This is a genomic window from Fictibacillus nanhaiensis (assembly GCF_042686385.1).
Lineage (GTDB): Bacteria > Bacillota > Bacilli > Bacillales > Fictibacillaceae > Fictibacillus > Fictibacillus nanhaiensis.
Genome location: NZ_JBHUPF010000006.1, coordinates 173014 through 230684, shown reverse-complemented (window position 1 = coordinate 230684; position 57671 = coordinate 173014). Strand labels below are relative to the sequence as shown.

The window sequence follows — 57671 nt, the reverse complement described above, 5'->3', positions numbered from 1 at the left end:
TTGCTCTTACTGCTGCGAGCATGATGTTGATGGTCGCCCCAACACTCACAACGTCCAAGTAGATTCGTGCACCAACGAGCTCGTCCGCGCGAAGATAGATCGCACCTTGCTCGTTTGTTACTTTAGCTCCAAGTGCTTCAAAGCCTTTGATGTGCTGGTCGATCGGACGTGGTCCTAGATTACAGCCTCCTGGCAATCCGATGACCGCTTTTTTGAATCGACCAAGCATTGCCCCCATCAAATAGTAAGAAGCACGCAGCTTTTTCACTTTTCCGCTCGGCAGTGGCATCGCAATCATTTTTTCAGGGTTAACCGTTAGAGTCTGATTCTCATCCAGGTAAGCTTCCCCTCCGATTTCCTCTAACAGATCACGTAGTATACGAACGTCTGATATGTTAGGCAAACCTTCAATGGTAACGGTAGATTCTGCTAATATCGTGGCGGGAATCAACGCCACCGCACTATTTTTTGCTCCGCTTATATGGACCGTTCCTTCTAGAGGATAGCCCCCTTCAATCATCAGTTTTTCCATGGTAAACTCCTTTCAGTAAGAGTCACAAAAGTTGTGATTGTGTTACCCGTTTAGATAGTTCTATTATTTACCAATATATTCTTTTCATGTATAAAAATTTGTGCGTTGCTTTGTTGCTTCATGTGGGCATGTTGATTTCCGCTCCAGGTTGCGCGCTTTCCATGGGGCGAACGGTGAGCCTCCTGCCGCTTTGCGCCTTTAGGAGTCTCCACCTGTCCACTCGTCCCATAGGAGTCGGCAACCTTCCGCTCCAATCAACTTACAAGAAGATGAAGAATCTAAAGCTTAAGAACTTTTAATCAGGACGACCTAAAAGATAGTACTTTCAAATCTCCCCTTCTATGAACGTTGATTGGAGTGTAAGATGCGAGACTCCTGCGGGACAGGCTGGCAGTCAGAAAAGTGGAAGTGGCTCGTTAAGACCCGACAAGCAAAAGGTGAATGGATTTGAAGGCGCACTTTGCCTTCTTAGCCATTTAACTTTTGACCTCGAGGGTCTAGCCACTGCAACTAGGCAGGGGAGACACTTATACGTGAAACGTACAAATGTGGCTCCCCGCCTGCCCCGCGGAAAGCGAGCATCTGTAACGGAAATCAACCACTTCCAAAAGCTACATGTTTACAATTACTTTCTGTTAGCAGCGTCCCAGTCAGCTAGGAATTTTTCGATTCCTTGATCTGTTAGTGGGTGCTTTACTAATCCTTTGATTACGTTTGGTGGAATTGTTGCGATGTGCGCGCCTCGTAGTGCCGCTTCTGTTACGTGAACAGGGTGGCGGATCGATGCTGCGATGATCTCTGTTGGGATCTCATGAATCGCAAAAATTTGTGCCACTTGTGAAATAAGCTCCAAACCATCTTGTCCGATATCGTCTAAACGTCCTAAGAATGGTGATACATATGTTGCACCCGCACGAGCTGCAAGAAGTGCTTGGTTTGCATTAAAAATAAGCGTTACGTTTGTTTTAATGTTTTCATCAGAGAACGTTTTTACTGCTTTTAATCCGTCCAGTGTCATGGGAACTTTTACCGTGATGTTTGGTGCAATCTTCGCTAGTTCACGACCTTCTGAAACCATTTCTTCATAAGAAGTTCCGATCACCTCAGCACTAACAGAACCCGGCACAAGGCTCGTGATTTCCTTCAGTCTTTCGTGGAAATCAACACCTTTTTCTTTAGCGACTAAAGAAGGGTTTGTTGTTACTCCAGATAAAATGCCCAGGTCATAGGCTTCTTTAATATCGTCAATGTTTGCAGTATCAATAAAGAATTTCAAAAATATCACTCCTGTTTTTTTAAGTAGGTCTATCTTTTATATTCTTTTATAACATGTTCGTCTTCATACACGAAGGATTACGCTTACAAAACTTCGTAGTTAAAATTGCATATCTATACGTGGATCGTGTTTTTTGCACTCTTATAGTGTAAATGAAACCGCCTATGATGTATAGGCGGTTTCATGAGAAAGGTTATATTAAGCTTTGTTAGAAGAACCAAACTCACGCATTTTTCCAGCTACAGTAGCTTGGATCGCATCACGAGCTGCAGTTAAATAGCTACGTGGATCGTATTTGTCTGGGTTAGATCCGATGTATTCTTTAACAGCTTTGTGAGAAGCAATTTGGTTTTCTGTGTTTACGTTGATTTTAGCAGTTCCTAAAGAAATTGCTTTTTGGATATCTTTTGTTGGGATACCAGTACCACCATGAAGTACAAGAGGTACACCAGTTAGTTCCATAACTTCTTTCATGCGGTCGAATCCTAAGTTCGGCTCACCTTTGTATGGTCCGTGAACAGATCCTAGTGCAGGCGCGAAGCAGTCAACACCAGTCTCACGAACAAGTTGATCACACTCAGATGGGATCGCGTAAGCTGCATCAGCATCTTCAACAACTAGATCATCTTCTTGTCCACCAATACGGCCAAGTTCTGCTTCAACAGAAACACCGTGGAAGTGAGCAAGCTCAACTACTTTTTTAGTAAGAGCGATATTCTCTTCTAATGGGTGGTGAGATCCGTCGATCATTACAGATGTGAAACCTGCATGAATCGCTTCAGCACACTTTTGGTAGCTTGAACCGTGGTCAAGGTGGATCGCTACAGGTACAGTTACTTTGTACTCTTCGATAAGAGCTTTAACCATAGCAACGACAAGCTTGAATCCGCCCATGTAACGAGCAGCACCTTCAGAAACACCAAGAATTACTGGAGATTTCTCTTCTTGTGCAGCTTTAAGGATCGCTTGAGTGAACTCAAGGTTGTTCAAGTTGAATTGACCAACTGCATAATTTTCCGCTTTTGCTTTTTCAAGCATTTCTTTCATTGAAACTAAAGGCATAGTAATGTCCTCCTTAGATATTGGCACGAGCAGACCAACTACATTTTTGTATAGTATATTTGCTTTGCTGAAATGTGCATACACAGCAAAAAGAAGCCACTTTAGTTTACCTTTCATGGCGTCTTGCTAAACATTTCATTATGCTCATATTTCATTCTAGTATAGCATACCAATATCGCCTGAAAACCGCAACACATCAACGTTTTCCGGGTGTAACCGCTATCATTGGCGACACACCAGCATTTCTTAAACTTTTATGATTGTGGCGTGTTTAATGGAAGTTCTTTCCTAACAGCTGCACGAATCTCATCAATATCAAAAGGTTTTGCAAAATGAGTGATAGCTCCCAGCTTCATAGCCTCGTGAATCATGTCCAGCTCACCATAAGCGGTCATGATGATCACTTGAATTGTCTCATCATGTTTTTTTACACGACGAAGGATCTCCAAGCCGTCCATTCCAGGAATTTTCATATCTAAAATGACAAGATCAGGGCGGTCTTTCTCCACAATCGAAAGAGCTTGTACACCGTTTGCTGCCTGATACGTCTTATAACCTTCTTTTTGAAAGATTTCGTTCAAAAGAATTCTGATGCCATACTGATCGTCTACAATTAAAATTTTCCCGCTCATTATTGCTCACCTCATCTAGAGTTTCTTTACAAAACCATTTTGTCCCTATACCATTCGAGACAGAGGATACGAATTCCTGCTGTTCCCGATGATTTGTAATGTTAAATTAAGTATACTAAATTAATAAATAAAAACACGATGATTTGAAAAAAGTAAGGGGTTCTTTTCATGTTAAAAATTTTTTCAACACAAGTTGCAGGATTGCTAAAATCCATTTCAGATAAAGAAGAGCAGTCGATCGAAGAAAGTTCACGCCTGCTTGCTCAAAGCGTACTTTCTGAAGGAACTGTATATTTTAAAGGCTTTGATGAGATGGAAGCCGTTGTTAGTGAGGCACTATTTGGAGAGAATAAGTTTCGCGCTGGGGCTAATTTTTCAGATGTGGAGTTGTCTGATCTGCTTCCGGTCGATAGTGTAGTTGTAGCAACGCGTTTTTTAGATGACAAAAAAGCTGTGGCACTATGTTCAGAGATTCGAAAAACGACGGATTGTAACGTCATTTTGATCGGCGGGCGACGAAAAGATGCCGATATGGACGTGAATCTTGATGATATAGCCGATATCGTGATCGATACGAAGGCTGTTCGAGGATTGATACCGCTTGATGATGGTTCAAGACTAGGTTTTCCATCTGGATTGACCGCTTTATTCGCGTATTACGCCCTATTTTTAACGACGGAAGAGATTTTGGAAGAATATGATGAAGAATAATGAGGAAGCTTGGCTTTGTGCCAAGCTTTTTCTTTTGTGAGTAAGAATTTGATAGGTCTTTCTGTAAAAAAACCATTTTAGCTGCATACCCACCTGGGTAATTTCATTGTTTATTCGAGAAATATCTGCAATAATCCAGCGAATTATGAAGTTAATCCCGCAAGTTTTTACATTATTCCAGCGAGTTTTGCGCATATATCGGCGAGTCGATCTATTTCGACAAATTGAAAGTATCTAATACCCCATCCACATAAAAAACCGGCAGCTCCCACTGAATAGGAAGCTACCGGACATAATTAATTCTTCAATTGTGTTACGGCACCGATAAAGTCACGGAATAGTGCTTGCGGACGTGTTGGTCGTGATGTGAATTCTGGGTGGAACTGTGACGCAACAAACCATGGGTGATCTTCTAACTCGATGATCTCAACAAGACGTCCATCCGGAGATGTTCCTGAGAAGATAAACCCTGCTTTCTCCATTTGTTCACGATACTCATTGTTGAACTCATAACGGTGACGGTGTCTTTCGTAAACGACTTCATCGTTATAAGCAGCGAACGCTTTTGTATCTTCTTTAATTTTACACGGATACAGTCCAAGGCGAAGTGTACCGCCTAGATCTTCGATGTCCTTTTGTTCAGGAAGCAGATCAATAACCGGGAACGGTGTACCAGGCATAAGTTCTGCAGAGTGAGCACCATCAAGTCCTAAGACGTTACGAGCAAACTCTACGGAAGCAAGCTGCATGCCTAGACAGATTCCTAAGAAAGGAACTTTGTTCTCACGCGCATATTGAGTAGCCAGGATTTTACCTTCTACCCCTCTGTCACCGAATCCGCCAGGAACTAGGATACCATCTGCATCTTGAAGAAGTTCTTTCACGTTTTCAGCCGTCACGTTCTCAGAGTTGATCCAGTCGATCTCGATATCTGTATCAAAGTGATAACCTGCATGACGAAGTGCCTCAACAACAGAAATATACGCATCTTGTAAAGACACATATTTTCCGACTAACGCAATTTTTGCTTTTCCTTTTAAGTTCGTCACTCGGTTGATCAATTCTTTCCACTCTGCCATATCCGGCTCGTGTGTCTCAAGCTTAAGGTGTTTGCAAACAAGCTCATCCATCTTCTGCTCTTGAAGATCGATTGGCACTTGGTAAAGCGTATCTGCATCTCTCGCTTCGATAACCGCTTTCGGATCGATGTCACAGAACAAACCGATCTTATCTTTCATTTCTTGAGGAACCGGCATCTCTGTACGAACTACGATGATGTTTGGCTGAATACCTAAGCTGCGAAGCTCTTTTACACTATGCTGTGTAGGCTTCGTCTTCAGCTCACCCGCTGCACGGATGTAAGGAATCAATGTACAGTGGATATACATTACGTTTTCAGAACCTACATCACTCTTGATCTGACGAATCGCTTCTAGGAACGGCAAGCTCTCGATGTCCCCAACAGTTCCGCCGATCTCTGTGATTACGACATCTGCGTTCGTTTCACGTCCAGCACGGAAAACACGTTCTTTGATCTCGTTCGTGATATGCGGGATAACTTGAACGGTTCCTCCAAGATACTCACCGCGACGCTCTTTTCTAAGAACAGTAGAATAAATTTTCCCAGTCGTTACTGAACTGTATTTATTTAAGTTAATATCGATAAAACGCTCGTAGTGACCTAAGTCTAAGTCCGTTTCTGCACCATCATCCGTTACGAAAACTTCACCATGCTGATAAGGGCTCATCGTCCCTGGATCCACGTTGATGTAAGGATCGAATTTTTGCGTCGTCACTTTCACTCCGCGGTTTTTTAATAAACGGCCTAATGATGCTGCAGTGATTCCTTTTCCTAAAGAAGAAACAACACCGCCTGTAACAAAAATATATTTTGCCATGTTTTCAATCCCCCTAAATTTTCTAAAATAAGTATGTGCGTTTAACGCTTTTTCTACTATCGGGAGAGGTATGTGCGTGAAGTCTACACAGTCTCAGCCGTAAAAAAATAAAAAGCAAAAGACACTTCCCCTATGGTTAGGGGGCACTTTTGCTTTGATATCATATAAAATTAGTCTTTTTAATAAAAGATACAGGAATAGCCCAAAAAGAATATTACCCGAGTCTAGAGCACATGTCAAGATGATCTGTGAGAATCCATTTATACATGTGACCAGCCTGTGAAATGGTAGATCAACCTCAGTAATCCACGAGTTTCCACTTTCCCTCTAAAAAACAAAAACCAGCGCCAAAGGCACTGGTTTTAAACGACTCACAATGAGCCTTACAGCTCTTCTTCCTCGTCTGCATCTTCATCATCGTCGTCTTCGTCGAAGTCTTCATCGTCTTCATCGAATTCTAATTCTTCGTCATCATCATCATCGTCATCATCGTCGTCAGAAAGATCATCGTCTTCATCAACGAACTCATCTTCTACTTCCAACTCATCGAAGTCTTCATCATCGAAGTCCTCTTCGAAGTCATAGTCATCTTCAGACGCTTTTTTACGTTTTGTTGGTTTGTTCGTTGCACCTAGTTCTTCTTCAGAGCTCTCAACTGGGTACCACGTTTTTAATCCCCATTTATTATCGCCTAATGAAACGAATCGGCCGTCAATGTTCATATCTGTGTAAAAATACGCAATACGGTTTTCAACAGCAGTCTTAGACAAACCTTTGATTTCAGCGATCTGTTTAACTAGATCATAGAATTGAACAGGTTGCTTAGCATTTTGCAAAATTTCAAATGCGATTTCGACCATTGACATTTCAACGACTTGTTCTTTCGTGTACGTGTTCAACATAGCCACATCGGCACTTCCTTTCCTTCTCCACACTCATTTATATCAACACATTGTGCTCATTCTTTAGAAGAATCATACTCTTCATTATAAACAAATCCCATGCGTATATGCCAGTAGTAATCTATCTTTTTTGCATAAAAGGTTTTATAAAAGATCATACGTCATACTTCGGTGCTCTTGAAAGTGGTTGATTTCCGCTCCAGGTTGCTCGCTTTCCGCGGGGCAGGCGGTGAGCCACATTCGTACGTTTCACTCTTAAGTGTCTCACCTGTCTAGTTGCAGTGGCTAGCCCCTCGAGGTCAAAAGTTAAATGGTCAAGAAGGCAAAGTGCGCCTTCCTGGCCCATTCACCTTTTGCTTGTCGGGGCTGAACGAGCCACTTCCACTTTTCGAACTGCCCACCTGTCCCGCAGGAGTCTCGCAACCTTCTGCTCCAATCAACTTGCAAATAGCAAATGGCCCCAGCTTTAAAAACCTTTTCTAAAAGACCCTTTCTAAATACCAGTACTAAGAGAGACCTTTGAGAATACTTCCTCGAATAGTTATTTGAAGCGGAAGGACGAGACTCCTGCAGGATGAGTGGGACAGGTGAGACCATTCAATGACGCAAAGCGGCGAATGGGCTCACCGCACACCCTGCGGAAAGCGAGTCCTGCAGTAACCCTCGCAAAACTTTCTATAAGAAAAGAGAACCGCTAAAACTGGCGGCTCTCTCCTCTCTCACACTACATGTTTCTTCTATACTTCCCGCCTACTTCATAAAGCGCACTCGTGATTTGACCGAGGCTTGCAAATTTTACAGTGTGCATGAGCTCGTCGAAAATGTTTCCGCCGGATAGCGCAACATTTTTTAGACGTTTAAGCGCTTCACCCGCTTGGTCTTTGCTTGACTCTTGGAACGTGTTCAGATTTTGGATCTGCTGCTCTTTTTCATCTTTTGTTGCACGTGCGAGCTGCATGTTGAATTCTTCTTCTGACGGTGGATTCGGGTTCAGATACGTGTTCACTCCAATTATCGGGAGAGAACCGTCATGTTTTTTCATTTCATAATACATGGATTCTTCTTGAATCTTCCCGCGCTGATACTGCGTTTCCATCGCACCCAGCACGCCGCCTCTTGTGTTCATGCGCTCAAATTCTTGAAGTACCATCTCTTCTACGAGATCGGTTAATTCTTCAATGATGAACGAGCCTTGAAGCGAGTTCTCATTGCGAGCCAAACCAAGCTCTTTTGTAATGATCATCTGAATCGCCATCGCACGGCGAACAGATTCTTCTGTTGGCGTTGTGATCGCTTCGTCATATGAGTTCGTGTGAAGCGAGTTACAGTTATCATAAAGGGCCATCAACGCTTGAAGCGTCGTACGAATATCGTTAAAGTCGATCTCTTGTGCGTGAAGGGAACGTCCAGATGTTTGAATGTGGTACTTCAGCTTCTGGCTGCGCTCGTTCGCTTTGTATTTATCTCGCATAACCGTTGCCCAGATTCGGCGAGCGACACGACCGATTACGCTATATTCTGGATCAAGTCCGTTTGAGAAGAAGAACGATAAGTTTGGCGCGAATGCGTTAATATCCATTCCACGGCTCAAGTAATATTCCACGTACGTAAAGCCGTTCGCAAGTGTAAACGCGAGCTGCGTGATCGGGTTCGCACCAGCTTCTGCGATATGATAGCCAGAAATCGAAACTGAATAATAGTTACGCACTTGATGATCGATAAAGTACTGCTGAATATCACCCATCATGCGAAGCGCGAATTCAGTAGAGAAGATACACGTGTTCTGACCTTGATCTTCTTTTAAGATGTCTGCTTGAACCGTTCCACGAACAGAGGCAAGCGTCTTCTCTTTAATCTCGCTGTACTCTGCTTCGTTCGGCTGTCTGCCGTTCGTATCCGCAAAAATCTTCACTTGCTGGTCAATCGCCGTGTTCATGAACATCGCGAGAATGATCGGTGCCGGACCGTTGATCGTCATCGAAACTGATGTAGAAGGAGCGATCAGATCAAAGCCGTCATACAGCTTTTTCATGTCGTTTAGCGTACAGATGCTCACACCGCTCTCCCCGACTTTTCCGTATATGTCCGGTCGGTGATCCGGGTCTTCTCCGTAAAGCGTTACCGAGTCAAATGCTGTACTCAAGCGCTTCGCGTCGTCATCTTTTGATAGATAGTGGAATCGGCGGTTCGTACGTTCAGGTGTTCCTTCTCCAGCGAACTGGCGCTTCGGATCTTCACCTTTACGTTTAAAAGGAAACACTCCTGCTGTATATGGGAACGAGCCTGGAACGTTTTCTTTCATGATCCACTTTACGATGTCTCCCCAGTCCTCGAACTTTGGAAGAGCAACCTTTGGAATATCAAGACCAGAAAGACTTTTTGTCGTCAGTTCCGTTACGATCTCTTTATCACGGATCTTTGTTACAAATTCTTTTTTGCTATACATTTCTTTTAACGCTGGCCATTCTTTTAGCATTTTTGAAGTCGTTGGCAACAATTGCTCTTCAACTTTTTCCAGTGCCTTATTTAACGACGTTTCAACTTCTTTACCTGCTGCGTCGTATTCTTTTATTGTTTCAAGCGTCCCTTGAATTTGGAACGACTTGCGAGCAAGCTTGGATTGTTCGTTCACCGTTTCATGATATTTACGAACGGTTTGTGCGATCTCGTTTAAATATTGCGCGCGTTCACCTGGAATGATGACGTTCTTTTTCGCAGTCATCGCGTCTTGAGCTGGCTGGATGCCCCAATCCATACCTGACTTTTCTTCGATCACTTTCATCAAGTGATAAAAAAGGACGTTCGTGCCCGCGTCGTTAAACTGGCTCGCGATTGTTCCGTAAACAGGCATTTCATCTAAGTCTCTATCAAACCAGTTGCGAGAACGCTGATATTGCTTCTTCACATCACGAAGCGCATCTTCAGAGCCTTTGCGCTCGAACTTGTTGATCGCGATAATATCTGCATAATCGATCATGTCGATCTTCTCTAATTGTGATGGTGCACCAAACTCACTTGTCATGACATATAGAGAAGCATCTGAGATCTCTGAGATGCCAGCGTCACCTTGACCGATTCCGCTCGTCTCAACAACGATCAAATCAAATCCTGCTGCTTTTGTTACTGCGATCGCATCCTTGATCGCATCAGACAGCTCAGAACGTGAACCACGCGTAGCAAGTGAACGCATGTACACACGCGGATGATAGATGGCGTTCATACGGATTCTGTCACCTAAAAGCGCCCCGCCTGTTTTTTGTTTTGTCGGATCGATCGATATGATCGCGATCGTCTTGTCTTCACACTCGTTTAAGAATCGTCGAACAAGCTCATCCGTTAATGAACTTTTCCCCGCTCCACCTGTTCCTGTGATCCCTAGAACCGGTACTTGTTTTTGTAAACTTTTTAATTCGTTTAACGTCTGTTCAGCCGTTGCCGCGATTTCTTCTGGCGCTTGCTTCACGTTTTCAGCTAACGTGATCAATCGCGAAACAGAGCGAACGTCTTTTTCTACTACTTTTTCGATCTCATCCGTTAAAGAGGTAACCGTCGGAAAATCACACTCTTCTACCATCTTATTAATCATGCCTTGAAGCCCTAGCAATCTTCCATCTTCCGGTGAAAAGATGCGCGTTACACCATAAGCATGCAGCTCCTTGATCTCAGGTGGGATAATAACGCCCCCGCCTCCGCCAAAGACTTTGATATGTCCTGCACCGCGTTCTTTTAATAGATCGATCATGTATTTAAAATATTCAACATGTCCGCCTTGATAAGAAGAGATCGCGATCCCTTGAACATCCTCTTGGATGGCTGCACTCACCACTTCATCTACAGAACGGTTGTGTCCGAGGTGGATCACCTCACAGCCGTTCGACTGAATGATTCTTCGCATGATGTTAATCGACGCATCGTGACCATCAAAAAGACTGGAAGCGGTTACAAATCGAACCGGATTCTTTGGCCGGTAAATATCAGTCTGAGTCATTTCATTCATCCTTTCTTAAGCTCCTTTAATGCCGTACAACAATTGCTGAAGCTGTAACTGTGTATACTCTTCTAATGTATAGATCTTCTGCAGCGCCCAACGTCTGAACGTCCACATCTGTCCGAGGATCACAATATTGTGAGCCGCTGCCGGAATCTCGTTTTCACTTAAATGCAGTTCACCTTGCTTCACTACTTTAAAAAGCAGTTCTTCAAAGATCGCAGTCATCTCTAACTCTTTTTTGAGTACATAAGGAAGAGCTTCATGAGAGAGCGACTTCGCTTCTTGATACATGACGAGCACTTCATCCTGCATATCGTCCATCACTTTAAAATAAGCCGCGATCGCACGCTCGACTCCTTGAATCCCACTGTCTTCCCCATTGATATCCTGCTGTAGCCTCAGCTTCACTCCGTCATAGATGCTGTCGCAAACGAGATAAAGAATATCTTCTTTTGACCGGATGTATTCGTAGAGTGTGCCGATGCTGAAGCCAGAAGCTTTTGCGATCTCACGGGTCGTCGTGCGGTGGAACCCATTCTCTTTAAATAGAGAGACCGCCGCTTTCACCATCTCTTCCCGTCGTCTCTGAATCAATTTTTCGTCTTTTACGAGCGACGGCACTTCTTTCCTACCCAATTGGCCTCCCTCATTTCTGTTTCCCGTCAGCCGGCTGCAATCGTTTTGATAAGATCTCTTCTGCAGCTGTATAAGGGTCTGTGGTACCTGATTCTAAGTCGGCCAGCCAGGAGAACCCATTTTTCTGTTCTTGTTTCCACACTTGCTGATAGATTTCATGCTGAACCACTTCCATCACCTCACGTTTCAGGTTAGAAAGCTTTCTTTCCTTGCCTTCGCCGCTTTTCTCTAAATATTCACGGTGCGTTAGAAGGGATTCCCATAACTCTTGTAAACCTATATTTTCAGTAGAAATCGTCTGAACGACTGGCGGACGGTACGGACTGTCATGCTTCACAAGGTCAAGCATCGCTTCAATCTCTGCAAGAAGCTTCGGAACGCCTGACATATCCGCTTTGTTCACGACGAACAGATCCGCGATCTCCATAATTCCCGCTTTAAACACTTGCACAACATCTCCGCTACCTGGATTCAATACAACCGCAACCGAATCTGCTAGCTTCATTATGTCGAGCTCAGACTGTCCGACTCCTACCGTCTCTATTAAAATCACATCAAACCCATAAGCATCCATCAGCCTTACTGTTTCTTTCGTAGAACGAGAGAGTCCGCCAAGACTTCCACGTGTCCCCATGCTTCTAATAAAAACACCAGGATCGGTAAAATGATCAGCCATCCGAACGCGGTCTCCGAGGATAGAGCCGCCGCTGAACGGACTCGTCGGATCAACGGCAACAACCGCAACAGTCATCTTCTTTTTACGCAAAAAAGAGATAAGACGATTGACGAGCGAGCTTTTCCCAGCACCAGGTGAACCGGTGATGCCGATCCAATGAGCGCCTTTTTGCTGGGGATAGATGCTCTTTAAAAGCTCAAGTTTGTCTTCACCGTTGTTCTCGGCAAGCGTGATCGCTTTCGCGAGAGCACGTTCCTCTTTTTGCTGGATGCGCTGTGCTAATGGATGCATGGTTTCCTCCTAAAAGTGGTATTGAAAATCTATTTTGGAAGTAGTTGATTTCCGCTCCAGGATACTCGCTTTCCGCGGGGCAGGCGGTGAGCCCCTTGCCGCTTTGCGCCCTTAAGGGTCTCACCCGCCCGCCTGTCCCGCAGGAGTCTCGCATCCTTCCGCTCCATTCAACTGCAAAGGTGTTATAAAACCTTTCTTAGCAACACTCTGTTAAGAACATCACCTGCAACTTCAGGGATGATTAGCCTAGAGTCTTCTTGAGAGCACCTCGGCCATAGATAACTGACTTAGCAAGGAGTTTCCCTAGCCAATGTGTCGCAAAACTCCACGCTCTTAATCTTTCAAAAGCATCTTAGAAATAACGAGACGCTGTATTTCTTGTGTACCTTCGTAGATCTGCGTAATTTTTGCGTCACGCATATAACGTTCTACGGGATATTCTTTCGTGTAGCCGTATCCGCCGAACACTTGAACCGCGTCTGTTGTAACTTCCATTGCGATGTCTCCAGCAAATAGCTTCGACATTGCGGATTCTTTTCCATATGGAAGACCTTCAGATTCTCTCCAAGCCGCTTGATAGGTTAATAGGCGAGCCGCTTCCACTTTTGTTGCCATATCTGCAAGTTTGAACCCGATCCCTTGGTTAACACCGATCGGCTTACCAAACTGTTTGCGGTTCTTTGCATAGTTTACAGAAGCATCGAGTGCTCCTTGAGCAATTCCTACTGCTTGAGCTGCGATTCCGTTACGTCCGCCATCAAGAGTCATCATCGCAATCTTAAAGCCTTCTCCTTCTTTACCTAGAAGGTTTTCAGCTGGCACACGGCAATCTTCGAAAATGATCTCTAGTGTTGGAGATGAACGGATGCCGAGTTTCTTTTCTTTTTTACCAAAAGAAAAGCCTGGTGTGCCTTTTTCTACGATGAACGCAGAAACTCCTCTTGATCCTGCTTCAATATCCGTGCGAGCGAACACAACATAGATTTCGGCGTCTCCAGCGTTTGTGATGAAGATCTTTGAGCCGTTGATGATATAGTCATCGCCGTCTTTTTTCGCTGTTGTTTTCATGTTTCCTGCATCTGATCCTGATCCTGGTTCAGTTAAGCCATAAGCTCCGATTTTTTTACCTTCTGCCATCGGACGAAGGAACTTTTGCTTTTGCTCTTCGTTTCCAAACTTAAAGATCGGCCATCCTGCAAGAGAGGTGTGAGCAGAAAGCGTTACACCCACTGACGCACAAACACGCGATAGCTCTTCCACTGCGATCACATAGCCTAAATAGTCCCCACCGATCCCGCCGTACTCTTCTGGCCAAGGAATTCCGCAAAGGCCAAGCTCACCCATCTGATCAAAAATAGCTCGATCAAAACGCTCCTCTTCGTCACGTTCTGCTGCTGTAGGTTCTACTTCATTTTTGGCAAAATCACGCACCATCTTGCGGATCATTTCATGTTCTTCAGATAACATAAATTGCATTTCTATCTCTCCCTCTTATCCTAGTAAATGTTTGCTTACTACCATACGTTGAATCTCACTTGTTCCTTCATAGATCTGACACACCTTTGCGTCACGGAACAATCTTTCTACTGGATACTCTTTCGTGTAGCCGTAACCTCCGTACACTTGTACAGCTTCAATTGCTGACTTCATCGCCGTCTCTGAAGCAAACAATTTTGCCATCGAAGCTTCTTTTCCGCATGATAGATTGTTTGTCTTCAGATCAGCTGCCCGATAAGTTAAAAGTTTTGCCGCTTCCACCTCTGTCGCCATGTCCGCCAACTTAAAGCCTAGCCCTTGATTTGCACCGATCGGCTTGCCAAACTGTTTTCTTTCTTTTGCATAGTTCGTCGCAAATTCTAAAGCTGCCTCTGCGATGCCAAGTGATTGAGCAGCAATTCCGATCCTGCCTACATCGAGGTTACCCATCGCGATCTTAAAGCCTTCCCCTTCTTTACCTAATAGATTTTCAGCAGGTACACGTGCATCTTCAAAAACGATCTCGCACGTGTTTGATCCGTTCAACCCCATTTTTTTCTCTTTCTTCCCTACTGAAAAACCTGGCGTATCTTTATCTACGATGAAAGCCGAGATTCCGTAGCTTCCTTTATCAGGTGCTGTTGAAGCAAAAACGATGTACACGTCTGCTTCGCCTGCGTTTGTAATGAAAATCTTAGAGCCGTTCAAGATGTAATGATCGCCCTTTTTAACTGCTCTCGTCTTTAAGCTTGCTGCATCAGAACCCGAACTAGGCTCTGTTAGTCCGAACGCACCAAGGTACTCTCCACTCGCTAACTTAGGAATGTATTTTCTCTTTTGTTCTTCATTCCCGAAATATAGAATCGGATTCGTTCCGACACTCGTATGAACGGATAAAATAACGCCAATCGTCGCACTCACTTTTGAAAGCTCGTTGATCGCGATGATGTAGGACGTAAAATCCATCCCTGCTCCGCCGTACTCTTCTGGAATCGGTATCCCCATCAGTCCGAGCTCTGCCATCTTCGTGATCAGATGACGCGGAAATTCTTCTGTCTCTTCCATATGCTCAATGGCCGGTGCTATCTCTTTTTGCGCAAAATCCCGTACCATCTTTTGCATCATCTTTTGTTCTTCTGTAAATACGAGGTTCATGGTTTCTCCCCATTCCTATAGTGAAATGCCGACTCTTGAAGTCTCTCTCCGGGTTTATCTCTATTGTTCTTTCTTGGCTTACTGTTTCTCTGTCTGTTTTTTATTTTTCTCTGTCTGCTATCCTCTGTTAGCTGTCTCTTCCACAAAGACAAAAATGGAATTTTTGTCTTTGTGTGGGGTCAGACCCCGTAGTTGTAGAAGCCTCTGCCTGACTTCTTTCCGAGCCAGCCGGCTTTTACGTACTTTCTTAACAACGGACACGGACGGTACTTGTCATCACCGAATCCTTCATGCAGCGTCTCCATGATGTAGAGACACGTGTCGAGCCCGATAAAGTCTGCTAGCGTTAACGGCCCCATAGGATGGTTCATTCCGAGTTTCATAATCTCATCGACTGCTTCAGGGGTTGCCACACCTTCATACACCGCGAAGATCGCTTCATTGATCATCGGCATGAGGATGCGGTTGGAAATGAAACCTGGGAAGTCATTCACTTCTACGGGTACTTTTTGCAGCTTCTTAGATACTGACTCAATCGTCTCGTATACGTCATCTGCTGTTTGAAGTCCACGGATGATCTCTACGAGTTTCATAACAGGAACCGGGTTCATGAAATGCATGCCGATTACTTTTTCAGGTCGGTTCGTTGCAGCCGCGATCTCTGTGATCGGAAGGGAAGATGTGTTCGACGCTAAGATCGTATGAGCTGGCGCGTATTGGTCAAGCATCTTAAAGAGCTGTGTCTTCACGTCCATGTTTTCTACGACCGCTTCGATCACAAGATCTGCATTTGACGCGTTCTCTAGAGAAACAGAAGCTGTGATGCGGGACAGAATGGATTCTTTCTCACTTTCATCCAGACGTCCTTTTTCCACTGAGCGGTTTAAGTTTTTTTGAATAATGCCGATTCCTTTTTGAACGAACTCTTCTTGCATGTCATGCAGAACAACGGAATAGCCTGCTTGCGCACAAACTTGCGCGATTCCTGAACCCATTTGTCCTGCGCCGATCACCATAATGTTTTGAATGCTCATGAATATTGCTCCTCCTTATTTCTTCACTTCTACTAAGATCGCGTCACCTTGCCCGCCGCCTGAACAGATCGAAGCGATGCCAAGTCCGCCTCCACGTCTTTTTAACTCGTGAATCAATGTAAGTACGATGCGCGTGCCGCTCGCCCCAATCGGGTGACCTAACGCGACTGCTCCACCGTTCACGTTCACTTTTTCAAGATCTAGTCCCGCAAGCTCAGAGCTTGCTAGCGCAACTGCTGCGAATGCTTCATTTATTTCAAAAAGATCAATGTCTTCTAATGATTTCCCTGTTTTCTTTAACAGTTCATTGATGACAAGGCCTGGCGTTTTAGGAAAGTCTTTCGCTTCCACAGCAAGTGCCGTGTGACCAAGAATCGTCGCCATCACTTCTTTGCCTTCTTTTTCAGCACGCTCTTCGCTCATCACGACTACTGCTGCTGCACCATCGTTCACGCCTGGTGCGTTTCCTGCTGTAATTGTTCCATCCTGTGAAAAAACAGGTCTTAGTTTTGCAAGAGATTCAATAGACGTATCTTTACGTGGTGATTCATCAAGGGACACGACAATCGGGTCACCTTTCCGCTGAGGCACTTCTACCGGAACGATTTCTTCCGCAAAAATACCCTTTTCAATGGACTCTACAGAACGGCTATGACTGCGGTACGCCCACTCGTCTTGACGCTCACGTGAGATCTCCATCTCTTTCGCTACGTCATTTCCGTAGATCCCCATGTGAACACCTGTAAACGTACACGTTAGACCATCATGTACCATGAGATCTTTCACTGAGCTATCTCCCATACGAAGCCCCCAGCGCGCTTTCGGTAGAATGTATGGTGCGTTGCTCATCGATTCCATCCCACCAGCTACGATGACTTCTTCATCACCCGCACGGATGATCTGATCTGCCATCGTGATCGCACGAAGTCCAGAAGCACATACTTTGTTTATTGTTTCTGTTTTCGTCTTCCAAGGTAATCCTGCTTTTTCAGCCGCTTGGCGAGAAGGAATCTGCCCTTGGCCGCCTTGAAGAACACACCCTAAAATGACTTCATCCACCGATTCTGGCGCAACGTTCGCTCGTTGAAGCGCTTCTTTAATCGCGATTCCGCCTAGATCTGATGCTGTAAGAGAACTTAATCCACCGCCAAATTTTCCTACAGGTGTCCGTACACCACTGACGATTACTGATTTTGTCATATGAAAAACCTCCCGATTGAAATAATAGAGCTACAAGAATTATGTTAACGCTTACAAATTTTATAAAAAGACGAGCCGAGCGAACGCTCAGTCGACCAACTTCCAAGCATGAAGCTGCCAGCTCAATTGCAGGCAGCTTATTTACATGATGCTCAAATACTACTGAAGAACCTCTTGTTTCTGTGAGCCAAACATTGATTTTTCTAGAATTTCAACAACGTCTAAGGTTTGTACTTGCTCTTCTACTTCTTTCGCTTTCGTTCCGTCACTCAACATCGTTAAGCAATACGGACATCCGCTTCCGATCATGGTTGGATTTACAGCAAGAGCTTGTTCTGTACGCGCAACGTTCACACGAGATCCTGCTTTTTCTTCCATCCACATCATTCCGCCACCCGCTCCACAGCACATTCCGTTCTGACGGTTGCGGTCCATCTCAACGACCTTCACACCTGGAATTGCTTTTAAGATATCACGAGGTGGTTCATATACTTCGTTATAGCGGCCAAGGTAACAAGAATCGTGATACGTGATTGTTTCATTCACTTCATACTTCGGCTTAATTCTTCCTTCTTTGATCCAGTCTGCTAAAAGCTCGGTATGGTGATACACTTCTGCTTCTAACCCAAACTCTGGGTATTCGTTTTTGAACGTGTTATACGCATGTGGATCGATCGTGATGATCTTCTTCACATTATGCTTTTGGAATAACTCGATGTTCGCGTTCGCCATCTCTTGGAATAAAAACTCGTTTCCAAGACGACGAGGCGTATCACCAGAGTTCTTTTCTTTGTTTCCTAAGATCGCAAACGTGATTCCTGCTTCGTTCATGATCTTCGCTAAAGAAAGTGCGATTTTTTGTGAACGGTTGTCATAAGCACCCATCGAACTTACCCAGAACAGGTACTCGAACTCCTCACCCGCTTTTTCTTTTTCTTTTACAGTCGGAACGACGATATCTTCTTTCAGCTCGCGCCAGTTCTCGCGTTCCTTTTTCGAGATTCCCCAAGGGTTCCCTTGCTTCTCGATATTTTTGATCGCACGCTGCGCTTCTGCATCCATCTTACCTTCAGTAAGAACAAGATAACGACGCATGTCGATGATCTTATCAACGTGTTCGTTCATAACTGGACACTGATCCTCACAGTTACGGCAAGTTGTACATGCCCAGATCTCTTCTTCTGTCATAACTTCACCGATCATCTCAACATCATAAGCAAGTGCAGATGATCCGTCTGTTGTTGCAGCTGTTTCCTCAGCGCCTTTCCCTCTCGCTTCGAAAGCGATCTGGTTGCCTGTTGTGTTCGAGAAAACGAACGCTGGCATCCAAGGTGTGCGTGATGTTACTGCTGCTCCTTTTACCGTTAGATGGTCACGCAGTTTAACGATCATATCCATCGGTGATAGCATCTTACCAGTACCTGTTGCCGGACAAACATTCGTACAACGGCCACACTCTACACAAGCGTAGAGATCAACAAGCTGCTTTTGATTGAAGTCTTCAATCTTATTCACACCGAAAACTTCTTGTGTCTCGTCTTCGAAATTGATCGAAGAAAGCTTTCCTACTTTATCTTTGCGGCCAAGCCAAACGTTTAGTGGACCTGCGATCAAGTGAGCATGCTTTGATTGAGGAACATACACTAAGAACGTTAATAAGAATAATAAGTGAATCCACCATGAGATAAAGAATACGACTGCAGCACCCGTTTTCCCTAAGAAACCAAGAGCCATGGCGATTACGGACGCGATAGGAGCCGTCCACTCGTACGGTAGATCGTGCCAGATAATCTCTGCACCGTTCCCAACTAATACGGAAAGCATCAAGCCACCGATGAACAGAAGAACCAATCCAGATTTAAATCCACGCTTCAGTCGAACAAGCTTTTCAACATATCTTCTATAAAAAGCCCAAACGACTGCGATCATGATCATCGTCGTTACGATTTCTTGGAAAAACGTGAATCCTGGATAAAGCGGACCTAAAGGCAGATGCGATCCAGGTGCGAGTCCTTTCCAAATAAAATCGATCGCTCCGAACTGAACGAGAAGGAATCCATAAAAGAACATGATATGGATAATTCCACTCTTCTTATCTTTCAAAAGCTTCTTTTGACCAAATACATTCACTAAGACTGCTTTAATTCGTTCTTGAACCGTATGATCAAACTCTACTTTTTTGCCGAGCTTGATAAATTCAAACCTTGTTTTTACAACATAAAAAAATAAAAACAGTGCGTAAGCGGTTACAAAAAGAAATGCAAGCCAGTTTGCTACCATTAAGCCGTCCATCGCTCTCTCTCCTTCCAATGCTCCTATTCCCTAATTCTTTCTCTTTTAATAATTCTAAATGAAATTAATTTTCTGACTTCATTATAGCATAAAAAAATAAATGAATGAGCATTCAGTCAACATCCGTTAAAAAATTTTTTTTAGTGGTTTTATATGGTGAGGGTATACTATAAAAAAGTTTGCTACAAAAGGAGGAGAAGAAGATGTGGTTCGTTTTATTACTGATAGTCATTGGATTTTTGGCTTGGATCGACTTTTATTTAGGACATAAACAAACGACTGCAAAAGAAGAACCTCCTGTAACTACGAAAGGCAACTTGCATCTTTTAACGACGGGGTCTCATTTTTTCGATTCTCTGTTTCAAGATATTGATGAAGCCAGGAAGTCCATATACATACAGTTCTACATATGGCGTGATGACGAACTCGGCCAAGAGCTATGTGCAAAATTGATCAATAAAGCCAAGGAAGGTTTAGAAATAAGATTGCTCCTGGATTACATGGGCAGTTATGGATTGAAAAAAAAGACGGTGAACAGTCTCAAAAACGCTGGTGTCCATTTTGAATACAGCAACAAGCCTCAATTTCCGTACCTTTTATACCGGGTTAATCATCGAAACCATCGTAAAATCACGATCATCGACTCACAGATTGGTTACTTAGGCGGCTATAACGTAGGAAATGAATATATTGGCAGAGTCACACGGTTTGGAGACTGGCGCGACTATCATTTAAAATTAAGAGGTCATGCTGTGATTGAATTGCAGCGTCTATTTAGTGATGATTGGAACGGTTCAACAAATGAAAAGATGACGCATAGTGTTTCATCTCTTACTCAGGAAATAGAAGAAAAAGATCTGTTGCTCCTTCCTTCAAAAGGACAAGCTGGGTATCACTATTTTTATGAAAAAATAAAACAAGCGAAAAAAAGCATTTTTATAGGTTCACCATACTTTATTCCGGGTAAAAAGATGAACAGAGCGCTTTTGTCAGCTCTAGATCGTGGTGTCAATGTGAAGATACTCGTTCCCATGAACCCCGACCACCCTTTTGTCCAAGAAGCTTCTTATCGTTATGTCAAACCGCTCTTAAAAGCGGGTGCTGAGATCTATCAGTTTCATGAAGGATTCTATCACTCCAAAATCGTTATGTTCGATGATTCAATCTGTGATATAGGTACGGCAAACTTCGATCTTCGCAGCTTTTTTTATAACGACGAGCTAAATTGCATCTTTACAGACAAAACCGAGATACAAGCTGTGAAGCAGGTGCTCGATTCAGATCTTGAACGCTCTGAGAAATTGACGCTAGCACGTTTAAAGAAGACACGGAGTTCCGTTAAAGTTCGATTTAAAGAAATGGTGGGTTTTGCGCTATCGCCTTTTTTATAAACAAGTAATCGAAGTGCTATGGAGAATATGAGAGTGATTGATTTCCGTTTCAGGTTGCTCGCTTTCCGCGGGGCAGGCGGTGAGCCCCTTGCCGCTTTGCGCCCTTAAGGGTCTCACCTGACCGCTTGTCCCGCAGGAGTCGGTAACCTTACACTCCAATCAACTTGTCTTTGAAGCAAATCAAAATGCTTTTCTACTGCACCAATCATTATTCAAAAAACATACAAAACAACAGGGGGCAAACATGTTAACATCTTTCGGATTTGTATCAACGGCTCTCAACTTATATGAGGCCTCACCTGCAAAAACGATGACTTATGCTACGTATCAAAAACGTGATGAAAAAGAACGCACAGCACAGCTGCTTGCCATCACGAAAAACAATCTCGAGCGCACTTTACGCGTTCTTCATTATTGTATTGCGCACGAACTTCCTCTTCACCGCATGTCTTCTTCAATCGTTCCTTTAGCTACCCACCCTGAAGCAGGTTGGGATTTTCTAAAGCACACGAAGAAAGAATGCAAAGAGATCGAAAAGCTCGTTAAAAAACACAACATCAGAACGAGCATGCATCCTAACCAGTACACCTTGTTTACGAGCCCTCGGAAAGAGGTAACGTTAAACGCGGTGAAAGATATGCAATATCATTTTGATCTACTAAAAGGCATGGGTATCGAGGACAGAAGCTATATCAATATTCATATTGGCGGGGCTTATGGTGATAAGCCGTCTGCTTTAGAACGCTTTTATGAAAATATTAAACTTCTCCCGTCTGACGTTAAAGCGCGGATGACGCTTGAGAACGACGATAAAACATTCACGACCCAAGAGACGCTAGAAGTCTGTGAAAATGAAGGCATTCCACTTATGTTTGATTACCATCATTATATGGCCAATCCGGATGACAATGGCTCGCTAGAGGAATTGTTACCGAGGTTCGTGAAAACGTGGGAGAATACAGGTCGACCGCCAAAAGTTCATCTTTCCTCACCAAAAGACGAGAAAGCGTACAGAAGTCACCATGACTTTGTAAGTCTGGATTATGTGCTGCCGTTCTTTAAATTGATGTCTAATTATACCGATGAGCTGGATGTAATGATTGAAGCGAAACAAAAAGACCGCGCTGTTCTACAGCTAGTTAGTGAACTGGAGAAAGTACGCGGCTTTAAGAGGATGAGCGGTGGAACCATCCTTATGTAAGGCATGGAATAAATTTTTTAATCTCTGCATTGAAGCTTGCATAATGCTTGATCGGAAGCTGATGCAGCGCTTTATTTATTAAAACAAACTTGGCTTTCGCATGAACATTTCTTGCGTAGATCCTTCTATAAGGATGCATATATTCCGCTTGTTCCCCGTAGATGAACAACAACGGAAAGCGCCACTCTTTTAGATGATCCGTGCATTGGAAGGAAAGACTTTCTTGGTAGAATCGCTGACACGTTTTAGGATCGGTCTGCTTATGATAAGACAACTTTTCTTTTCGATCTTCCGGAGAATTCGAGTGTGTGCTGACGAGAATCTGATTAAGTAGGGCTGGTGCATTTTTTGCCAGCCTTATTCCTGTTTGAAACTGTTTCTTCAGTGCGAATGTAGAAACTTGAGAAAAGCCTCCACTCAAAATAAGGCCCTTTGTCCGATGCGGATATTTTTGAACAAATGCCTGTGCGACCGAACCACCTGCTGAATACCCGCAAATATACGCTTCTTCTAATAATAAATGGTCCAATAGAGAAGCGACATCATCTGCCAAGTCCCATATCGTAAAGCTTTCTGGATCTTTAGTAGACGAACGACCGTGCCCCCTACAATCAGGAAAGATCGTCTGGTAATATGCTGCTAATTCTCTTTGATACTTGAACACGAGATGACTCATACCGGGCGGATGTAAAAAAACAATCGGAGCACCGGTCCCTAGCTTTTCATAATAGATTTGCAACTCAGAGGTCAGCCCGGCTAATGCCATCTTTTCCTCACTTTAGAAAAGTACCTGCCACCCAGATGTAAGCTTGATAGCCTAAATAGATACCGATGATGCCCATGATTCCTGGTAATGCGGGTGGTGCCGGAATCGGGAGTTTTAACAGGGCGAAAACAAAGCCTACAAGAGCGCCTGTTATCAGTGATAATACGATCAACTTCATATATGTACCCCCCTCTTTCAAATGAGTTTCCAAACCTATTTCTTATTAATATGGCATGTTATCCCGACATTATCCCTTTTTTCGTTGCGGTTAGGATTGCGTAGAAGATTTCGTTGTCGCGAGTTCATACTGCTTTTTTATAATACGAATCTGGCCGCGATGACTCAGTTCATCTTCAAATACATGAAACCATTTAAAGTAATTGTTACCAAGTTCATTCCCCCACCATGGTGTTGTTTCATAGAGCCAGGAATCTTCAAGCTTCTGAAAATGCTGTAAGGTAATTTCACGAGTCTTTTTTAAGTCTTCTAGATAAAATTCTGCTGTATTGCCATGGATAATCGTCGCTGCCTCACCTAGATCGAGTGCAGGCTGCAAGGTTTCTGCATAACGCTCGATCTCCTCTTCTGGCAGATCTTTTCCCTCAAATGTGATAAATTGATAAATTTTTTCTACAGCCACAAGATGGGCGAGCAGCATACCGATTGAATTTCCGATTCCGTTGATTCGGTAATCAAGCTCTTCTACGGATAGATCGTGGACATCCCAGATCGTCGTTTCCCTCGTGTAGTCCATCATGGATATCAAGTTAGAAAATTCTTTCGAATACCCTTCAATCTGTCCGATAACAAAAGGGCTTTTGTTGGATGATGTCATTTTATGAACCTCCTAAGCATTGATGTGCTTCAATAGAATTCAAGAAAAGCTTTGAAATTCCTTTTTTGTTTTGGTGAGCTCGTGAATAATGAGAATCGAGCATAATTTCTCGGCATCGAGCATAAATTCCTGGCATCGAGCATAAATCACTGGCATCGAGCATAAATTTCTGGCATCGAGCATAAATCCCTGGCATTGAGCATAAATCCCTGGCATTGAGCATAAATCCCCGGCATCGAGCATATATCCCCGGCATCGAGCATAAATTCCTGGCATCGAGCATAAAACCCTAGAATCGGTCGCAAACTTCTTCCAAAAAGAAAAAAACCTGTCCGAAGACAGGTTTTCCCTATATATTACATACGCTCAGGCGCTTCTACACCAACGATGTTCAATGCATTCTCAATTGTAACTTGAGTAGCTTTCATCAATGCGTAGCGCGCTTGTGATTTTGTTTTGTTTTCTGGATCGAGTACACGCTCTGCGTTATAGAAGCTATGAAGAGCGGAAGCTAGTTCGAACACATAATTCGTAACACGGTGCGTCAAAAGTTTTTCTGCTGCTTCATTGATCACAGCAGGGAACTCTCCAATTTTCTTCAACAGCTCAAACTCTTTTTCCGAATCAATTTGAGAAAGATCTACGTCTCCATCATAAGAAAGACCCATCTCTTCCCCTTGGCGAAGCATACTGCATACACGTGCATGTGCGTATTGTACGTAGAACACAGGGTTTTCGTTCGATTTTGAAACCGCTAAGTCCATATCAAAATCAAGGTGAGTATCGTTTGAACGCATCGCAAAGAAATAACGAGTCGCGTCGATTCCCACTTCTTCCATAAGTTCACGCAGCGTTACAGCTTTACCCGTACGCTTACTCATACGCACTTTTTCGCCGTTTTGGAAAAGAGAAACAAGCTGGATGATCATCACATCGAGTTGTTCTTTATCATAACCAAGTGCTTGAATAGCCGCTTTCATACGCGGGATGTAACCGTGGTGGTCTGCTCCCCAGATGTTGATCAACTTCTCAAATCCACGCTCAAACTTGTCGTTATGATACGCGATATCTGGTGTTAAGTATGTGTAAGATCCGTCATTCTTGATGAGTACACGGTTCTTGTCATCATCATAATCTGTCGTACGGAACCACGTCGCACCTTCTTCTTCATACACAACACCTTTTGCTTTTAACTTTTCAAGTGCTGCATCAATTTTTCCGTTTTGATAGAGAGAAGTCTCAGAGAACCAAACGTCAAAATCCACACGGAATTCAGCAAGATCTGCTTTTAGTTTCTCAAGCTCTCGTGTAAGACCGTATTCACGGAAAAAGCTTACACGCTCGCTCTCTTCTTTATCTAACCAAGAATCGCCGTACTCTTCGGCAAGATCTTTACCAAACTCGATGATATCCGCTCCGTGGTAACCATCTTCAGGCATCTCTTTATCCTTGCCAAGGGCTTGGAAATAACGAGCTTCGATCGACGTAGCTAAGTTGTTGATCTGGTTTCCTGCATCGTTGATGTAGAACTCACGAGAAACGTTATAGCCTGCATAGTCTAGGATATTACAGATCGTATCACCAACAGCTGCACCACGTGCATGTCCTAAGTGAAGCGTTCCTGTTGGGTTCGCAGATACGAACTCGACTTGAACCTTTTTACCGCCGCCATGCTGAGTTCTTCCGTAATCCTTGCCTGCTTTTAGAACAGTCGGTACAAGCTCTGTTAAATAAGAGTTATCCATGTAAAAGTTAATGAAACCAGGACCTGCGATCTCAACTTTTGCGATAGATGCTTTACTTTTATCAAAGTTCGCTACAAGGTCGTCCGCGATCATGCGAGGTGCTTTTTTCGCGACACGCGCTAGTTGCATCGCCATGTTTGTCGCGAAGTCACCATTCGCTTTATCTTTTGGTACTTCAAGAACGACTGCTGGCAGTTCTTCTTTTTTAGCGAGTCCTGCTTTTACAACCGCTTCTTCGATCTCTTCTTTTAACAGCTGCTTGACTTGGTCAAGGATATTCATGCTTTTGCCTCCTGAAAATTAATCTTGATTCGATGTGTTCCTGTATGTTCACCCTGCAGAACTAGCTCATAAGCAAGACTCAGATCTCCCGTCTGCTTTTGCTGATTCCAGCGGAAATTCATTTCATGTGTAGTCGTTTCCATCCAAAGCTGGCCATACGGGCTGTCGTACATGCCTTTTGTCGTCTGGCCGATTAAATATTTCTGTTTCATAGATACACTGCCTGAGCGGATAATCAGAATACCAGCGTGCGTGATCTTAATCACATTATTGACAGAACCTGCACCTTCTATCTCTTCTTTATACTGAAGATAGGTGACGTCCCCTCTTTTATAGAGCTTGCCTTCTGTCTCGGTGAAATGTTTCTCTGCTTCACCGCTGAAATGTACTTCTGAACTTATCGAAAGCGCAACAGACAATTCCGTATCTTGATCCATGCGAACAACACTTCCTTTTTTGATGTACCTCTTTAACTTACCTATTATAAAAGATTTCACTGCTTCCCTTCAACCTTATGGGTGTCTTTTTAAAAATTGTTAGTCTTATTAGGTAAATTTATCCTAAAAACACGTTTTCATGAGTGGATGATTTGGAATGATAGTAGTGAATGGCGTATTATACTCTCGAGAAGATGAAATAGAAATGAGGAGGATCTTATATGAAAAACGAAAGAATTTTACTCGTGAATCGACCAAAAGGCGCACCTCAAAAAAGCGATTTCCGCTTCGAGGAAGCTTCTACTCCTGCACTTGAAAATAATCAGGTACTTTTAAAGACGATCTATCTCTCCGTAGATCCGTATATGAGAGGACGCATGAGCGACCGAAAATCTTACGTGCCTCCATTTCAGTTAAACGAACCAATCTCAGGTGGAATCGTCGGACAAGTTGTTGAATCTCGTTCAGGTGAGCTAGAAGAAGGCGACTTCGTCATTGGTAACTTAGCGTGGCAAAAATACAACGTAGCAAGTGATGCTGAAGTACGTAAATTAGACCCATCTCTAGCTCCACTTACTGCAAACCTTGGTGTGTTAGGTATGACTGGCTTAACCGCATACTTCGGTTTATTAGATATCGGTAACCCACAAGAAGGCGAAACGGTTGTAGTCAGCGGCGCAGCTGGAGCTGTTGGTACGATTGTTGGCCAAATCGCTAAGATCAAAGGTGCTCGTGTTGTCGGAATCGCAGGTTCAGATGATAAGATCTCATACTTAAAAGACGAGCTAGGCTTTGATGCTGCGATCAACTACAAGACAGAAAATGTATATGAAGCGTTAAAAGCGGCTTGTCCGGACGGCGTTGACGTTTATTTTGATAACGTCGGAGGAGAGATCTCTGATAGCGTGCTCGCTTTGATCAACAAAGGCGCTCGCATTCCAGTTTGCGGACAGATCGCGCTTTATAACCTTGAAAAAGCAGACGTTGGTCCACGTATGCAGAGTCAAATTCTGATCAACAGTGCGCTGATGAAAGGATTCATCGTTAGCGATTATGCCGCTCATTTTGAAGAAGGCGCGATCGAACTTGCGAAATGGGTAAAAGAAGGCAAAATTTCTTATAGCGAAAACATCGTTGACGGTTTTGAAAATACGATTGATGCGTTCTTAGGACTTTTTTCAGGTGAGAACACTGGAAAACAGCTTGTTAAAGTAGCTGAGCCTGAGAACATGTAACAAAAGGCGATAGATTAGGGAGTTTTTCACTCGATAAGAAGTGAAAAGCTTCTTTTTTATGTAGTTGCCACAAAAAAACTTGAGCTGAAAACAATCATCCGCTCAAGCCCATTACATTACACAGGTAAAATCATACTAGCAGTCGTACCCTTGCCTTCTATGCTCGTAAACCGAAGTTCACCGTTATGTTCTTTCATGATTTTAGAGCTGATCATGAGACCAAGCCCAGTTCCTTTTTCTTTCGTCGTATAAAAAGGTTCACACATTTTCTCGATTCGATTTCTCGGAATGCCACACCCTTGATCTTTTACGGTCACATGAATCTGGCCGTCTATCATCTGTGCTTGAATCGTGATCTCTCCGCCATCCACCATCGAATCGATCGCATTTTTCAATAAGTTGATCAACACTTGTTTCAGCTCGTTTTCTTCAGCATGAATATGGGGAAGAGCTTTAGGCATCTTCGTACGAATCTGAATGTTTTGTACGATCGCTTCAGGCTGAAGTAGGGCTTCCACAAACTCGATGATCTCTTTTAAACACGTCTTCTTAAACGTTCGAACTTGCGGTTTTGCCAGCAATAATAGCTGTCCCATAATCTGATCGATGCGGTCCAATTCTTTGTCCATGATGCTGTAGTAGTTGGATGGATTAATCCCGTGGCTTTCTTGTAAAAACTGAATAAATCCTTTTAGTGATGTCAACGGATTTCGGATTTCATGCGCAACCGAAGCCGCAAGCTGACCAACGATCGAAAGTTTGTCGGACTGACGCAGCATATCTTCTGATTTTTTTCGATCTGATATATCACGCGTTACCCCAATGATCTCGACGACTTTCCCTGTATCATCCGTGATGCTTTTACACGATGTTTCGAGCCACACATAATGGCCGTCTTTATGCTGTAATCGAAAAGGAACGGTTTTCGTACATGGTCCAGCCATTAACTCTTCGTGTGCTTTTCTAGAAACTTCTTCGTCATCGGGATGAAGCATCCCATAGCCGGTTTCCCCTAAAATTTCTTCAGGTCTTTTCCCTAATAACGCATACGAGGCAGGTGAGATATACGTAAACGATCCATCAGCTTTATGTGTCGTGATCATATCCATCGCATTTTCAGCGAGCAGTCTGTATCTCGCTTCACTCTCTTCTAGCAGTTGTCGGGACTCGATCTTTTCCGTTACCTCCCGGCCAAATACAAGCAAGTTTTTGCGAGTTCCGTCTGGATGAAACACAGGAATTTTGTATACATCAAAAAAACGCGTACTGCCGTCTCGTGCAGGCACGAATTCTTCACACCTTACAATTTCTCTTGCCTGCCACACTTGCTCATCCGTTTCGATACAATATTGAAATACATCTCGAAAGTCAGGCGTGATCTCTGCTAAGTCAGCATCGGTCTTTCCTGTAAAATCGAATCCAGGCAGTTCAAAAAGTTCACCTACAAATTCATTCGCAAATATAAAGCGCCCATCCCCGTCTTTGATGCCAATAAAATCGGGAACAATGTTCATTAACGTTTTCATAAGAGGTTCCTGACAAGAATGAACGACAGCCGGCAATTCTTTCAAGATATAATAGCGTACAGAGCTCTCACCAAACGGCAAAGTTCCTTCACTCACTTTTACCGAAATAAAACCATTCACAGCAAGCAATGTTCCTTCTTCACCGTCTGAATGACGTAAAAGGACTTCTTCCACTGACTTTCGTGTTTCAAAGTCAGCTTGATTTGTCAGATTCAAATAGTGTTGATTCACTGCCGTTATTTCTTCATTCTTATTTAAAACTACTACCGCTTCAGAAAGCTGATCGATAAATGTTTGGAAATATTCCATCTCTTTTGAAATCGCTGTCATTCCACTTGTCCCCCCTTTATCCATCTAATTCTCTACTGTAACTATAGCAAAAAAGACTTAATGATATAACAAAATTCGACAAATTTAGCTAAAAACAGTTTAAGTCAGTTCCTTCCTACTATTTTTCTTAAGATTTCCATTGCTTTACACTTAAGAATTTACTATATTTGATTAATGTAAGAGGTCTGACCTCTAAAACGAATTTATAAAAAGTAATGAGGGAATAAAATGGGTGCTATAGGATTGCTGTTTTCAGGTGGGGCTTTATTCTTAAACAGCTTAATGTTGCTTGGAAAAGCTGAGGAAAAAAGTGTCGCGTTTTTTAATATATTAGTCGGATTACTTCAAGTCATCACGCCGATCTATCTCATTATTACGTCTAATGGATCAAACTGGTCGATGTTCAACAATGGCGCTGTCTTCTTGTTTGGATTCACGTACCTTTATCTAGGAGTAACGATTTTAAAAGGATTCGATTCCAGCGGGCTCGGATGGTACTCGCTGTGGGTAACGATGATGGCTATCGTTTATGCACTTGTGTTTTACGTTCAAGAAAATGACATTGTAAATGCTCTAACGTGGGTGTTGTGGGCGTTCCTATGGTTTCTGTTCTTCTTATCATCCGCACTTAAAAAACCGTACGAAAATTATATCGGAAGAGTCGCTTTCGTTCAGTCATGGGTGACGTTAACGCTGCCTTCTCTATTCATGCTGCTTGATTTGTGGCAAAACGCCAAGCTTCAAGAAATCTGGACGTATGTATGCATCGGATCAATGGTTTATTTTGTAGTAGAAGCGATTTTGTTTGCAAAATCGATCAAAAAAGAAAAATTAGTTGAAGAATTAGCTTAGGTGCTCACCGGTCTCGATGATTCGAGGCCGGTTTTCTTATGTCTTGGGGTCTGCTAGATGTTGTGTGATGAGGGTGGCGGATGGCAATTAAGTCGTTTTGATGAGTAATTAAGTCGGAGTATGGTTCTATTAAGCCTATTTCGAAAAAATTAAGTCTAAATTCATACCAATTAAGTCTAATTCACAAAATAAAGGCGATTCGACACAGCTCGACATTCCCTCAACATGCACACCAAATAAAAAACCCCTGTTCAACGGCTACAAACAACAGCCTTCAAACAGGGGTTACATTTATATTATTTTACCCAGCCTAACAAGATCTCACGAAGAAACTTGCTAGCTGCGATTGGTGTTTGCTCGGAGTGGTCATAAACGGGAGCCACTTCTACTAAGTCTGCTCCGATCACGTTGATGTCCGCTTTTGCGATCAACTGAATCGCTTCAAGAAGCTCTTTTGACGTGATTCCTCCAGCTTCAGCTGTTCCTGTTCCAGGAGCTGCAGATGGATCTAACACATCAATATCGATCGTAACGTACACGTTACGTCCCTTTAATGTTGGAAGTACTTCTTTTAACGGCTCAGCCACATCAAACTTGTACATGTGCATGCCGCTTGTTTTTGCGAATTCAAACTCTTCACGCATACCAGAACGGATTCCGAACGAATACACGTTTTCTGCGCCGATCAAATCACATACTTTACGGATCGGTGTTGAGTGAGAAAGAACTTCTCCTTCATACTGCTCACGAAGATCAGCATGTGCATCGATATGAATCACAACATAGTCATCGTATTTTTGCTTCAACGCTTTGAATACCGGCCAAGTCACAAGGTGCTCTCCACCCATTCCTAGCGGAAACTTGTTGTCAGCGAGTAACGTTGAAACGTACTCTTCGATCATATCAAGTGAACGCTGAGGATTTCCAAACGGTAACGGGATGTCTCCTGCATCAAAATAGTTCACTTCTTCAAGATGCTTGTCCATGTATGGGCTGTACTCTTCAAGACCAAGAGATGCCTCACGAATACGAGCAGGGCCAAAACGGCTACCCGGACGGAAAGAAACCGTCCAATCCATCGGCATGCCGTAAAGAACAGCATCAGCCGTCTTATAATCAGGCTTACTTAAAATAAACACATTTCCAGAATAAGCTTCATCAAAACGCATGATTTTACACTCCTTATGTAAAATACAGGACCGTCCTAAAAAGCAAGCTCACACTTACCTTTGACGGCCCTCATTTTAATTCATTATTTTTAATAAAAACTATACTTGTTGTTTTGCCTATTTTGCTTCAATGACTAGTTAATTGTAGCGCAAGGGCGAGACTCCTGCGGGACAAGCGGTCAGGTGAGACACTTAATGGCGCATAGCGGCAAGTGGCTCACCGCCTGCCCCGCGGAAAGCGAGCCACTGTAGCGGAAATTAACCTCATTCAAACAACAATGTATATGCAAACTTATTTTTTAATTAGATCACTAACAAACTTCGGCAGCGCGAACGCAGCTGTGTGAAGTTGTGGCGTCCAATACTTTGTTTCGATATCGTGGAAACGATCAGCCGGTACTTCTAGAGGATCGTGTTTCTTAGATCCGATCGTGAACGTCCAAAGTCCGCTTGGGTAAGTTGGTATGTTCGCTGTGTAAAGACGCGTGATCGGGAAGATCTCACTAACATCACTGAATACTTGAGAGATCAACTCAGGCGTGAACCAAGGGTTGTCCGTTTGAGCAACGAAGATTCCGTCTTCTTTAAGAGCTTTAGAGATTCCTTCATAGAAACCTTTTTCAAAAAGCTTAGCAGCTGGTCCAACCGGCTCAGTTGAGTCAACCATAATTACATCGTACTCGTTATTGCTCGTTGCGATGTGCATGAATCCGTCATCTACTTTTACTTCAACGCGCGGGTTCTCAAGGTCCCCAGCGATTTCAGGCAAGTATTGCTTAGAATATTCGATTACTTTTCCATCGATCTCAACAAGAACTGCTTTTTCTACAGATGGGTGCTTTAACACTTCACGGATTACTCCACCGTCTCCTCCACCTACAACTAGAACGTTTTTTGGGTTAGGGTGTGTAAAAAGAGGTACGTGTGCTACCATCTCGTGGTAAACGAACTCGTCTTTTTGCGTTGTCATAACCATGCCATCAAGGATCAGCATGTTTCCGAACTCTTCAGTTTCAACCATATCTAGCTTTTGAAATTCTGTTTGCTCAGATACGTACGTTTTGTTAATTTTCATCGTAATTCCGAAATTTTCCGTTTGTTTTTCAGTAAACCAAATACTCATGTTGGTCTCACTCCTACTATATATTTTGAAATGCCAGGCATCGTTGTTTCGAGATTTTACAAACAAAATGATTATAGCATTCTGGGACCTAACATTCCAATTCAATTTTTGTAAGAACGCATCTAATTTCGAATAACCACTTCTTATCCATACCACATTTCTGTTTTCCTAATCGATATCCACGAAAAATGAGTCAATTACCCTGTTTCTTTCGGCTGACTATTCTGACTACTTAAGTGGTATAATGATGATAGCGTTCAGAAGGACAGACGGTCGGCGCATTCCCTTTTTTAAACTGAAGCTGGACATCTTGCGGGTATCCGCAGCTTACAGTTAAGGGGGGTGATGCCTCTGACGATCTTTGAGGCGTTGATGTTCGCGGTCGCTTTCAGCTCGCTTATCGTTACTGTCCTTACGTCTAAAAATAAATAGGCCTCTGTCACACGTGTAAAAGCACCGGCTTTTCGTCTCAGAAAATCCGGCCTTGCTTTACCGACTCGTGTGTCCCTTCTGGCGCCCATTCGTCCGTGTCTCGTGCACGGGCGATTTCTTTTTCGATGGAATATGATATAACCGGCCAAATTAGGAACAATTCGTGTTAACACACTTATACCAACGGGGGTATTTTCCACTCTAATTCAATAAATTAGAGCTATAATCCCGGAAATTATTGATTTTATTCCGCGAGTTTTAGCTTTAATCCCGCGATTTTTGTCCATTTATCCACGAGTTGACAAAATTATACTCCATCACCCAATTCTATACCCCTAGCCCTTACAAAATGCACGACTCAAAAATAAATAAACCATGAGCAACCTTCCCGCTCATGGCTTTAAACCCTTACTCACCCATAGAACTATTCCTTACAATCGCATCTATAATGATATCCCAATCCTCTGTATGCAGCTCATGGCCTGTTCCTTCGAGCGTGACGAGTTCAGCATGCGGAATCGCTCTCGCAAGCGCTTGACCGCGTTCGAACGAAAGGGCCCGATCTTCTGTTCCGTGAAGAATAATCGTAGGAACTCTAATTTCATTCATCCGATCGAAATAATCTTCACCGCCGCCTAGATACATATAGTTAAATCGGCTTTGAATCTGTTTGGCGCGTGTGTATTCTCTTTCTGCCAATGCGTACATTCTTTTCTTTTCAAAAGGTTTAGATCCCGAAAGGACTTCCCATCCGTCTGCTAGATAAGCGATCGCCTCTTCTCGATTATTCCAATCAATAGATGCACTTTTTCCATGGAAATCTAAAATCTCTTGATCCATCTGAGGCAGCTCAGCTTGCTCTGAACCGAAGACACTGGACGCAAGAATCGTGAGGCTTCGTACACGTTCAGGATGCTTGATCGCCATAATCTGACCGATCATTCCACCAAGAGACATTCCCATGATATTCACTTTCTCTATGGAATAGGCATCTAGAATGCCAAACGCATCATCAGCCAGGTCAGCAATCGTATAGTTCGACGTGCCAGGTTCATAGACCACGGATTGACCTAGGTCACGGTGATCATACCGAATCACAAATCTCCCCGCTGCTGCTAGACGCTCACAAAATTCTGTATCCCACCAATCAAGCGAAGACATCGCCCCCATGATGAGCAGAACAGCAGGATCACTAGGGTTACCGAAGCTTTCTGTATTTATATCTACCTGATTTGATTGTAAAAGTTGTTGTTTCATCATTGTTTCCTCCGTGATTTTATTTTTTTGCCTAAAATATAGCGCAGAGCAATAAGTACTCAACGGAGTCGTCTTGGCCTGCACTTGTCATTAACGAAGTTTGATCCATTTAATGATCATGACGTGTCGGCCTCCTTTTGTAGGTATTCAATTTTATTTATTTTAACATAATTTTCTGAACTTTTTTGTCAAAAAAAAAACAAAAAGCACCCGCGATTACCCACTCACGGCTGCTTTTCCCATTTTACATTCAATTAACAGTACTAGTGGAGGTGGATAAGTAAATCTTCTAAAAAATAGTCACTGAGGTATACCTAAAACAATGGAAGCCCTACCTCTCTTCCATCCTTACGGCTCCTTGTCCGTGCCAGTGTGAATCAGTATTACTACGATCATGTGATTATTAAATAGAATTGGATTTGAAAAACTTCATAAGGTTATAGAGGAAAGTAAAATCAAAATTAAGGATTAACTCTTGTAGAAATTAAAGAGGTTACTTTAAGTAAGTTTAAGAAGTGTGTTGTTTCTGAAACGACTATGAATGAGATTCTTTTCAAGCCTCATACCATGCCATTAAACCTTAACAGAAACTTTTGATTTGGGTTTCAGTGATTCCTTCGATTACTTCCAGTTCACTGAGTAAAAATCCATATGCACTTTCCAACATCTTTTTTTCGCTTGCATTCAGTGTTTTTTCTTTCTTCATACGCATCAAATCACGTACAACTTCGGCACCATCACGTATTTCCCCCGTTTTTAGCTTATCTGAATTTACTTTGTATCTTTCTTTCCACGTTAGTAATGTTTCAGATTCTCCATTGTGAAAATCGTGCATGATCTGCTTTAGTGCTAATAGTTCTGTAACTGGACGAATTTTAGAAGTCATAATCTTACATGCTGGAATCATAACTTGCATGTTGCTGACTGACATCTTTATCACATAATACTGTTGTTTTTCGTCGGGGAATTCTTTTTCTTCAATGGCTTCAATTACGCCAACTCCATGCATTGGGTACACAATGTTATCGCCAATTTGAAACAAATACTCCACCTCCAGATTTGCTAACCTTCTAAGAGTATCATACGAGTTGATTTTAATCAAATATTTTATAATATCACGATTATAATTTTCATGTCAATCATTTTCACAACAAAAAAAGTGCCTCAATTTTGAGACACCCTACTTATCATAATCGCCCTAGAAGCTCTTTCGTTCGATCTTTAGCGTTTGCTATCACTTTTTCTTCATCAATCGTCTTCAACTCGCGGCCGCGCATAACGATTTTGCCATCGATGATCACCGTATCCACATCTTGTCCCGTTGCAGAATATACAAGAAGATTAGCCGGTTCATGACTTGGCGTTAGATGAAGCTTGTTCATGTCCATCAATAGAAGGTCTGCCTTTTTACCGACCGTTAAGGACCCCACCTCATCCCCGATTCCAAGGATGTCAGCACCATGCTGCGTGGCCATCGATAAAACATCATGCGCACTGAGCACCGCCGCTTCTTCGTACTTCAGTTTTTGGAACCAGCTAGCAGCTTTCATTTCTAAGAAAAGATCAAGAGAACTGGCACTCGCTGGTCCATCCGTTCCTAAACCAACCTTCACACCGCTATCCATTAAACGTTTTACATCACCGATCCCGCATCCGAGCTTCGCATTACTTACCGGATTGTGAATGATACCGCCCTGGATGGTTTTCAGCGTTTCATAATCTGCATCGTTAAAATGAACACCGTGCGCGAGAAGTACTTGGCGATCGAACACCCCTGCTTGTTTTAAATATTCAACCGGTCTCAGTCCATGCTTTTCTTGAATCATTTTCTCTTCGTCTTTCGTTTCTGCCAAATGAATATGAAGCGGAACGTTCTTTTCTTTTGAAAGATTTACAGCCGCCCTCAAAAAATCAGGGGGACACATATATGGTGAATGCGGAGCGATCATCGTTGTGATTCGACCGTCTCCTTGTCCGTGCCAGCGGTCAACAACATCAGCCGCTTCCTTCAATCGACCTTCATAATCCGAGTCCATCGCGATAAGCCCTCGTGCGATAACGGAACGAATACCCGATTCAACGGCCGCTTCTCCGATCGTGTCGATTCCTATGTACATATCTGCGTAAGAAGTTGTGCCACTCTTAATCATTTCCGCCATGGAAAGAAGTGCGCCCCAATAACGATCTTCATCATTCATCTTCATCTCAAGCGGAAGCATCTTTTTATTTAACCAAGTCATCAATGTCACATCATCACTATAGCAACGCAACAGCGACATCGGTGTATGCTGATGTCCGTTCACTAAGCCCGGCAGCGCCAGCATCCCTTTTCCGTCGAGCTTCTCAACCGTTTCATCGCATTCAAAGTTTCCTATTGAATCAATCCTATTATTTTTTATAAGGATATCTCCCGTGTTAACAACCCATTTTCCATCTGCCGAAACGGTCATATATTGAATGTTTTGTATAAGCATGTTTCGAACCTCCTCTTTCTCACAGCCATTATAGCACTTCATTCTCACTTCACGTTTAAGGAGCATCTTTTTTCACCATACTAGATAACAAAATGAGAGTTTTTAAGGAGGGCGGATTATGAAGTTTTGGCAGATCTATAAAGAAGCTACGAAACAGCAGAAAATACGCTGGATGAAAAAATGGGGTCTTATCGTTGCTGGATGCTTTGCATTATCCTTTGTCGGGCTTTTGCTGCTCGCTAAACTCATGGGCCCTCCCGCTCTGCTTGTTCCGCAAACGACTATCATGTACGCAGCGGACGGTTCTAAAATGGGTGAGATCAACAACGGCGGTCAGAACCGGTATTGGGTTCCACTCAAAAAAATTGATAAACATGTGATCAATGCAACGATCTCTATTGAAGATAAAAGTTTTTATAAACATAACGGTTTTGATATGAAGCGGATTGGGGGCGCATTGCTCGCTGACCTAAAAGCTGGCGCAAAAGTTCAAGGAGCCAGTACCATCACGCAGCAGTATGCCCGTAATCTCTTTTTAACACATGACAAAACATGGCGAAGAAAGTTTCAAGAAGCTTTCTACACCCTGCGTCTTGAGATGAGTTATTCAAAGGATGAGATTTTAGAAGGTTATTTGAACACGATCTATTACGGACACGGCTCTTATGGCATCCAATCCGCATCTCGCTACTATTTCGGCAAAAATGCTGAAGAGCTCTCACTAGGTGAAGCAACGATGTTAGCGGGAATTCCAAAAGGTCCGAGCTATTATTCTCCGATCCTTCATGAAGAGAACGCGAAAAAAAGACAAAGCATCATCTTAAACGCGATGGCTGAAGATGGAACGATTAAGAAGTCAGCCGTCCAAAAAGCAGCATCCGATCAGTTAACCTATGTAAGAGAAGAAGAGGAAGAAGTCGCAACGGTCGCTCCTTACTTTCAGGATGCCGTGATGCGTGCTTTAAAAAAGGAACTGAACGTGAACACGAACTCGATACAATTCGGTGGCCTTCGAATCTACACGACGCTTGATCCAAAAATGCAAGAAGTTGCTGAACACACGATTGAAAATCGCATCATCGATAACAGTTCGATCCAAACAGCATTAGTTGCTATGGATCCTCGAAGCGGAGATGTGAAAGCGCTCGTTGGCGGCAGAGATTTTGAGCAGAGTTCGTTTAACCGTGCCCTTCAAGCGAAGCGTGCGCCAGGTTCAACATTTAAGCCTTTTCTATATTATACGGCGCTTGAGCATGGATACACTGCGTCTACTCCTATTAAATCAGAACGAACAACATTCGCGATGGGAGATGGTGTAGGCGATTATAAGCCGAAGAACTTCAAGAACCGCTATGCAAATGATTTTATTACGATGGCTCAGGCGCTCGCGCTGTCAGATAATATTTATGCTGTAAAAACGAATCTCTATCTCGGCCCGAAGAAGCTTGTTAAAACAGCTAAGAAATTCGGGATTAAAAGTGAACTCGCGAGCATCCCTTCACTTGCACTAGGCTCAAAAGCAGTAGGTGTGTTAGAACTGACGAACGCATACGGCGTGTTTGCAAATGGTGGTAAGAAGGTAGATCCTGTTTTCATCACGAAGATTACAGATTCTAAAGGCAAAGTGCTGTATGAACATAAATATGAAAGTAAACAAGTCATCGACGAGAACAAAGCTTTTGTTATGACCGATCTGTTAGCCGGTACGTTTGATGAAAAATTGAATGACTATACGAGTGTGACAGGCTCAAGTATCAACCACTATCTGACGCGTCCGATGGCTGGAAAATCAGGTTCTACGCCGAATGACAGTTGGATGGTCGGATATTCTCCACAACTTGTTACAGGCGTTTGGGTCGGCTACGATAACAACGAAGAGCTGCATGATGTGAACGATACAGGATACTCCAAACGAATCTGGGCGTATTTTATGGAAGGTGCGTTGAAGAACAAAGAGATTCTATCGTTTGAACAACCAGAAGGCGTTACAGCGGTAACGATCAACCCACAAAACGGAAAGCTCGCAACCGATAGCTGTCCAATAACTCGCATCTCCTATTATGAAAAAGGAACAGAACCCGTAGAATATTGTGATGAACACGGTGCTTCAATTGAAATAAAAGAAAAGTTAGAGCAAAAAAAAGAGGAAAAAGGGTTCTTCAACCGGATTTTTTCTTGGTGATGTGACGTTAACCTTGTCAGCTCGCTGCTAGACGTTGCCAGCCAGCTACACGAAGCATTCAATCCAAAAGTTTTAGGTCTGAATCCATAAGTTTTGAGCTTTAATCCACAAGTTTCGGGCTTTAATCCACAAGTTTTTGCTAAATATCCACGAGTCGATACAGTTCGACATATCCCGACTATCTTGCATCATTCGCTAAACTCAAAAAAAGGACAATAAAATGCCCGGAGCTCTACTACAGGAGCCCCGGGCACTTTATTGTCCTAGAAACATTGTGTGTACAATGCTACCTACTATATTAATGGAAGTGCTTTCTTGTCACAAGTTATTTGCAAAATGTTCAAAAAAGGTTCATAACTTTGCCATTTTTATTCCACTAATGACTTGATTTCGTCACTTGAACGGTTAAACATTGCTTCATCATGTTCTTTAAGGAAGTTGCCAAGCACACGACGAGCGTTCACGTCCATATCCTCAACAATCACTTTACCCTTCATGGATTTATCCATACGGTTTACGTGTTCTGGAAGACTTTTATAGCCTCTTCGTGCTTCAACATCTACTTGCATCTCACATGCCGTCAACCCGAAGTAAAACGGTCCTTCTGCTTTTCTATTGATCGTAACCCAAACGAGCCAATAAAGACGAGGATTCGGTGTATCTTCACGATTTGGCGTAAACTTGATGCGCTTTTCCACATCACTTCTCGCGTGCATCGCTCCCATATCGATATAAGCGATCGACTCTTCTACATCGACGATTACGGGTGTTACGTGATCAAGTGTTAAACTACCAACACCATATCCACCATGACCGTCTGTAGAGTCACCACTTATGATGGTAAAGCCCATCCCTTTTTTCTTTTTATCAGCATCATTGGAATTGAAAAAATCTTTCATGCTTCCAGCTCCTCTAAACATTCGTTGTTAACACGTATTGTATCACAAATCATGAAAAACTCTCAGTTGGAAAGTTTGAAGATAATTGTTGAAATTGTACCTAAAAACGAATATTATATATCATGTACTTATAAATCGTTCGTATTTTGGAGGTTCTAACGTATGCTTTCTTCATTTTTTAAACTAAAAGAACTTGGTACGACCATCAAAACAGAAATATTAGCAGGAATCACTACATTCCTTACGATGGTCTACATTGTCATAATCAACCCAATTATCCTGCATTCTGCTGGTGTTCCTTTTGACACCGTGTTTATTGCAACGATTATTGCCACGGTAGTCGGTACACTATGGATGGCTTTAATGGCCAACTATCCGATTGCCATTGCTCCAGGTATGGGGCTGAATGCCTACTTCGCGTTTTCTGTTGTAGGAAACAACCCTGATATCGATTATCGGATCGCTTTTGGGGCAGTGTTTGTTGCAGGTATTTTGTTCGTCATCCTATCGTTAACACCGTTTCGTGAAAAATTGATCGAATCCATTCCTGCAAACCTGAAGCACGGTATTACAGCGGGTATCGGACTATTTATCGCGTTCATCGGTTTACGTCTTACAAAAATTATTGTGGCTCACCCCGATAACTTAGTAACGTTAGGTGACATGCATTCACCAACGGTGCTTCTTGCTCTTGGTGGACTTGCTATCACGTTGATCTTGATGGGACTGAACGTGAACGGTGCTTTATTCTTCGGAATGATCATTACGGGTGCAATCGCCTACTTTACAGGGCATTTAGAATTTAAAGAAGGTTTCGTATCTACACCAAACTTACCATCAGAACTTTTCATCTTTGGTGATCCGATTACAGCCTTTTCTGACGTGTTTCAATATGGATTATATGCTGTTGTGTTCTCCTTCTTGCTTGTCACGATCTTTGATACTACGGGTACGATGGTAGGTGTAGCAGAACAAGCTGGACTGATGAAAGGCAACAAGATGCCTCGTGCACGTCAAGCACTGTTAGCTGATTCCGTTGCGACAACAGTTGGTGCAGCGTTTGGTACGAGCCCAACGAGTGCTTATATCGAATCATCTTCAGGCGTAGCGGCAGGGGGACGTTCTGGTCTAACATCTGTGGTGGTAGCGATCCTATTTGTGGCCGCTGCGTTCTTCTCTCCACTCGTTGGTGCGATCTCAGGCTTAGCCGCAATCACTGCGCCAACACTGATCATCGTTGGAAGTTTGATGCTTGGTTCTTTAAGTAAAATTAATTGGAACGAACTTGATGAAGCATTCCCGGCGTTCTTGATAATTTTGACGATGCCATTAACGTCTTCTATCGCAACTGGTATCGCATTAGGATTCATCTCGTATCCGATTTTGAAGATTGTAAAAGGTAAATATCGTGAAGTTCCGTTCTTGGTTTACTTGTTTGCGGTGTTGTTCTTCTATCAATTAGCGTTTTTACCTCATTAAAAAATTGTTTGTAAAGCAGTTGATTTCCGCTCCAGGTTGCTCGCTTTCCATGGGGCGAACGGTGAGCCACTTGCCGCTTTGCACCATTAAGTTGTCTCCACCTGACCGCTCGTCCCATAGGAGTCGGCAACCTTGCGCTACAATCAACTTTGCAACGAAGTATAAAAGACAAAAAATTAATAAAACACAAAAAGACCGGCCGACCCTCACAATAATGGGCTGACCGGTCTTTTCTTATTCTGTCTCAAACACAACGGCTACTTTTTCCTTCTTTTCATCGACAAAGAATTCTTTCGATACACGATACGTGCCTGCACCCTGTTCTTTTAGATCAATGGATTGATCATAGTTTGATCCAGCTTTCACCATGATCATCTGCTCAGTAAACATTTGATTGTTATTCACTTTCTCCCATTTACCGTCTGTCCATTTTTCAAGTGCATACGCGGTTCCTGTACCAGCTTCTTTATCGGATGAGTTTTTCAACGTTAATTTTGCTGCTTTTCTATTTTCTTGGAGTGCGAGTTCAGCTTGTACAACTTCTTTTTCAGCTGGTATCTCATTCTTAACTTGAGGCGCTCCGTTCTTTTTTTCCTCATCAGGCATTGCTTTAGAGCCGCAAGCGGCGAGGAGAACGAGCAGACACGCCATTACGATCAGCTTCATGTTTTTCATCACTAAGCCCTCCTTTTACCCTGTTAGTCGTACCTCTTATTAAAAAGTTTCAGTTAAACTGTCGTTTATAAGGAGAATGTGCTGGATATGCTGTTAATAGAGGAGGCGCTAGCATGAAACTTTGGCTTGTTGCTCTAATTTTATCGCTCTTGTTTATAGGGCTCGGAATCGGCTATTACGCAACGCGCCTTTATGAAAAAAGTGTGGCAAAAGGCTTTTTTATGACGCTGCTTGGTATTATCGTTCCATTTACGATCTTTATCACATTTATTTATTTTTATGGTCTTTACAATAACGGCCATCCCTTACAATTTAGATGGTAAATAAAAAACCTGTTCATCAGCATCTATTCCACGCTAACTAAACAGGTTTATTTTTTATTGAACTTGACTTTTTAACGAATCAATATAGGTAAAAGCTTCATCCATCTCTTCTTCTGTATACTTTTGTTTCGCCTTGACCGTCTGTACCTTTTCTTTGATCTCGTCCTTCTCAAGTTTCTCGAAATACATCACGGTAGAGACTAATTCTAAGAATCTAGAAGACTGCTCGTTCATGGAGCGAACACAACTCCCTAGTTTTTCAATCTCTGCACCATATGTGGAAAGAAGTTGCTGACCTTCTTCGTTCACGGCATACCGGTATTGCGAATAGCCGCTCACCTTTTCTTTTACCTCATGTATGTATCCCATGTTGCAAAGTTCTTCAATTTTAAGCGTTAATTCTTCGGAATATGGGCCGTAAAAATGAAATTGATATTTTTCTTGGAAAGGAAAGTTTAGCTTTTTTGCGATGTACACCATCTTTTGAAGCTTTTTCCGACCGACGACTTCTCCGGCTTCTTGAATCAAGGTGACTACCTTTAAATGATCCTCAAACACAGTACGTTCCCCCTAACATCCTTTTTCGTTTTATCTATTTATTTTTCTGGCTAGTCAATGTTGTGTTTGTAAGTAGTCGATTTCCGTTTCAGGTGCTCGCTTTCCGGGGGGCGTGCGGTGAGCCACCTCGACGCTATGCGCCCTTAGGTGTCTCACCTGTCCCGCTCATCCCCCAGGAGTCTCCCACCTTACACTCCAACAACTTTTCAGTGATGTCTTTTTAGTAACAAACAACAACTTGAAGTGAATCTGATAGTCAAATCGACTGTTAAACACACTATCTATTCAAAATCTCTTTAATTTTACTTTTAAGCGTTTTATCCTCAATCGCTTCGATTAGATCGAGGGGATAATAGAGTTTGTGATCTGTTCGGCGTTTGCCTGAGATCGCCTCTACGACGTCTGATTCTCTGGACAGCTCGCGGATATCGCCGTTTGGTTTTAATAGATTGATCGGCAGACGTTCTTCTTTTTCGCCTGGGCGGTAAAAGTCGTATGGAAGATCTGACGATGAATCGACTACTAAGTAATATTTCGGATTGATGCCTGCTTCTGTAAAGTAACTCGACAGCAGATGACCATCTGTAAATGAGACCATCTCCGTATACTTGAACAGTTTTCGGTCGATGAAACGATGGCATAAATCGCTCAAGATTTTGTCCTCTTCTTCCATCCATCCTTGGAAATAATAGTGGATTACGCCCTCATCGAGCGATATGTAATCTTGAAGCGAAACATTACCTTCGAACAGCGTTTTAAAATGAGACAGCTCTCTTTTGAATGTATATCCTGTTTCATACAGTTCCTTCGCTCGGTGCAAAATTTTACTTAATATGACTTCCGCACTGCGCGTAACAGGATGAAAATACACTTGCCAGTACATTTGGTAACGACTCATAATATAGTCTTCTACCGCATGCATGCCGCTAGATTTTATAACGACGCCTTCTTCAGTCGGGCGCATCACACGCAGGATTCGCTCGATATCGAAATTACCGTAACTCACTCCTGTAAAATAAGCGTCTCGTAACAGGTAATCCATTCTGTCTGCATCAATCTGACTCGAGATCAGACTAACGATTAATTTATCTCTATGTGTTTTCGCGATTACTTCTGCTACTTGCACAGGAAAATCTTCTCCCATCTGCAAAAGCACGCGATGAACTTCTGTATCTCCGAGTATGATGTCTCTACTGAATTCTTCATGATCCACACCAAACACCTTTTCAAATGAATGTGAGAATGGACCGTGTCCTACATCATGTAGAAGGGCCGCGGAAAGAACGAGCAGACGCTTTTCTGGGTCCCACGTTTTCTTTTCTTGAAAAATATCAATGATCCGCCTCGTAATCTCATAAACACCAAGAGAATGGCTAAAACGGCTATGTTCTGCTCCATGAAATGTTAAGTATGTCGTTCCAAGCTGACGAATTCTTCGCAGTCTTTGAAACTCGCGCGTACCGATCAGACGCCAGATCAGCTCATCACGCACGTGGATGTAACGATGCACTGGGTCTTTAAATACTTTCTCTTCGTGCAACTTTCCTAAGAGTTTAGCCATTGATTTTTTTCCTGCTCCTTCACCTGCATTTATAGGTAAGAATTCTCGTAAAAAAGAAAAATCCCTTCCTTGGTCTGTCTAGCTAAGAAGGTATTTTCTGTATAAGTATCGTGTTGTGACTACTAGAATATACCCTATTGTATCGTGTTCTTAACTTTGAAAACAACCACTATTTTTTTCTATTCACACTCCCTTTTTATCGGTATTCACACCATTTTCTTACCGTTCACATTTGAGTTATACTAGATAAGGCTTATAACGGAAATGATAGATTTTATATAGATTTCAGGAGGAACCCATCATGGATCAAGATCGAAGAATTAGAAACGGACAAGCTTGGAGTAACAGCTCTTATACAGCCTGGGTCAACCGCTTTGGCACACCTGAGAAAGCAGTTTCTCGTATTCTAAAAGATCCGAAACGCAGACTTCAGCCATTAGATCAATATGTTGGTGATGTCTCAGGCAAAAAGATCGTGAACCTCTTAGGTTCGCACGGCAGTAAAGCAGTCGCACTCTCCCTTCTTGGAGCAGAGACGACGGTGATTGATATCTCAGATTCGAATGCAGCGTACGCACGTGAACTGGCTTCAGCCGCTAACGTAGATGTCCGGTACGTGGTAGAAGATATTTTAAATCTGTCAAAATCCGAAATGACAGAGAATTATGATATGGCATTCATGGAAAACGGCATTCTGCATTATTTTGCCGATCTGAACGAATACTTCAGCGTTGTTTCAAAACTTTTGAAAAAGGGAGGAACTTTGATCCTACAAGACTTCCACCCTGTATCTACAAAGTTGATCGAATCTCAAGGAAAGAGCCAAGCGGTTAGGAAGCATAAAGTTTCAGGAGATTATTTTAGTGAAGAGCTTGTTACAACAGACGTTGCTTATTCAAAATTCATACCTGAACTTCAGTACGCGACATCTGAAGAACGCGCACCGTTCCAAGTACAGATCCGCCAATGGACGCTTGGTGAAATCATCACAGCTATCGGATCTGCCGGCCTTTGGATTAAACAGCTCGTTGAAGAACCACACCCAGATGAACTCGACCGCGGCATTCCAAAATCATTCATTATCGTGGCGGAGAAATTGTAATGACCGATCATCTTCTCTCTCAACCTGTCTGGCGGTTGATCGACCAGTCTACACTTGGTCCGTCATTTGATGCACGGCAATCGTTTGCGACAGATGATACACTTTGCACGTCGATCGGAAGTGGTGATTCCCCCGCAACAGCACGAACATGGGTGCATCACGATACGATCGTCCTCGGCATACAAGATACCCGTCTTCCTCACCTGAAGGAAGGTATTGATTTTCTGGAGTCTCTGGGTTATCGCGTAATTGTGAGGAATTCTGGCGGACTTGCTGTTGTGCTTGATAGCGGCGTGTTGAACATCTCACTTATTCTTCCTGAAAAAGAAGGGACGATTGACATCAATCAAGGGTACGACACGATGACTGCACTTGTGGAAGAGCTGCTTCTTCCGTATGATGCGAAGTGTGAAGCGTATGAGATCGTCGGCTCTTATTGCCCGGGAAGTTATGACCTCAGTATCGGCGGCAAAAAGTTTGCGGGAATCTCTCAACGGCGTATGCGCGGCGGTGTTGCGGTACAGATCTATTTATGTGTAGACGGCAGCGGTTCAGAGCGCGCATCCGTAATCGGAGAGTTTTATAAGCGTGGGTTAGCGGGGACTGAGACTAAGTTCCAGTATCCAGAGATCAAACCGGATGTTATGGCGAGTTTAGCAGAGCTGTTGGGACACCCGTTAACCGTAGCAGATCTACACGCATCTTTATTGCAAGTGCTTCACAAAAACAGCGAGCTATTCTACAGCGGCCAGCTTACAGTGGAGGAAAGCGAACTGCTTCCAGGAAACATTAAAAGAATGTGGGATCGAAACGAGAAGGCACTGTCACTGTAGGTGGTGTCTTTTTTTATTTCACAGTAGCAAACGAAAAAAGCCAGCAGGCTGCTGACTTTTTTCTTTAGGTTCTTTTCTAACAGATAGCTTTTAAATTCTTGTCACCTTTGACAGTTGATTGGAGTGGAAGGTGCGAGACTCCTACGGGACAGGCGGGCAGGTGAGACACTTAAAAGTGAAACGTCCGAATGTGGCTCACCGCCTGCCCCGTGGAAAGCGAGCAACCTGAAGCGGAAATCAACCCCTCCACAAGCGAGAGTAAATTCTAAAGAGCTTGCATCGCCGTGATCAACGCTAATTTGTACACATCTTCAGCGTTACATCCGCGAGAAAGATCGTTTACAGGCATGTTCAATCCTTGAAGAATCGGTCCGATCGCTTCAAATCCACCAAGACGTTGAACCATCTTGTAACCGATGTTTCCTGTTTCAAGGCTTGGGAAGATAAATACGTTCGCTTCCCCTTTGATCGGTGACTCTGGAGCTTTTTTCGCTGCTACAGATGGAACGAATGCTGCATCGAACTGAAGCTCTCCATCATATGGGAAGTCTGGGTTCATTCCCTTCAATACTTCTAACGCTTCTACCACTTTTTCCGTCTCAGGCGAAACCGCTGATCCTTTTGTAGAGAAAGAAAGAAGCGCAACTTTAGGGTCGATACCGAAAACTCGTGCCGTTTCAGCAGAAACCATAGCAGATTCAGCTAAATCTTGGCTGTTAGGTGAAATGTTGATCGCGCAATCAGCGAACACATACTTCTCATCGCCACGAACCATGATAAACGCACCAGAAGTCTTCTTTACGCCTTCTTTTGTTTTGATGATCTGAAGAGCCGGACGAACTGTGTCAGCAGTAGAATGTGCTGCACCACTTACAAGTCCGTGTGCTTTCCCAGTGTAAACAAGCATCGTTCCGAAATAATTCTCATCCAAAAGAATCTTACGCGCTTGTTCTTCTGTAGTTTTTCCTTTACGGCGTTCCACTAATGCATCAACCAATGCATCGAATTCACCATATTCAGCAGGATTTAAAACTTCTACTCCATCTAGTGAGAATCCACCAGCTTGTGCTTTTGCTGTTACGTCAGCAGGATTTCCTATTAAAATCGGTTGAAGAACTTTTTCAGATGCTAGACGACTTGCTGCCTCTAGAATTCTTTCATCCGTTCCTTCAGGAAAAACGATGGTTGGGTTAGCCGACTGGACTTTACTCTTTAAATCTATAAAAAGATCACTCATGATTTAGCCTCCTATTTTTCTATATAAACTGTACATTTTTTGCACTCACTATTAGGGTACTCCTTTTTTCACACCTTTTAAACCTACCCATACAGTTGTAAGCGCTTGATAAAAGAAGTTCTTATATTTAGAATTTTTTTACGTCTATAAAATATATTTTTTGATTATGAATCTTTTTTGTTCAACTATCGTAAAATTGTTTGAAAAATTTTGAGGAGGAATTATACATGTCTTTTGTAAACCGTATGTTAGCTTCTGTAGGAATTGGTTCAGCGAAGGTAGACACCATTTTAGATAAAGATACGTACTCACCTGGTGAGAGCATTACAGGAAAGATTAGAATCGAGGGTGGTAAAGTCGATCAAAACATCGACCACATCACTCTTTATGTCATGACAGAATACTATCGAGAAGTGGACGACAAAAAAGTGAGAGATACTGCAGCGATTGAAAAGACAAATGTAACAAGCTCACTTGTTGTTAAAGCTGGCAGTCAGCAAGAGATTCCGTTCTCTCTTAAACTTCCATACGATGCTCCATTAACACTTGGCCACACGCCGGTATGGATCAAAACAGGACTTGATATTCAGATGGCTGTTGACCCAACAGACAATGACCAAATTCGTGTACTGCCTGATGCCGAAACGTCTGCCATCTTTGATGCGATCGAACAGCTTGGATTCCGCCTTCGAAAAGCATACTGCGGATCTGCACCGCGTTATATGCGCCGCAGACTTCCGTTTTTACAAGAGTTTGAGTATGTGCCAACATCAGGAGCTTATGCCGGAAAGCTGGATGAGCTAGAAGTGATTCTGGTTCCACAAACAGATAGCATCGAGCTGTTCTTAGAGATCGATAAGAAAGGTAAAGGATTGTTCGGCATGCTTTCTGAAGCGATGGATATGGATGAAACGAAGGTTCGCCTCACACTGTCACGCACTGAACTTCGAAATCCTGCTAGTGTTAAGAGCAAGATCGAGCAGTTGCTTCGCCAATACAGCTAATTCCTCCTTTTTGGATTCGTCCCTACTTATGGTATATTTGTAGGGACGTGTTTATATCTAGCAAGGAGTGAATAATTGATGAGTGAAGCAGCGATTACACTAGAAGGCTGGTATTGCCTTCATGATTTCCGTACGATGGACTGGGCCGCTTGGAAAACGCTTTCCGGTGACCAGAGAGAATATGCAATCAATGAATTTTTAACGTTCCTTGAGAAGTGGGAGAACGTAGAAGCAAATAAAGTGGGCAGTCATGCTCTTTACAGCATCATGGGGCAAAAAGCTGACTTTATGATGATGCTTCTTCGTCCGACGATGGAAGAACTAAACGAGATCGAAAACGCCTTTAACAAAACAGCATTCGCGCAATATACAGTAAAAGAATACTCTTACGTTTCTGTTGTCGAGCTAAGTACGTATAATCCGCAAAACGAGAGCGGCGAGATGGATCCAATGATCAAAGCTCGTCTTTTCCCAGAGCTTCCAAAATGGAAACATGTATGTTTCTATCCGATGGACAAGCGCCGTGATGGTGACGACAACTGGTACATGTTGCCGATGGAAGAGCGCAAGAAGATGATGTACTCGCACGGCATGATCGGCCGCGGCTATGCAGGAAAAGTGAAGCAGATCATCACTGGATCTGTTGGTCTAGATGATTGGGAATGGGGCGTAACGCTTTTCTCAAACGACATGCTTCAATTTAAAAAACTTGTATACGAAATGCGCTTTGACGAAGTAAGTGCACGCTACGGCGAGTTCGGATCGTTCTACGTTGGAAACATCCTTACAAAAGAAGCAGTGCCCGCTTATTTGCAGGTGTAATGATTGAGATGACTCGTTCAATGGCGAGTCATCTTTTTGTTTTTGTCGAAACTTTGATAAATTTTTATATCCGTGAATTTATTAACTTTATCCGTGAAATTATACATACTTACCGTGAATAAAAAATGGATTACCGTGAAATTAATTGCTAGAGGTTCCCCCATTTAAACATCAATCTATAATGTCCTTTCCACAAGAACATACCTTCCACTCTACTGATTCTTTCATTGCTGATTAGAATCAATTTATCACCACCCCCTCATAAATGTCCCATAAACATGAAACTCCCATCCCATTTTTGGTCTAGTTTCCCAAAACAGCTCATACACATATATCGAATGTTCTGTTTCCCTGCTTGTACACCAAGATTAACAACATAGAGGGGGAAGGCAATTGGCAGTCATTAAAGCTACAAATAAGGATATTGACTTGCTGGCACGTCTCATACGTGCGGAAGCTGAGGGTGAAGGTGACCAAGGGATGCTCCTTGTTGGTAATACCGGCGTAAATCGAATTCGCTCCAACTGCCTTGATTTTAAAAATATTCGTACGATGCAGCAGATGGTCTTCCAAAGACCTGGGGGATTTGAAGCGACGATTAAAGGATATTTTTATCAAGGTGCAAGAGAGAATGAAAGAAGATTGGCGAAGAGGGTTATTAACGGTCAGCGCTTCCACCCTGCTAGAAATGCGTTATGGTTTTTCGATCCGTCAGGGGCTTGTCCGAAGACTTGGTACAATCAGCCTCACTCGGGAAGCTTCAAGGCACACTGTTTTTATCAGCCGAAACAAAGTGATTGTCCAAATGTGTTTAACACCTTTTAGGGAGGTTTGTTGATGAACAACTTTAATCCGTACGGCCAAGAGTATTATCGGGCTCAGAATGGAATGGGTATGATGGGTGGCGGCATGGGTGGAATGGCAGGCATGGGGGTTCCTCAAGACATGGCCCAAAGTCAGCAGGCACCAGGAATGGGTGGCGGTCCTCTGCAAGATATCGGTGCACCTGGACAGCTTCCGCTCGAGCAGTCCTACATTGAAAATATTTTAAGGATGAACAAAGGGAAAGTCGCTACGGTCTATATGACTTTTGAGAACAATGAAAAGTGGAACGCTAAGGTGTTTAAAGGAATCATTGAAGCTGCCGGCCGTGATCACATCATCCTAAGTGATCCGCAAACAGGTAAACGGTATCTGCTATTAATGGTGTATGTAAACTATGTAACGTTCGATGAAGAGATCAACTATAGCTATCCTTATGGTACGCAACAGCAGCAACAGCAAGGCGGTCAGATGTCACAGTACAGCCCTCGTTGATAAAAATTATTCCTGTCTGGTTCAGGCAATTATAGAAATGGCGCCCTCTTTATTTAAGAGAGCGCCTTTTATTATGCTTTCACAACTGCGATGATGAGCAGAATCCAACCAACGATAAATGCTAACCCGCCAAGCGGTGTAATAGGACCAAAGAATTTCATTCCTGTCGTTGAGAGAGCATATAAACTTCCTGAGAAAAGCAGTATGCCGATAAAGAACGACCAACCTGCACCTGTTAATAGCGTTGAGGCAGGAAATTTACCAAGCAAAACACCAACAACTAACAAAGCCAATGCATGATACATGTGATATTGAACACCAGTTTGGTATACATTTAGCATGTTTCTTGCATTTAATTTAGCTTCGAGTGCGTGTGCCCCGAAAGCTCCGAGCATAACCGCAAGCATCGCGTGGATCGCACCTAATATAAGAAAAAGCTTCATCCTGTTCCACTCCTGTTTTTCTTTTATCTTACCATTGAAAAATGACAATACAAAGGTTGCCACAGGATTGTAAAAATTTTGGCGGACGGGTTGTCCATGATAAAAAAGGCGAACGCTAACGTTTTTTCGGTTGACGTTCGCTGTCCAGCAATCGGACGTATTGATCGATCTTACGCTCAAGCTCTTCTTTCTCTACTAATTCAGAGTGAAGTTCTCGAATAATTCCTTCCAAGCTCTGAATACGCCTCTCAAACTGAAAAAGCAAGTAGCCTGCAATGACGATAGGAAAGCCCACATTACCGAGGAGATTAACTAAGTTTAACCATTCACTTGCTCCGACCATTTCCATTCACCCCTCATTTTTTATCGAACAGAATAGAACGTATGTTCGTAAATTTAGTATAAATCGAACGGAGAATATTTACCATCATTCCTTTCTCATATTTTTATTTTGATTCGAAGGACCTATTTATAATTGGGTTTTGAAAGTGTTAATTTCCTCTCCAGGTTGCATGCTTTCCACGGGGCGTGCGGTGAGCCTCCTGCCGCTTCGCGCCTTTAGGAGTCTCCACCTTTCTAGTTGCAGTGGCTAGCCCCTCGAGGTCAAAAGTTAAACGGTCAAGAAGGCAAAGTACGCCTTCCTAGCACATTCAACTTTTGCATGTCGGGGCTGAACGAGCCACTTCCACTTTTCGGACTGACCGCTCGTCCCGTAGGAGTCAGCAACCTTCCGCTCCAATCAACAGGCATATGATGTGAAAATCGAAGACAAATATCTTGGAAAAAAGACATTCAGAAAGAGGTTTAAATAATTGACACAGTGGAATAAAAAAAGTAAGACAGAAAAAATTACATAAGAGGAGGAACAATAAAATGGAACTTCTTATCACAATGATATATACAATTCTTGGTTTAGCTGCTCTAAGTCTAATCGCAACAGTGACTGCCATTTATTTTTCTAATAAAAAGATCAACGAAAAAATTGAAATCGCCAAACGTAGAGATGCACGAATGGAACACCAGAATACTTATGTTTCGATCTAACAGCGCTGATAATGGTGCTGTTTTTTTTTTTTTTGCGGAAATGTTGAAAGCCGTTGATTTTCGTTCCAGGTGCTCGCTTTCCAATCAACTTGCAGAGAAAAGCCTTGGGAAAATATCATCTCGCGGGATTATTGTACAAACTTGCGGGATTATCTCCAGAATTTCCAGAATTGCCTCTCCTTCTACCCCACCACAAGTACTCTCCCCCATTCAAACCAGCCCGAAAAAAGAAAAACCCACTCAAAGAGTAGGTTTTTCAGTAAACTAACATTTAAAAATCAAAAATAGAGTCTCCGTTGCCGTCTTTCTCCTCTTGATCGTCATCCTCATAGTCCATATCAAAATCCATCATAGACTTTTGATGTTTTTTTGGAGGAGGAGGAGCAGTCACTAGGCTAGCTGGTTTTTGAACAGGATAAGAAGGGACCCATCCTTTCACGCCAACAGCTGAATCATCGTCATCGGCTTCTAGCATTAATTCACATAATGTTTGAATAGCTGATACATGTTCGCGCAGTTTTGGCGAGTTCTCATCTAACACTTTCATTTCTGCAACATGCTTTTCTATTTTTTTTGCAAACTGACTTACTGATATATTCATCGGTTTCACCACAATTGTTTTTTTCTTATTCTATCAAACCCATTCACATAAATAAAATGTATGCCAAAAAAGACAGCTCAAACAAGCTGCCTTTTGCTCCAAATTCCGCTCAAGTTTATTCATACACTAGCACACGTACGGTGATCCTGCCGCGAGCATGATAGTGAATGCGAAAAATAGCACTATTTATATTTTTGCAGCAGACCTCCTTCTCCCCAAAATAGTTTTCCTACACCTACAACAAACTTCCATATATGTACTCTATGACGTATCCACCCAACTGAAATTCTGATTATTGAAAGGCACGGCAATTGCAGACATAACTTTCGATGCATTCTTGTTACTCACGTCACCATACGAAAAGAAGTTCACACCTGATTCATTCGCCACGATAACTTGTCCCGTTTTCGGCATAGAAACGGATACCATGTAGTTCTTCATAACCGACCCCATTAACAGCAGAACCCAAAGCACATACGTCATAACTTCCATCTTCCCTACCCCTTTCAAATTTTCATTGATTTGTACCGATCTATTTAAACCCTACTTACTGGCAAGTATTTTTCTTTGTTTCATCCTCCCTTCGACTTACCAATGTATGTGGTGTTAATTGCGATTATACGTACCTTTTTATAAAATGTTTGTCACAATGTGCTTTTGTTTTAAAGTTTCTATCAACAAAAGATTCACTTCAGGTACAAAAAAGAGCAGATTCGGCCCACATTTTTGTATAATAGTGAATATAGAAGTGAATATGTTAGCGAGTTTAAGCTTAATATGATAGAAAAAGACGTATACTTCTAAATCTTTTTATTCATTAATTATTTTCTGTAGAAACAAGGAGGAGAATCATGTCCGTACTTAATGAAATCTTAGCGTTCAATCACCAATTTGTTGAAAACAAAGAATATGAACCTTTCCAAACTACTAAATTTCCTGATAAAGGACTTGTTATCGTATCTTGTATGGATACGCGCCTGACTGAATTGTTGCCAAGTGCGATGAATATTAAGAACGGTGATGTAAAAGTCATCAAATCGGCTGGAGCGGTTATCTCCCATCCATTCGGTTCTATTATGAGAAGTATCCTTGTGGCCATCTATGAACTAAAAGCTGAAGAAGTTATGATCATCGGTCACTATGATTGTGGAATGAGCAATGTAAACGCAGATGGACTACTTGCCAAGATGAAAGACCGTGGTATTGAAGAATCGACGTTTGACACGTTAAAATATTCTGGACTCGATTTAAAGAAATGGGTTCAAGGGTTTGAAAGTGTTGAGGATTCTGTGAGAAACAGTGTGCAACTTGTTAAAAATCACCCGTTGCTCCCTGAAGATATTAAAGTACATGGTCTCGTTATCGATCCTGCTACAGGAAGACTCGACCTTGTAGAACGCGGAGAATAGAAATGTAAAAGGCAAAGCGGATGTTTACACACGCTTTGCCTTTTTATTATTTTTTTGTAATTCGTCCTTCAATTTGTGCGGATACGGTATCACGGTTTTTAAAATAGTTCACGAGCGCTTCTAGGTCCGTAACGCTTACTGTTGGATTCTTACCTTCTAATAAAACGGTATAACCATCACCGCCACCAGCCATAAAATTGTTTACGGTAACCGTATACTCTTGTTCTGCTACAATCGGTGTTCCATCTTTCTTAACCATTGAAACAGTTCGGTCACCGACCGGCTTTGAGAGATCAAATGTAGCTTTCAGACCAGAGATCTGGAGCATCTTCTCTCTGTCCGTTGCCCATTGAGATTCAAAAAGTTCTTTAATCTGCGTTCCTGTTAGTGTCATCGTCACCAGATCGTTGCCAAACGGTTGAACGTTAAAAAGCTCTCCCCATGTCACTTCACCGTGATTGATCACATCACGAATACCACCTGGGTTCATAAACGCAAAATCAGTACCTGTCTGTTCTGTCATTGAATCTGCGATCACATTTCCTAACTCGGTCTCACCGTTATAGGCTCCTGTACCTGATAAAAGTTGATCAGTTTTACCAACGACTTCATTGATGATCGGAGCTACTTGGTCTTCAGCTTGTTTAATAATTTTTGTAATGCTAGAGTCCGGTGTTACACCTTTTTGCATAACAGACACGACTTCCGCTTTACTTTTTACGATATCCTTCGTGCGGCGGTCAATTTTCAGATCCACATCAGCAAAGGCTGTTCCGTAAGAGTAAGCTTGCACAATTAACTTGTTATCTACTACAGCGTTTACGTTTCTATGGTTGTGTGCACCAAACATCACGTCTACTTCATCATCTACTTTGTTTGCCATATCCACGAGTTCACCCGATACTTCACCTGTCGCTGATTGCTCAACAGGGTTATGCGCCAAAACAACGATAGACTTTACGCCTTTTTTCTTAAGAGTCTTCGCTGCTTTGTTGATTGCTTCCGCTTCGTCTATAAACTCAACACCTGCTGTTCCGCTCGGAATGACGATATCTGGTGTATCAGATAAAACCACCCCGATGAAGCCGATATTTACTCCTTTAACCTTCTTGATTACATAAGAAGGCAGAATATTTTCCTTCGTCTCTTTATCTATAACATTAGCAGCCACATACGGAAAGTCTGCTCCTTCAAAATATCCTGTTTTATCATGCGTTCCACCATTGATCAAACGCATCATCTCATCTACGCCTTCATCAAACTCATGGTTTCCTAATGTTCCTACATCAAAGCCCATCTGATTCATGATTTCTACTGTCGGCTCATCCTGCAGCAATGCAGATGTCGGAGAGCTCGCTCCTACCATATCACCAGCATGTACCAAAAGCGTGTTAGAATTCTCACTTTCTCTTTGTTTTAAGTAGCTTGCTAGATAATCCGCTCGTCCAACAGGTTCCCCTGCCACGTTACGTGTAATATCGATCTGTCCATGAAAGTCATTTACTCCAAGCAGTTGAACATCTAAGTAACGACCCTTGTGTGTTTGAATGGCGTTCTCTTCTGCATGTACGCCTGCGCCGATTGGTGTTAATCCTAAAGCAAGTGCTAAAGCTGATAATGTCTTTTTCATCTAACAAACTCCCCTATCACTCATTTTGTAATAAAACTCAACAATTAAAAGTATATATTTTGAAATGTAAAATGACAGAGGAATTTCGTAAAAATGGTGTAAAAACGATATATTTCAATAAAAAAGGAGTTTATACCTACACAGCTGGATTGCGGCGGTTAATTTAGTACTTTTATCCCGGTATGCATTTGAAAAAGGATGTTTAATCGTAATTGAAATCGTGAATACACACTATAACTTCGTTTAAAGGAGAGGATTGTAAATGGTAAAACCTATCGTACATGAATTTAACTCTCAACAAGAATTGATTGCAGCTGCAAGTGATTTGAAAGCCCGAGGTATTCACGAGGACAACTTATATGTATTATCCCACGAAAAGGATGACACAAAAGATCTCGCTCATGAAGCAGATGTTAATACAATCGGTTTAAAAGAAGAAGGACTCGGAACGGCGATCAGCAATGTATTTGAATCCAGAGGCGATGAGCTTCGCAACAAGATGACAGAACTAGGGTTATCTGATGTAGAAGCGGATCAATATGAAAAGAAGCTCGACATGGGTAAAATCTTATTGTTCGTAAAAGAAGAAGATAAAGTAAATACTTTACCATAAAGGATAGAAGAGAGTTGCTTGTCCAATCGGGCAAGCAACTCTTTTTTTGTGCATTCGCAAGCCTACTAAATAATCCTCGTAGAGCATTCACAAAAAATCCATATATTTGAAAAATTTTCTCCTGAAGCGTTTCTTTAAAGAAAATAGGGGGAATGAAAAGAAGACGAGGAGGAGTCACTATGAATCTACATAACGGTCAGCTCTATTGGCCTGAAACCTATACAAACACGGGTCAGTACCCGGTTCTAGAAGAAGATATATCGTGTGATGTACTAATTGTTGGTGGAGGCATGGCCGGTGCCCTCTGTGCCCATGTACTCGGTCAAGAAAAAGAACTAGATGTTGTTTTGATCGATCGGAGGCAACCAGGTGCAGGAAGCTCTTCAGCCAATACAGGGCTTCTGCAATTCTCAAGCGATAAGATGCTGCACGAACTCATTGAGCAGCAAGGTGAACAGGATGCTGTCTATTTTTATCAGCTTTGTTTACAGGCGTTAGAAGATCTAAAGAAGATGACTTCAGGACTTTCCGAGGACCCTGAATTTCGTGAACAAAAGAGCTTGTATTATGCCAGTTCTCCAGAAGACACGTTAAAACTCCAGCGTGAATACGAGGCATTAAAAAAGTACGATTTTCCCGTGGAATATTTAGAACCTCAAGAAATTTCTTCACGTTTTCCTTTTTCCAAACCCGCTGCTCTCGTTACGAGTGGTGATGCAGATGTGAATCCGTACAAATGTGTACAGATCCTGTTAAAGGATGCAGCGGCTTCAGGAGTGAGAATCTTTGAACACACACCTCTTATTCGAAAAACAAAAACCGTTCACGGCTTTACCTGTGAATCTGAAAAAGGCACCATTTCAGCGCGATATGTAATTTTTGCGACTGGTTATGAGAATGACTTTCTAGCTCAGCAATTAGGAGCAGATCTGAATCGTTCATACGCGATCGTAACAGAGCCAATCCCATCACTTAAAACGTGGTACGAAGAATGGATGATCTGGGAAACAAAACGACCTTATCTTTACATGAGAACGACTAAAGATGGGCGAATCGTTGCAGGTGGTCTTGATGAAGATAAAGCTGAAGCACCATTAAATGAAGGGCTTATCGAAGAGCG

General features: G+C 42.7%; 53 protein-coding genes (2 of these 53 only partly in view). 18 read left to right on the top strand and 35 right to left on the bottom strand.

The window, feature by feature from the left end; all coding sequences use genetic code 11:
- The 4 genes from murA to ACFS5O_RS04870 all read right to left on the bottom strand — a co-directional run.
- Window positions 1-532, bottom strand: partial view of a UDP-N-acetylglucosamine 1-carboxyvinyltransferase gene (murA, locus tag ACFS5O_RS04885; RefSeq protein ID WP_137791147.1) — the 5' portion only. The gene continues 761 nt to the left of window position 1, outside the view; only the first 532 of its 1293 coding nucleotides appear in the window; the start codon lies at window positions 530-532; its stop codon lies beyond the left edge, outside the window.
- Between the two features lie 625 nt (window positions 533-1157).
- A complete protein-coding gene (gene fsa, locus ACFS5O_RS04880) occupies window positions 1158-1808 on the bottom strand; it encodes a fructose-6-phosphate aldolase (RefSeq protein WP_066399032.1) in 651 nt (216 codons plus the stop codon).
- Between the two features lie 198 nt (window positions 1809-2006).
- A complete protein-coding gene (gene fba, locus ACFS5O_RS04875) occupies window positions 2007-2870 on the bottom strand; it encodes a class II fructose-1,6-bisphosphate aldolase (protein ID WP_066399034.1) in 864 nt (287 codons plus the stop codon).
- Between the two features lie 254 nt (window positions 2871-3124).
- Complete coding sequence (locus tag ACFS5O_RS04870) at window positions 3125-3505, bottom strand: response regulator (RefSeq protein ID WP_205725467.1); 381 nt, start codon at window positions 3503-3505, stop codon at window positions 3125-3127.
- Window positions 3506-3670: 165 nt separating this feature from the next.
- Between ACFS5O_RS04870 and ACFS5O_RS04865 the strand changes: the two genes are divergently transcribed.
- Complete coding sequence (locus ACFS5O_RS04865) at window positions 3671-4213, top strand: DUF2529 family protein (protein ID WP_205724926.1); 543 nt, start codon at window positions 3671-3673, stop codon at window positions 4211-4213.
- A 296-nt stretch (window positions 4214-4509) separates the two neighbouring features.
- Here ACFS5O_RS04865 and pyrG read toward each other — a convergent pair whose 3' ends face one another.
- The 10 genes from pyrG to ACFS5O_RS04815 all read right to left on the bottom strand — a co-directional run bounded on the left by pyrG (window position 4510) and on the right by ACFS5O_RS04815 (window position 19764).
- Entirely contained in the window at window positions 4510-6111 is a 1602-nt protein-coding gene (gene pyrG / locus ACFS5O_RS04860; protein WP_198768698.1) for a CTP synthase, read from the bottom strand.
- Window positions 6112-6494: 383 nt separating this feature from the next.
- Window positions 6495-7013 carry a DNA-directed RNA polymerase subunit delta gene (gene rpoE, locus ACFS5O_RS04855; RefSeq protein ID WP_205725466.1) on the bottom strand — a complete coding sequence of 173 codons (519 nt, stop codon included), beginning with the start codon at window positions 7011-7013 and terminating at the stop codon, window positions 6495-6497.
- A gap of 724 nt (window positions 7014-7737) precedes the next feature.
- Window positions 7738-11001: a fused isobutyryl-CoA mutase/GTPase IcmF gene (gene icmF, locus ACFS5O_RS04850; RefSeq protein WP_205724925.1), complete on the bottom strand. Its 3264-nt coding sequence runs from the start codon at window positions 10999-11001 to the stop codon at window positions 7738-7740.
- A gap of 15 nt (window positions 11002-11016) precedes the next feature.
- Window positions 11017-11640 (bottom strand): TetR/AcrR family transcriptional regulator, encoded by a 624-nt coding sequence (locus ACFS5O_RS04845; RefSeq protein WP_205724924.1) that lies wholly within the window; start codon window positions 11638-11640, stop codon window positions 11017-11019.
- Between the two features lie 10 nt (window positions 11641-11650).
- A complete protein-coding gene (gene meaB / locus ACFS5O_RS04840; RefSeq protein WP_205724923.1) occupies window positions 11651-12607 on the bottom strand; it encodes a methylmalonyl Co-A mutase-associated GTPase MeaB in 957 nt (318 codons plus the stop codon).
- Window positions 12608-12940: 333 nt separating this feature from the next.
- Window positions 12941-14083 carry an acyl-CoA dehydrogenase gene (locus ACFS5O_RS04835; protein ID WP_205724922.1) on the bottom strand — a complete coding sequence of 381 codons (1143 nt, stop codon included), beginning with the start codon at window positions 14081-14083 and terminating at the stop codon, window positions 12941-12943.
- A gap of 15 nt (window positions 14084-14098) precedes the next feature.
- Window positions 14099-15238, bottom strand: a complete 1140-nt coding sequence (locus ACFS5O_RS04830) for an acyl-CoA dehydrogenase (RefSeq protein WP_205724921.1) — start codon at window positions 15236-15238, stop codon at window positions 14099-14101.
- Between the two features lie 179 nt (window positions 15239-15417).
- Window positions 15418-16272 carry a 3-hydroxybutyryl-CoA dehydrogenase gene (locus ACFS5O_RS04825; protein WP_205724920.1) on the bottom strand — a complete coding sequence of 285 codons (855 nt, stop codon included), beginning with the start codon at window positions 16270-16272 and terminating at the stop codon, window positions 15418-15420.
- A gap of 15 nt (window positions 16273-16287) precedes the next feature.
- Complete coding sequence (locus ACFS5O_RS04820) at window positions 16288-17472, bottom strand: acetyl-CoA C-acetyltransferase (RefSeq protein ID WP_205724919.1); 1185 nt, start codon at window positions 17470-17472, stop codon at window positions 16288-16290.
- 159 nt (window positions 17473-17631) lie between these two features.
- Window positions 17632-19764 carry a 4Fe-4S dicluster domain-containing protein gene (locus ACFS5O_RS04815; protein ID WP_205724918.1) on the bottom strand — a complete coding sequence of 711 codons (2133 nt, stop codon included), beginning with the start codon at window positions 19762-19764 and terminating at the stop codon, window positions 17632-17634.
- Between the two features lie 203 nt (window positions 19765-19967).
- Here ACFS5O_RS04815 and cls point away from each other — a divergent pair, with 203 nt between their 5' ends.
- Window positions 19968-21155, top strand: coding sequence for a cardiolipin synthase (gene cls / locus ACFS5O_RS04810; RefSeq protein ID WP_205724917.1), 1188 nt, complete (start codon window positions 19968-19970; stop codon window positions 21153-21155).
- Window positions 21156-21399: 244 nt separating this feature from the next.
- Window positions 21400-22356, top strand: coding sequence for a UV DNA damage repair endonuclease UvsE (gene uvsE, locus ACFS5O_RS04805; protein WP_205724916.1), 957 nt, complete (start codon window positions 21400-21402; stop codon window positions 22354-22356).
- On the opposite strand, the gene ACFS5O_RS04800 is transcribed toward uvsE, so the two are convergent.
- The 5 genes from ACFS5O_RS04800 to ACFS5O_RS04780 all read right to left on the bottom strand — a co-directional run bounded on the left by ACFS5O_RS04800 (window position 22349) and on the right by ACFS5O_RS04780 (window position 26421).
- Window positions 22349-23122, bottom strand: a complete 774-nt coding sequence (locus ACFS5O_RS04800; RefSeq protein ID WP_205724915.1) for an alpha/beta fold hydrolase — start codon at window positions 23120-23122, stop codon at window positions 22349-22351. The two genes, uvsE and ACFS5O_RS04800, sit on opposite strands and share 8 nt — an antisense overlap.
- A gap of 7 nt (window positions 23123-23129) precedes the next feature.
- Window positions 23130-23300: a DUF1427 family protein gene (locus ACFS5O_RS04795; RefSeq protein ID WP_205724914.1), complete on the bottom strand. Its 171-nt coding sequence runs from the start codon at window positions 23298-23300 to the stop codon at window positions 23130-23132.
- 90 nt (window positions 23301-23390) lie between these two features.
- Window positions 23391-23957 carry a DinB family protein gene (locus ACFS5O_RS04790; RefSeq protein WP_205724913.1) on the bottom strand — a complete coding sequence of 189 codons (567 nt, stop codon included), beginning with the start codon at window positions 23955-23957 and terminating at the stop codon, window positions 23391-23393.
- Window positions 23958-24313: 356 nt separating this feature from the next.
- Complete coding sequence (gene argS, locus ACFS5O_RS04785) at window positions 24314-25984, bottom strand: arginine--tRNA ligase (RefSeq protein ID WP_205724912.1); 1671 nt, start codon at window positions 25982-25984, stop codon at window positions 24314-24316.
- Complete coding sequence (locus tag ACFS5O_RS04780) at window positions 25981-26421, bottom strand: YwiB family protein (RefSeq protein WP_066399089.1); 441 nt, start codon at window positions 26419-26421, stop codon at window positions 25981-25983. Before ACFS5O_RS04780 ends, argS begins: the two co-directional genes overlap by 4 nt.
- A gap of 221 nt (window positions 26422-26642) precedes the next feature.
- On the opposite strand from ACFS5O_RS04780, the gene ACFS5O_RS04775 reads away from it, so the two are divergent.
- A complete protein-coding gene (locus ACFS5O_RS04775) occupies window positions 26643-27656 on the top strand; it encodes an NADP-dependent oxidoreductase (RefSeq protein WP_205724911.1) in 1014 nt (337 codons plus the stop codon).
- A gap of 116 nt (window positions 27657-27772) precedes the next feature.
- Here ACFS5O_RS04775 and ACFS5O_RS04770 read toward each other — a convergent pair whose 3' ends face one another.
- Window positions 27773-29512 carry a PAS domain S-box protein gene (locus ACFS5O_RS04770; RefSeq protein WP_205724910.1) on the bottom strand — a complete coding sequence of 580 codons (1740 nt, stop codon included), beginning with the start codon at window positions 29510-29512 and terminating at the stop codon, window positions 27773-27775.
- A 228-nt stretch (window positions 29513-29740) separates the two neighbouring features.
- Between ACFS5O_RS04770 and ACFS5O_RS04765 the strand changes: the two genes are divergently transcribed.
- On the top strand, window positions 29741-30364 hold the full coding sequence (locus ACFS5O_RS04765) for an AmiS/UreI family transporter (RefSeq protein ID WP_205724909.1): 624 nt from the start codon (window positions 29741-29743) through the stop codon (window positions 30362-30364).
- 296 nt (window positions 30365-30660) lie between these two features.
- Here ACFS5O_RS04765 and speB read toward each other — a convergent pair whose 3' ends face one another.
- The 5 genes from speB to ACFS5O_RS04740 form a co-directional block, all read right to left on the bottom strand.
- Window positions 30661-31533: an agmatinase gene (gene speB / locus ACFS5O_RS04760; RefSeq protein ID WP_066399100.1), complete on the bottom strand. Its 873-nt coding sequence runs from the start codon at window positions 31531-31533 to the stop codon at window positions 30661-30663.
- 292 nt (window positions 31534-31825) lie between these two features.
- Window positions 31826-32656 carry a polyamine aminopropyltransferase gene (speE, locus tag ACFS5O_RS04755; RefSeq protein WP_205724908.1) on the bottom strand — a complete coding sequence of 277 codons (831 nt, stop codon included), beginning with the start codon at window positions 32654-32656 and terminating at the stop codon, window positions 31826-31828.
- An 840-nt stretch (window positions 32657-33496) separates the two neighbouring features.
- A complete protein-coding gene (mle, locus tag ACFS5O_RS04750) occupies window positions 33497-34345 on the bottom strand; it encodes an alpha/beta fold macrolide esterase (RefSeq protein WP_205724907.1) in 849 nt (282 codons plus the stop codon).
- 580 nt (window positions 34346-34925) lie between these two features.
- Window positions 34926-35387, bottom strand: a complete 462-nt coding sequence (locus tag ACFS5O_RS04745; protein WP_205724906.1) for a CarD family transcriptional regulator — start codon at window positions 35385-35387, stop codon at window positions 34926-34928.
- Window positions 35388-35532: 145 nt separating this feature from the next.
- Entirely contained in the window at window positions 35533-36819 is a 1287-nt protein-coding gene (locus ACFS5O_RS04740) for an amidohydrolase (protein WP_205724905.1), read from the bottom strand.
- A gap of 118 nt (window positions 36820-36937) precedes the next feature.
- Here ACFS5O_RS04740 and ACFS5O_RS04735 point away from each other — a divergent pair, with 118 nt between their 5' ends.
- Entirely contained in the window at window positions 36938-39001 is a 2064-nt protein-coding gene (locus ACFS5O_RS04735; RefSeq protein ID WP_205724904.1) for a transglycosylase domain-containing protein, read from the top strand.
- A gap of 368 nt (window positions 39002-39369) precedes the next feature.
- Here the strand turns inward: ACFS5O_RS04735 and ACFS5O_RS04730 are convergent, their stop codons facing one another.
- Window positions 39370-39900: a YwhD family protein gene (locus tag ACFS5O_RS04730; protein ID WP_198768719.1), complete on the bottom strand. Its 531-nt coding sequence runs from the start codon at window positions 39898-39900 to the stop codon at window positions 39370-39372.
- A gap of 162 nt (window positions 39901-40062) precedes the next feature.
- Here ACFS5O_RS04730 and ACFS5O_RS04725 point away from each other — a divergent pair, with 162 nt between their 5' ends.
- Window positions 40063-41379, top strand: coding sequence for an NCS2 family permease (locus ACFS5O_RS04725; RefSeq protein ID WP_205724903.1), 1317 nt, complete (start codon window positions 40063-40065; stop codon window positions 41377-41379).
- A 234-nt stretch (window positions 41380-41613) separates the two neighbouring features.
- Here ACFS5O_RS04725 and ACFS5O_RS04720 read toward each other — a convergent pair whose 3' ends face one another.
- Complete coding sequence (locus ACFS5O_RS04720; protein ID WP_205724902.1) at window positions 41614-42054, bottom strand: immunoglobulin-like domain-containing protein; 441 nt, start codon at window positions 42052-42054, stop codon at window positions 41614-41616.
- Window positions 42055-42167: 113 nt separating this feature from the next.
- Here ACFS5O_RS04720 and ACFS5O_RS04715 point away from each other — a divergent pair, with 113 nt between their 5' ends.
- Window positions 42168-42377 carry a hypothetical protein gene (locus tag ACFS5O_RS04715; protein WP_066399131.1) on the top strand — a complete coding sequence of 70 codons (210 nt, stop codon included), beginning with the start codon at window positions 42168-42170 and terminating at the stop codon, window positions 42375-42377.
- 54 nt (window positions 42378-42431) lie between these two features.
- On the opposite strand, the gene ACFS5O_RS04710 is transcribed toward ACFS5O_RS04715, so the two are convergent.
- Window positions 42432-42935: a YwgA family protein gene (locus ACFS5O_RS04710; RefSeq protein ID WP_205724901.1), complete on the bottom strand. Its 504-nt coding sequence runs from the start codon at window positions 42933-42935 to the stop codon at window positions 42432-42434.
- 277 nt (window positions 42936-43212) lie between these two features.
- Entirely contained in the window at window positions 43213-44496 is a 1284-nt protein-coding gene (locus ACFS5O_RS04705) for an HD domain-containing protein (RefSeq protein WP_205724900.1), read from the bottom strand.
- A 301-nt stretch (window positions 44497-44797) separates the two neighbouring features.
- On the opposite strand from ACFS5O_RS04705, the gene ACFS5O_RS04700 reads away from it, so the two are divergent.
- A complete protein-coding gene (locus ACFS5O_RS04700; RefSeq protein ID WP_205724899.1) occupies window positions 44798-45598 on the top strand; it encodes a class I SAM-dependent methyltransferase in 801 nt (266 codons plus the stop codon).
- Window positions 45598-46431, top strand: coding sequence for an octanoyl-[GcvH]:protein N-octanoyltransferase (lipL, locus tag ACFS5O_RS04695; protein WP_205724898.1), 834 nt, complete (start codon window positions 45598-45600; stop codon window positions 46429-46431). The genes ACFS5O_RS04700 and lipL overlap by 1 nt, the downstream gene beginning before the upstream one ends.
- 265 nt (window positions 46432-46696) lie before the next feature.
- Here the strand turns inward: lipL and pta are convergent, their stop codons facing one another.
- The gene (gene pta / locus ACFS5O_RS04690; RefSeq protein WP_066399140.1) at window positions 46697-47668 is read right to left on the bottom strand and encodes a phosphate acetyltransferase; all 972 of its coding nucleotides are present in this window, start codon (window positions 47666-47668) and stop codon (window positions 46697-46699) included.
- Between the two features lie 227 nt (window positions 47669-47895).
- Between pta and ACFS5O_RS04685 the strand changes: the two genes are divergently transcribed.
- The 4 genes from ACFS5O_RS04685 to gerQ all read left to right on the top strand — a co-directional run bounded on the left by ACFS5O_RS04685 (window position 47896) and on the right by gerQ (window position 50811).
- Window positions 47896-48672: a sporulation protein gene (locus tag ACFS5O_RS04685; protein ID WP_205724897.1), complete on the top strand. Its 777-nt coding sequence runs from the start codon at window positions 47896-47898 to the stop codon at window positions 48670-48672.
- A gap of 78 nt (window positions 48673-48750) precedes the next feature.
- A complete protein-coding gene (hemQ, locus tag ACFS5O_RS04680; protein WP_205724896.1) occupies window positions 48751-49494 on the top strand; it encodes a hydrogen peroxide-dependent heme synthase in 744 nt (247 codons plus the stop codon).
- 393 nt (window positions 49495-49887) lie between these two features.
- Complete coding sequence (locus tag ACFS5O_RS04675; protein ID WP_205724895.1) at window positions 49888-50319, top strand: cell wall hydrolase; 432 nt, start codon at window positions 49888-49890, stop codon at window positions 50317-50319.
- Window positions 50320-50331: 12 nt separating this feature from the next.
- Window positions 50332-50811, top strand: coding sequence for a spore coat protein GerQ (gene gerQ, locus ACFS5O_RS04670; protein WP_191755468.1), 480 nt, complete (start codon window positions 50332-50334; stop codon window positions 50809-50811).
- Window positions 50812-50882: 71 nt separating this feature from the next.
- On the opposite strand, the gene ACFS5O_RS04665 is transcribed toward gerQ, so the two are convergent.
- Entirely contained in the window at window positions 50883-51254 is a 372-nt protein-coding gene (locus tag ACFS5O_RS04665) for a DUF423 domain-containing protein (RefSeq protein ID WP_205724894.1), read from the bottom strand.
- Window positions 51255-51369: 115 nt separating this feature from the next.
- Window positions 51370-51603 carry a YvrJ family protein gene (locus ACFS5O_RS04660; protein WP_082861534.1) on the bottom strand — a complete coding sequence of 78 codons (234 nt, stop codon included), beginning with the start codon at window positions 51601-51603 and terminating at the stop codon, window positions 51370-51372.
- 524 nt (window positions 51604-52127) lie between these two features.
- Between ACFS5O_RS04660 and ACFS5O_RS04655 the strand changes: the two genes are divergently transcribed.
- Window positions 52128-52298 carry a hypothetical protein gene (locus ACFS5O_RS04655; RefSeq protein WP_153236725.1) on the top strand — a complete coding sequence of 57 codons (171 nt, stop codon included), beginning with the start codon at window positions 52128-52130 and terminating at the stop codon, window positions 52296-52298.
- A gap of 271 nt (window positions 52299-52569) precedes the next feature.
- Here ACFS5O_RS04655 and ACFS5O_RS04650 read toward each other — a convergent pair whose 3' ends face one another.
- Window positions 52570-52899, bottom strand: coding sequence for a YwdI family protein (locus tag ACFS5O_RS04650; RefSeq protein ID WP_205724893.1), 330 nt, complete (start codon window positions 52897-52899; stop codon window positions 52570-52572).
- A gap of 261 nt (window positions 52900-53160) precedes the next feature.
- Window positions 53161-53391, bottom strand: coding sequence for a hypothetical protein (locus ACFS5O_RS04645; protein ID WP_205724892.1), 231 nt, complete (start codon window positions 53389-53391; stop codon window positions 53161-53163).
- Between the two features lie 359 nt (window positions 53392-53750).
- Between ACFS5O_RS04645 and ACFS5O_RS04640 the strand changes: the two genes are divergently transcribed.
- Window positions 53751-54308 (top strand): beta-class carbonic anhydrase, encoded by a 558-nt coding sequence (locus tag ACFS5O_RS04640; RefSeq protein ID WP_205724891.1) that lies wholly within the window; start codon window positions 53751-53753, stop codon window positions 54306-54308.
- 46 nt (window positions 54309-54354) lie between these two features.
- Here ACFS5O_RS04640 and ACFS5O_RS04635 read toward each other — a convergent pair whose 3' ends face one another.
- A complete protein-coding gene (locus ACFS5O_RS04635) occupies window positions 54355-55938 on the bottom strand; it encodes a bifunctional metallophosphatase/5'-nucleotidase (RefSeq protein ID WP_205724890.1) in 1584 nt (527 codons plus the stop codon).
- Window positions 55939-56200: 262 nt separating this feature from the next.
- Here ACFS5O_RS04635 and ACFS5O_RS04630 point away from each other — a divergent pair, with 262 nt between their 5' ends.
- Window positions 56201-56551: a YflT domain-containing protein gene (locus ACFS5O_RS04630; protein ID WP_205724889.1), complete on the top strand. Its 351-nt coding sequence runs from the start codon at window positions 56201-56203 to the stop codon at window positions 56549-56551.
- A 179-nt stretch (window positions 56552-56730) separates the two neighbouring features.
- A protein-coding gene (locus tag ACFS5O_RS04625) for an NAD(P)/FAD-dependent oxidoreductase (protein ID WP_205724888.1) crosses the window boundary here: on the top strand, window positions 56731-57671 show its 5' portion. 274 nt of this gene lie beyond the right edge of the window; only the first 941 of its 1215 coding nucleotides appear in the window; it begins with the start codon at window positions 56731-56733; its stop codon lies off the right edge, out of view.

What these genes read in the sequence shown, in the direction of transcription:
- speB (WP_066399100.1), bottom strand. Translation starts at nt 31,533, where the DNA reads ATGCGTTTTGATGAAGCTTATTCTGGAAATGTGTTTATTTTAAGTAAG.
- ACFS5O_RS04700 (WP_205724899.1), top strand. Translation starts at nt 44,798, where the DNA reads ATGGATCAAGATCGAAGAATTAGAAACGGACAAGCTTGGAGTAACAGC.
- pta (WP_066399140.1), bottom strand. Translation starts at nt 47,668, where the DNA reads ATGAGTGATCTTTTTATAGATTTAAAGAGTAAAGTCCAGTCGGCTAAC.
- ACFS5O_RS04775 (WP_205724911.1), top strand. Translation starts at nt 26,643, where the DNA reads ATGAAAAACGAAAGAATTTTACTCGTGAATCGACCAAAAGGCGCACCT.
- ACFS5O_RS04835 (WP_205724922.1), bottom strand. Translation starts at nt 14,083, where the DNA reads ATGCAATTTATGTTATCTGAAGAACATGAAATGATCCGCAAGATGGTG.
- ACFS5O_RS04655 (WP_153236725.1), top strand. Translation starts at nt 52,128, where the DNA reads ATGGAACTTCTTATCACAATGATATATACAATTCTTGGTTTAGCTGCT.
- gerQ (WP_191755468.1), top strand. Translation starts at nt 50,332, where the DNA reads ATGAACAACTTTAATCCGTACGGCCAAGAGTATTATCGGGCTCAGAAT.
- pyrG (WP_198768698.1), bottom strand. Translation starts at nt 6,111, where the DNA reads ATGGCAAAATATATTTTTGTTACAGGCGGTGTTGTTTCTTCTTTAGGA.
- ACFS5O_RS04705 (WP_205724900.1), bottom strand. Translation starts at nt 44,496, where the DNA reads ATGGCTAAACTCTTAGGAAAGTTGCACGAAGAGAAAGTATTTAAAGAC.
- speE (WP_205724908.1), bottom strand. Translation starts at nt 32,656, where the DNA reads ATGAGTATTTGGTTTACTGAAAAACAAACGGAAAATTTCGGAATTACG.
- ACFS5O_RS04635 (WP_205724890.1), bottom strand. Translation starts at nt 55,938, where the DNA reads ATGAAAAAGACATTATCAGCTTTAGCACTTGCTTTAGGATTAACACCA.
- ACFS5O_RS04740 (WP_205724905.1), bottom strand. Translation starts at nt 36,819, where the DNA reads ATGCTTATACAAAACATTCAATATATGACCGTTTCGGCAGATGGAAAA.
- ACFS5O_RS04650 (WP_205724893.1), bottom strand. Translation starts at nt 52,899, where the DNA reads ATGAATATATCAGTAAGTCAGTTTGCAAAAAAAATAGAAAAGCATGTT.
- ACFS5O_RS04770 (WP_205724910.1), bottom strand. Translation starts at nt 29,512, where the DNA reads ATGACAGCGATTTCAAAAGAGATGGAATATTTCCAAACATTTATCGAT.
- ACFS5O_RS04660 (WP_082861534.1), bottom strand. Translation starts at nt 51,603, where the DNA reads ATGGAAATGGTCGGAGCAAGTGAATGGTTAAACTTAGTTAATCTCCTC.
- ACFS5O_RS04800 (WP_205724915.1), bottom strand. Translation starts at nt 23,122, where the DNA reads ATGGCATTAGCCGGGCTGACCTCTGAGTTGCAAATCTATTATGAAAAG.
- cls (WP_205724917.1), top strand. Translation starts at nt 19,968, where the DNA reads ATGTGGTTCGTTTTATTACTGATAGTCATTGGATTTTTGGCTTGGATC.
- ACFS5O_RS04865 (WP_205724926.1), top strand. Translation starts at nt 3,671, where the DNA reads ATGTTAAAAATTTTTTCAACACAAGTTGCAGGATTGCTAAAATCCATT.
- ACFS5O_RS04795 (WP_205724914.1), bottom strand. Translation starts at nt 23,300, where the DNA reads ATGAAGTTGATCGTATTATCACTGATAACAGGCGCTCTTGTAGGCTTT.
- ACFS5O_RS04790 (WP_205724913.1), bottom strand. Translation starts at nt 23,957, where the DNA reads ATGACATCATCCAACAAAAGCCCTTTTGTTATCGGACAGATTGAAGGG.
- ACFS5O_RS04765 (WP_205724909.1), top strand. Translation starts at nt 29,741, where the DNA reads ATGGGTGCTATAGGATTGCTGTTTTCAGGTGGGGCTTTATTCTTAAAC.
- rpoE (WP_205725466.1), bottom strand. Translation starts at nt 7,013, where the DNA reads ATGTTGAACACGTACACGAAAGAACAAGTCGTTGAAATGTCAATGGTC.
- hemQ (WP_205724896.1), top strand. Translation starts at nt 48,751, where the DNA reads ATGAGTGAAGCAGCGATTACACTAGAAGGCTGGTATTGCCTTCATGAT.
- lipL (WP_205724898.1), top strand. Translation starts at nt 45,598, where the DNA reads ATGACCGATCATCTTCTCTCTCAACCTGTCTGGCGGTTGATCGACCAG.
- fba (WP_066399034.1), bottom strand. Translation starts at nt 2,870, where the DNA reads ATGCCTTTAGTTTCAATGAAAGAAATGCTTGAAAAAGCAAAAGCGGAA.
- ACFS5O_RS04640 (WP_205724891.1), top strand. Translation starts at nt 53,751, where the DNA reads ATGTCCGTACTTAATGAAATCTTAGCGTTCAATCACCAATTTGTTGAA.
- ACFS5O_RS04685 (WP_205724897.1), top strand. Translation starts at nt 47,896, where the DNA reads ATGTCTTTTGTAAACCGTATGTTAGCTTCTGTAGGAATTGGTTCAGCG.
- ACFS5O_RS04825 (WP_205724920.1), bottom strand. Translation starts at nt 16,272, where the DNA reads ATGAGCATTCAAAACATTATGGTGATCGGCGCAGGACAAATGGGTTCA.
- ACFS5O_RS04630 (WP_205724889.1), top strand. Translation starts at nt 56,201, where the DNA reads ATGGTAAAACCTATCGTACATGAATTTAACTCTCAACAAGAATTGATT.
- ACFS5O_RS04730 (WP_198768719.1), bottom strand. Translation starts at nt 39,900, where the DNA reads ATGAAAGATTTTTTCAATTCCAATGATGCTGATAAAAAGAAAAAAGGG.
- icmF (WP_205724925.1), bottom strand. Translation starts at nt 11,001, where the DNA reads ATGACTCAGACTGATATTTACCGGCCAAAGAATCCGGTTCGATTTGTA.
- ACFS5O_RS04820 (WP_205724919.1), bottom strand. Translation starts at nt 17,472, where the DNA reads ATGACAAAATCAGTAATCGTCAGTGGTGTACGGACACCTGTAGGAAAA.
- mle (WP_205724907.1), bottom strand. Translation starts at nt 34,345, where the DNA reads ATGAAACAACAACTTTTACAATCAAATCAGGTAGATATAAATACAGAA.
- ACFS5O_RS04830 (WP_205724921.1), bottom strand. Translation starts at nt 15,238, where the DNA reads ATGAACCTCGTATTTACAGAAGAACAAAAGATGATGCAAAAGATGGTA.
- ACFS5O_RS04725 (WP_205724903.1), top strand. Translation starts at nt 40,063, where the DNA reads ATGCTTTCTTCATTTTTTAAACTAAAAGAACTTGGTACGACCATCAAA.
- ACFS5O_RS04720 (WP_205724902.1), bottom strand. Translation starts at nt 42,054, where the DNA reads ATGAAAAACATGAAGCTGATCGTAATGGCGTGTCTGCTCGTTCTCCTC.
- ACFS5O_RS04665 (WP_205724894.1), bottom strand. Translation starts at nt 51,254, where the DNA reads ATGAAGCTTTTTCTTATATTAGGTGCGATCCACGCGATGCTTGCGGTT.
- ACFS5O_RS04815 (WP_205724918.1), bottom strand. Translation starts at nt 19,764, where the DNA reads ATGGACGGCTTAATGGTAGCAAACTGGCTTGCATTTCTTTTTGTAACC.
- ACFS5O_RS04780 (WP_066399089.1), bottom strand. Translation starts at nt 26,421, where the DNA reads ATGGATCAAGATACGGAATTGTCTGTTGCGCTTTCGATAAGTTCAGAA.
- ACFS5O_RS04715 (WP_066399131.1), top strand. Translation starts at nt 42,168, where the DNA reads ATGAAACTTTGGCTTGTTGCTCTAATTTTATCGCTCTTGTTTATAGGG.
- ACFS5O_RS04735 (WP_205724904.1), top strand. Translation starts at nt 36,938, where the DNA reads ATGAAGTTTTGGCAGATCTATAAAGAAGCTACGAAACAGCAGAAAATA.
- ACFS5O_RS04645 (WP_205724892.1), bottom strand. Translation starts at nt 53,391, where the DNA reads ATGGAAGTTATGACGTATGTGCTTTGGGTTCTGCTGTTAATGGGGTCG.
- argS (WP_205724912.1), bottom strand. Translation starts at nt 25,984, where the DNA reads ATGAATATCCTTGACCAAGTCAAGCAGCTGTTAAAAGAAGAGATCGAA.
- meaB (WP_205724923.1), bottom strand. Translation starts at nt 12,607, where the DNA reads ATGCATCCATTAGCACAGCGCATCCAGCAAAAAGAGGAACGTGCTCTC.
- uvsE (WP_205724916.1), top strand. Translation starts at nt 21,400, where the DNA reads ATGTTAACATCTTTCGGATTTGTATCAACGGCTCTCAACTTATATGAG.